This window comes from Bradyrhizobium ontarionense (assembly GCF_021088345.1).
GTDB lineage: Bacteria > Pseudomonadota > Alphaproteobacteria > Rhizobiales > Xanthobacteraceae > Bradyrhizobium > Bradyrhizobium ontarionense.
Genome location: NZ_CP088156.1, coordinates 57,672 through 115,342, shown reverse-complemented (window position 1 = coordinate 115,342; position 57,671 = coordinate 57,672). Strand labels below are relative to the sequence as shown.

Annotated in this window: 44 protein-coding genes (1 of these 44 only partly in view); 4 read left to right on the top strand and 40 right to left on the bottom strand. The window is 66.1% G+C overall.

Going from position 1 to position 57,671, the window contains the following annotated elements; genetic code table 11:
- The 17 genes from LQG66_RS00435 to LQG66_RS00355 all read right to left on the bottom strand — a co-directional run.
- Window positions 1–7,046: the 5' portion of a non-ribosomal peptide synthetase gene (locus tag LQG66_RS00435; RefSeq protein WP_231322173.1), read on the bottom strand. The gene continues 2,689 nt to the left of window position 1, outside the view; only the first 7,046 of its 9,735 coding nucleotides appear in the window; it begins with the start codon at window positions 7,044–7,046; the stop codon falls past the left edge of the window.
- A 53-nt stretch (window positions 7,047–7,099) separates the two neighbouring features.
- Entirely contained in the window at window positions 7,100–8,062 is a 963-nt protein-coding gene (locus LQG66_RS00430) for a TauD/TfdA family dioxygenase (RefSeq protein WP_231322170.1), read from the bottom strand.
- 87 nt (window positions 8,063–8,149) lie between these two features.
- On the bottom strand, window positions 8,150–8,878 hold the full coding sequence (locus LQG66_RS00425; RefSeq protein ID WP_231322168.1) for a thioesterase II family protein: 729 nt from the start codon (window positions 8,876–8,878) through the stop codon (window positions 8,150–8,152).
- A 20-nt stretch (window positions 8,879–8,898) separates the two neighbouring features.
- A complete protein-coding gene (locus tag LQG66_RS00420) occupies window positions 8,899–9,129 on the bottom strand; it encodes an MbtH family protein (RefSeq protein ID WP_231322166.1) in 231 nt (76 codons plus the stop codon).
- Between the two features lie 355 nt (window positions 9,130–9,484).
- On the bottom strand, window positions 9,485–11,812 hold the full coding sequence (locus tag LQG66_RS00415; protein ID WP_231322163.1) for a TonB-dependent receptor: 2,328 nt from the start codon (window positions 11,810–11,812) through the stop codon (window positions 9,485–9,487).
- A gap of 653 nt (window positions 11,813–12,465) precedes the next feature.
- Entirely contained in the window at window positions 12,466–12,762 is a 297-nt protein-coding gene (locus tag LQG66_RS00410) for a hypothetical protein (RefSeq protein ID WP_231322160.1), read from the bottom strand.
- On the bottom strand, window positions 12,759–13,907 hold the full coding sequence (locus tag LQG66_RS00405; protein WP_231322157.1) for a PepSY-associated TM helix domain-containing protein: 1,149 nt from the start codon (window positions 13,905–13,907) through the stop codon (window positions 12,759–12,761). Before LQG66_RS00405 ends, LQG66_RS00410 begins: the two co-directional genes overlap by 4 nt.
- Before the next feature lie 646 nt (window positions 13,908–14,553).
- Window positions 14,554–16,062 carry a glycerol-3-phosphate dehydrogenase gene (locus tag LQG66_RS00400; RefSeq protein ID WP_231322154.1) on the bottom strand — a complete coding sequence of 503 codons (1,509 nt, stop codon included), beginning with the start codon at window positions 16,060–16,062 and terminating at the stop codon, window positions 14,554–14,556.
- The gene (locus LQG66_RS00395; RefSeq protein ID WP_231322152.1) at window positions 16,059–16,805 is read right to left on the bottom strand and encodes a class II aldolase/adducin family protein; all 747 of its coding nucleotides are present in this window, start codon (window positions 16,803–16,805) and stop codon (window positions 16,059–16,061) included. Before LQG66_RS00395 ends, LQG66_RS00400 begins: the two co-directional genes overlap by 4 nt.
- Before the next feature lie 18 nt (window positions 16,806–16,823).
- On the bottom strand, window positions 16,824–17,876 hold the full coding sequence (locus tag LQG66_RS00390) for a 2-hydroxyacid dehydrogenase (RefSeq protein WP_231322149.1): 1,053 nt from the start codon (window positions 17,874–17,876) through the stop codon (window positions 16,824–16,826).
- Window positions 17,869–19,452 (bottom strand): FGGY-family carbohydrate kinase, encoded by a 1,584-nt coding sequence (locus tag LQG66_RS00385; protein WP_231322147.1) that lies wholly within the window; start codon window positions 19,450–19,452, stop codon window positions 17,869–17,871. The genes LQG66_RS00390 and LQG66_RS00385 overlap by 8 nt, the downstream gene beginning before the upstream one ends.
- On the bottom strand, window positions 19,449–20,561 hold the full coding sequence (locus LQG66_RS00380; protein WP_231327645.1) for an ABC transporter ATP-binding protein: 1,113 nt from the start codon (window positions 20,559–20,561) through the stop codon (window positions 19,449–19,451). The genes LQG66_RS00385 and LQG66_RS00380 overlap by 4 nt, the downstream gene beginning before the upstream one ends.
- Before the next feature lie 15 nt (window positions 20,562–20,576).
- Window positions 20,577–21,680, bottom strand: a complete 1,104-nt coding sequence (locus tag LQG66_RS00375) for an ABC transporter ATP-binding protein (RefSeq protein WP_231322144.1) — start codon at window positions 21,678–21,680, stop codon at window positions 20,577–20,579.
- 6 nt (window positions 21,681–21,686) lie between these two features.
- Complete coding sequence (locus tag LQG66_RS00370; RefSeq protein WP_231322142.1) at window positions 21,687–22,544, bottom strand: carbohydrate ABC transporter permease; 858 nt, start codon at window positions 22,542–22,544, stop codon at window positions 21,687–21,689.
- 12 nt (window positions 22,545–22,556) lie between these two features.
- Window positions 22,557–23,483 carry a carbohydrate ABC transporter permease gene (locus LQG66_RS00365; protein ID WP_231327644.1) on the bottom strand — a complete coding sequence of 309 codons (927 nt, stop codon included), beginning with the start codon at window positions 23,481–23,483 and terminating at the stop codon, window positions 22,557–22,559.
- Window positions 23,484–23,590: 107 nt separating this feature from the next.
- Complete coding sequence (locus LQG66_RS00360) at window positions 23,591–25,030, bottom strand: extracellular solute-binding protein (protein ID WP_231322139.1); 1,440 nt, start codon at window positions 25,028–25,030, stop codon at window positions 23,591–23,593.
- 40 nt (window positions 25,031–25,070) lie between these two features.
- On the bottom strand, window positions 25,071–26,060 hold the full coding sequence (locus tag LQG66_RS00355) for a sugar-binding transcriptional regulator (protein ID WP_231327643.1): 990 nt from the start codon (window positions 26,058–26,060) through the stop codon (window positions 25,071–25,073).
- A 181-nt stretch (window positions 26,061–26,241) separates the two neighbouring features.
- Here LQG66_RS00355 and LQG66_RS00350 point away from each other — a divergent pair, with 181 nt between their 5' ends.
- The 4 genes from LQG66_RS00350 to LQG66_RS00335 are packed head-to-tail and all read left to right on the top strand — an operon-like array spanning window position 26,242 to window position 30,498.
- Window positions 26,242–27,516, top strand: coding sequence for an FGGY-family carbohydrate kinase (locus LQG66_RS00350; RefSeq protein ID WP_231322137.1), 1,275 nt, complete (start codon window positions 26,242–26,244; stop codon window positions 27,514–27,516).
- Window positions 27,513–28,382, top strand: a complete 870-nt coding sequence (locus tag LQG66_RS00345; protein ID WP_231322135.1) for a TIGR01459 family HAD-type hydrolase — start codon at window positions 27,513–27,515, stop codon at window positions 28,380–28,382. The genes LQG66_RS00350 and LQG66_RS00345 overlap by 4 nt, the downstream gene beginning before the upstream one ends.
- Before the next feature lie 14 nt (window positions 28,383–28,396).
- Complete coding sequence (locus LQG66_RS00340; protein ID WP_231322132.1) at window positions 28,397–29,422, top strand: class II aldolase/adducin family protein; 1,026 nt, start codon at window positions 28,397–28,399, stop codon at window positions 29,420–29,422.
- A 56-nt stretch (window positions 29,423–29,478) separates the two neighbouring features.
- Window positions 29,479–30,498, top strand: a complete 1,020-nt coding sequence (locus LQG66_RS00335; protein ID WP_231322130.1) for an IS30 family transposase — start codon at window positions 29,479–29,481, stop codon at window positions 30,496–30,498.
- Between the two features lie 1,077 nt (window positions 30,499–31,575).
- Here LQG66_RS00335 and LQG66_RS00330 read toward each other — a convergent pair.
- From LQG66_RS00330 to LQG66_RS00220, 23 genes are all read right to left on the bottom strand, one after another.
- On the bottom strand, window positions 31,576–32,823 hold the full coding sequence (locus LQG66_RS00330) for a metal-dependent hydrolase family protein (protein WP_231322127.1): 1,248 nt from the start codon (window positions 32,821–32,823) through the stop codon (window positions 31,576–31,578).
- Between the two features lie 224 nt (window positions 32,824–33,047).
- On the bottom strand, window positions 33,048–33,674 hold the full coding sequence (locus LQG66_RS00325) for an FMN-dependent NADH-azoreductase (protein ID WP_231322125.1): 627 nt from the start codon (window positions 33,672–33,674) through the stop codon (window positions 33,048–33,050).
- 3 nt (window positions 33,675–33,677) lie between these two features.
- The gene (locus LQG66_RS00320) at window positions 33,678–35,279 is read right to left on the bottom strand and encodes an isochorismatase family protein (protein WP_231322123.1); all 1,602 of its coding nucleotides are present in this window, start codon (window positions 35,277–35,279) and stop codon (window positions 33,678–33,680) included.
- A gap of 18 nt (window positions 35,280–35,297) precedes the next feature.
- Window positions 35,298–36,146 carry an MBL fold metallo-hydrolase gene (locus LQG66_RS00315; RefSeq protein ID WP_231322120.1) on the bottom strand — a complete coding sequence of 283 codons (849 nt, stop codon included), beginning with the start codon at window positions 36,144–36,146 and terminating at the stop codon, window positions 35,298–35,300.
- Between the two features lie 39 nt (window positions 36,147–36,185).
- On the bottom strand, window positions 36,186–37,073 hold the full coding sequence (locus LQG66_RS00310; RefSeq protein WP_231322117.1) for an amidohydrolase family protein: 888 nt from the start codon (window positions 37,071–37,073) through the stop codon (window positions 36,186–36,188).
- Window positions 37,070–38,188 (bottom strand): VWA domain-containing protein, encoded by a 1,119-nt coding sequence (locus LQG66_RS00305; RefSeq protein ID WP_231322114.1) that lies wholly within the window; start codon window positions 38,186–38,188, stop codon window positions 37,070–37,072. The genes LQG66_RS00310 and LQG66_RS00305 overlap by 4 nt, the downstream gene beginning before the upstream one ends.
- Entirely contained in the window at window positions 38,185–39,066 is an 882-nt protein-coding gene (locus LQG66_RS00300; RefSeq protein WP_231322112.1) for an AAA family ATPase, read from the bottom strand. Before LQG66_RS00300 ends, LQG66_RS00305 begins: the two co-directional genes overlap by 4 nt.
- A 6-nt stretch (window positions 39,067–39,072) precedes the next feature.
- Window positions 39,073–40,095: a xanthine dehydrogenase family protein molybdopterin-binding subunit gene (locus tag LQG66_RS00295; RefSeq protein ID WP_231322109.1), complete on the bottom strand. Its 1,023-nt coding sequence runs from the start codon at window positions 40,093–40,095 to the stop codon at window positions 39,073–39,075.
- Window position 40,096: 1 nt separating this feature from the next.
- Window positions 40,097–41,671: a xanthine dehydrogenase family protein molybdopterin-binding subunit gene (locus LQG66_RS00290; RefSeq protein ID WP_231322107.1), complete on the bottom strand. Its 1,575-nt coding sequence runs from the start codon at window positions 41,669–41,671 to the stop codon at window positions 40,097–40,099.
- 12 nt (window positions 41,672–41,683) lie between these two features.
- Window positions 41,684–42,163 carry a (2Fe-2S)-binding protein gene (locus LQG66_RS00285; RefSeq protein ID WP_231322105.1) on the bottom strand — a complete coding sequence of 160 codons (480 nt, stop codon included), beginning with the start codon at window positions 42,161–42,163 and terminating at the stop codon, window positions 41,684–41,686.
- 3 nt (window positions 42,164–42,166) lie between these two features.
- Entirely contained in the window at window positions 42,167–42,988 is an 822-nt protein-coding gene (locus LQG66_RS00280; RefSeq protein ID WP_231322103.1) for an FAD binding domain-containing protein, read from the bottom strand.
- A 15-nt stretch (window positions 42,989–43,003) separates the two neighbouring features.
- On the bottom strand, window positions 43,004–43,447 hold the full coding sequence (locus tag LQG66_RS00275; RefSeq protein WP_231322100.1) for an SRPBCC family protein: 444 nt from the start codon (window positions 43,445–43,447) through the stop codon (window positions 43,004–43,006).
- Window positions 43,448–43,450: 3 nt separating this feature from the next.
- On the bottom strand, window positions 43,451–43,888 hold the full coding sequence (locus tag LQG66_RS00270) for an SRPBCC family protein (RefSeq protein ID WP_231322098.1): 438 nt from the start codon (window positions 43,886–43,888) through the stop codon (window positions 43,451–43,453).
- 6 nt (window positions 43,889–43,894) lie between these two features.
- Complete coding sequence (locus LQG66_RS00265; RefSeq protein ID WP_231322096.1) at window positions 43,895–46,792, bottom strand: flotillin family protein; 2,898 nt, start codon at window positions 46,790–46,792, stop codon at window positions 43,895–43,897.
- A gap of 75 nt (window positions 46,793–46,867) precedes the next feature.
- On the bottom strand, window positions 46,868–47,713 hold the full coding sequence (locus tag LQG66_RS00260) for a phosphoenolpyruvate hydrolase family protein (RefSeq protein WP_231322093.1): 846 nt from the start codon (window positions 47,711–47,713) through the stop codon (window positions 46,868–46,870).
- Between the two features lie 3 nt (window positions 47,714–47,716).
- Complete coding sequence (locus LQG66_RS00255) at window positions 47,717–49,936, bottom strand: ABC transporter permease (protein ID WP_231322091.1); 2,220 nt, start codon at window positions 49,934–49,936, stop codon at window positions 47,717–47,719.
- The gene (locus LQG66_RS00250) at window positions 49,929–50,711 is read right to left on the bottom strand and encodes an ABC transporter ATP-binding protein (RefSeq protein WP_231322089.1); all 783 of its coding nucleotides are present in this window, start codon (window positions 50,709–50,711) and stop codon (window positions 49,929–49,931) included. Before LQG66_RS00250 ends, LQG66_RS00255 begins: the two co-directional genes overlap by 8 nt.
- Window positions 50,704–51,792 carry a branched-chain amino acid ABC transporter permease gene (locus tag LQG66_RS00245; RefSeq protein WP_425601274.1) on the bottom strand — a complete coding sequence of 363 codons (1,089 nt, stop codon included), beginning with the start codon at window positions 51,790–51,792 and terminating at the stop codon, window positions 50,704–50,706. Before LQG66_RS00245 ends, LQG66_RS00250 begins: the two co-directional genes overlap by 8 nt.
- Window position 51,793: 1 nt before the next feature.
- Window positions 51,794–52,804 carry a branched-chain amino acid ABC transporter permease gene (locus tag LQG66_RS00240; RefSeq protein ID WP_231322087.1) on the bottom strand — a complete coding sequence of 337 codons (1,011 nt, stop codon included), beginning with the start codon at window positions 52,802–52,804 and terminating at the stop codon, window positions 51,794–51,796.
- A gap of 204 nt (window positions 52,805–53,008) precedes the next feature.
- Window positions 53,009–53,833, bottom strand: coding sequence for a helix-turn-helix transcriptional regulator (locus LQG66_RS00235; RefSeq protein WP_231322085.1), 825 nt, complete (start codon window positions 53,831–53,833; stop codon window positions 53,009–53,011).
- Window positions 53,834–53,956: 123 nt separating this feature from the next.
- Window positions 53,957–55,207 carry an ABC transporter substrate-binding protein gene (locus LQG66_RS00230; RefSeq protein ID WP_231322083.1) on the bottom strand — a complete coding sequence of 417 codons (1,251 nt, stop codon included), beginning with the start codon at window positions 55,205–55,207 and terminating at the stop codon, window positions 53,957–53,959.
- A gap of 306 nt (window positions 55,208–55,513) precedes the next feature.
- Window positions 55,514–56,896: a sensor histidine kinase gene (locus tag LQG66_RS00225; RefSeq protein WP_231327641.1), complete on the bottom strand. Its 1,383-nt coding sequence runs from the start codon at window positions 56,894–56,896 to the stop codon at window positions 55,514–55,516.
- On the bottom strand, window positions 56,896–57,621 hold the full coding sequence (locus LQG66_RS00220) for a response regulator (protein WP_231322081.1): 726 nt from the start codon (window positions 57,619–57,621) through the stop codon (window positions 56,896–56,898). The genes LQG66_RS00225 and LQG66_RS00220 overlap by 1 nt, the downstream gene beginning before the upstream one ends.
- Between the last annotated feature and the right edge of the window lie 50 nt (window positions 57,622–57,671).

Below are 57,671 nucleotides of genomic sequence, written 5' to 3'. Positions count from 1 at the left end.
CCTTGCGCGACCGCCGGCACACCTCCGACGATCTGCTGCAGGACATCGGCCAGCAGACGGGCCGAGCTCCAGCCGTCGAGCACGATGTGATGGTGCGTCCAGATCAGCCAGAGCCTGTCATCATCGAGCCGGATCAGCCGCAGCCGCTGCAGCGGCGGCCGAGTCACGTCGAAGCCGAGCGCGCGCTCGTGCTGCGCAGCCTCGGCGAGCGCCGCATCGATATCGATGTCAGCCCGCCGCGCGGCGCGGCTGCGCCAGTCTTCCTCGACAACGGGAACATCGAGCCGGCGGTAGACGACCTGCTGCGCCGCTCCGGACAGAGGCTGCCAGACGAAGCCCGTCCGCAGCACCGCCTGCCGCGCGCTCGCCGCCTGCCACGCGTCGCGCACCTGCGCCGGCGTCACGCCTCGCAGCTCGACCGCGAGCTGGTTGACGTAAGCGTCGTTAGCGCCGTCACGGATGGCATGAAACAACATGCCTTGCTGCATCGGCGACAGCGGATAGATGTCCTCGACGGTACGGCAATCGAGCGTCGCACAGAGCCGGTCGAGCGAAGCCTGATCGAGCTCGGACAGCGGAACATCCGATGGGGTGAGGCAGCCCGCGCTGCCGAGGCAGTGATCGACCAGGCTGCGCAGCGCGGCCCCGTACAGCTCGGCGAACCGCTCGACCGTCGTGCGTCGATAGCGCCGTCGGCCGTAGCGGAAGGCAAGGTGGAGCTGCCCGTCGCGCACCTCGCCGTTGATCGTGAGCCACGCCCGCAACGGCGTGCTGGCTGCCCGCATCGGACCAGGAGTCTCCGGCGCGATCCGGTACGCGGCCTTGGCGCCGAGATGCCCATCGAAACGGCCGAGGTAGTTGAAGATGATCCGCGGGCTGGGCGCCTGCGACAGGGCTTCACGATGCTCTGACGCACCGAGATGACGCAGGATGCCATAGCCAAGACCGTGGTCCGGCACGGCCCGCAGCGCCTCCTTGACGCGCTTGATGAGCGCAGCGTCGGCGTCGGCGCCGCCGTCGAGACGAACCGGGAAGGCACTCGTGAACCAGCCCACCGTCCGCGTGATGTCAGCTTCGGGAAAGATATCTTCGCGGCCGTGGCCCTCGAGCTCGATCGCGACGTTCTCGCGTCCGCTCCAGCTCCAGACCGCGCGCGAAAGCGCAGCGAGCAGCAGATCGTTGACTTGCGTGCGGTAGGCGACGGGCGCGGTCTCGAGCAGCCGTTCGGTCAGCTCGGCATCGACGCTGAGCACCACCTCCTCGGCCTCCGCCTCGACATCGACGCCGCCATGGTCGTCATCGCATGGCAGATCACTGCCGCCGGACGACGCCAGCCAGAACGGCATCTCGGCAGCCAGCCGATCGGACGTCGCATGCGCGCTCAGCCGCTGCGCCCAGGAGGACGGCGTCTCGCTCTTCGGCGGCATGGTAACAGCCGCAGCTCCGCCGGCGAGCTGCTCGTAGGCCAAGACCATCTCTTCGAGCAGAATGCGCCAGGACACGCCGTCGACAGCGAGATGATGGATGGCGATCAGCAGGCGTTGGCTGCCGTCGACGAGATCGAAGCCGACCGCGCGCAGCAAAGCCCCCGACGCCAGCGACAGGCTCGCCTGGGCCGCTGAAGCGCTTGCGCCGATGTCGTCGTGCCGGACGTCCCTGCGAACCCAAAGCAAGTCCGACGATACCGGCAGATCGGACGGCAGCGCCTGCCATGCGTCCCCGACCTGACGATATGCCACGCGAAGCGCATCGTGATGCGTCACGACGGCGGCAAGCGCACGCTGCAGCACGCTCCACTCGAGACGGTCCCGCGGGACCAGCAGCACCGACTGGTTGAAGTGATCACGGTTGGTGATCGTCTCGGCGAAGAAACGCAATTGAATCGGCAGCAGCGCTCCAATCCCGGACGTCGCTTCGGTATTTTCCGGCACTGCGGCCGGCGTTGCGGCAGCAGCGGGCTTGATCGCGACCACGCCGGCCAGCGCCGCGATGGTCTGCTGCGCGAACATCTGCTTCGGCGTCAGGACCAGGCCGCGCTTGCGCAGCCGCGCGATGATCTGGAGGCTGAGAATGGAGTCGCCGCCGAGCTCGAAGAAATTGTCGTCACGGCCGATCTGCTCGCGGCCGAGCACATCCCGCCATACCGCGGCGATCGCCTGCTCCACCTCTCCGGCGGGAGCGGCATAGGCGACGACGATCTCGTCATCCGGCTGGGGAAGTGCGGTCCGGTCGAGCTTGCCGTTGGCCGTCAGCGGCAGCCGGTCGAGCATGACGATGCGCGACGGCACCATGTAGTCCGGCAGCAGTGCGGAGAGTTGCTGACGCAACCCATCCGGCTGCGACACCGCACCCGCCGCGACGACGACATAGGCCACCAGCTCCTGGCGCTCCTGCTCCGCGTCGATCGCCCGCGCGACGACGGCTGCGTCGGCGATGCCGTCCAGCGAGGTGATCACGCGCGCAACCTCGGCCGGCTCGACGCGATAGCCGCGCAGCTTGACCTGATCGTCGCGCCGGCCCAGGAAAATGATCCGCCCCGCCTGATCGCAGCGCACGCGGTCGCCGGTGCGGTAGAGGCGCTCCCCCGCCGGCCCAAACGGATCGGGGACGAAGCGCTCGCCGGTCTGGCCGGGAGCGCCGCGATAGCCACGCGCCAGCCCGGCGCCGCCGAGATAGAGCTCGCCGGCGACCCCGCGCGGCACCACGTTCAACGCGTCATCGAGCACATGGGCGCGCAGGTTCGCCAAGGGCAGCCCGACGGGGACAACGCCGCTGCCGGCGGCCTCCGTCCACTCATGCGTCGAGACACCAACCGTCGTCTCGGTCGGCCCGTAGTGATTGATGATCCGGCATTGCGGCCGCAGCTGCCGGACCTCTTCGATCAATCCGGGATCGCAAGGCTCGCCACCGAGGATCAGCACCTCGCGCGGCAGCATGTCGGCCGAGCGCCGTGCCCGCAGGAGACCGCGCAGATGACTCGGCACGATCTTGAGGATGCCGACCTCGCCTTCACGCATTGCTTGTGCGAAGGCATCCGCATCGAACGCGGCGTCAGCGGCCAGAAGGTTCAAGGTCGCGCCGCTCGCAAGCGCGCCGAACAGCACGGTATGGCCGAGGTCGGCCGCGACGGTCGAGACCATCGCCATGCCAGCGCTCGCCCTCGGCTGCAGCCGCGACAGCAGCGCCTGCACGTAGTTTGCCAGCGCGCCGTGCGAGACCGCGACGCCCTTGGGGGCGCCGGTCGAGCCCGACGTATAGATGATGTAGGCGGTTTGCGCCGGATGGACCGCACCGGGAACGAACACGCCGTCGCCGTAACCCTCGGCGTCGAGCACCAGACAATCCAGCGCTTCAGCTGCAGCCAGACGGTCGCCGCTCGCGATCAGCGTGCCGATGCCGCCGTCGCGGAGGATACGATTCACGCGCGCGACCGGCCATGCCGGATCAAGCGGCACATAGGCGCCCCCCGCCTTCAACACGCCGAGCAGCGCCGCGACGAAGTCCGGCGACCGCTCGATCCACAGCGCTACCGGCGTTTCACGCCCGACGCCGGCAGCAGCCAGCATCCTCGCGACGCCATCCGACCACCGCTCGAGCTCGCCGACACTGACTTCGGCCCGCCCCTGACGCAGAGCGATCTGATCATCACGGCCGGCGAACGCAGCACCGATCAGACCGAGGATATCAGTAGAGGCAAAGCGCGCCGCCTCCTCCGCCACGACCTGGCGGACGTCCCGCGCGAGGACGAAATCGGCGAGTGGCCGGTCGACGCCGTCAGCGATCTGCTGCAGGAACTCGATGAGCTGGATGCCGATACGCTCGACAGTGGCCGCGTCGAACAGGTCGGTCGCGTAGTTGAGGCTCGCGGTCATGCCCGCGGCGCCGTCGACGATGTCGAGCGCGAGATCGAAATGCGACCCTGCGAGGTCGATGATGCGGGCGCTGCCGCGCAGACCGTCCGCCGCCGTGAAGCCGCGTGGCGCGGCCATGTAGTTGAACTTGACCTGGAACAGCGGATTATGACCGCCGGAGCGTACCGGATTCAGCGCATCGACCAGACGATCGAACGGGAGATCCTGGTGCGCAAGTCCGGAGATGACCTCTTCCTTCGCCTGTTCGAGCAGGTCAGCGAAGCTCATGTCATCCGTGACGTCGGCACGCAGCACCAGGGTGTTGACGAAGCAGCCGATCAGCGATGCGAGCTCGGCCTGTCGGCGGCCGGCGACGGGCACGCCGATGCGCAGGTCCGATTGCCCGGAATAGCGAAACAGCAGCAATTGATAGGCGGCGAGCAGCAGCATGAACGGGCTGACGCGCTGCTGCCTGGCGATCTCCCGCAGCTTGCGCGCCAGATCCGGCGCGATATCGACATGGATCGTGTCGCCGCGATAGCTTGGCACCGGCGGCCGCGGCCGGTCGAACGGCAGTGCCATCGGCGCGTGCGTATCGCCGAGCCGTCGGCGCCAATAGGCTAGCTGCCGCCCGGCCTCGTGGCTCGCGAGCCAGGTCCGCTGCCATGCCGCGTAGTCGGCATATTGGATGGTCGGCGGCGGCGGAGGCGTCGCTGCGTCGCGCCGGAGCCTGTCATAGAGCGTCGAAATCTCGGCGAGCAGCACGTCGAGCGAGAGGCCATCGGCCACGATGTGATGCGCCGACAGCAGCAGCTCGTGCCGGTCGTCGGCGAGCTGCATCAGCACGGCGCGCAGCAACGGGCCATGGACGAGGTCGAACGGCCTCACCAGTTCGCCTCGCGCACGCTCCGCGACCCGCAGCACTCCATCGTCGCGGGAATGCCGGCGGAAATCCTCCACTGCGACAGGGATGTCCAAACCCGCATGGATCACCTGCATGGCGAGGCCGTCCTGCGCAGCGAACGTGGTGCGCAGCGGCTCGTGGCGAGCGACGACATCGGTCAGCGCCCGCACCAGCAGCGTCGGGTCGAGGGGCCCCTCCAACGCGACGGCGCAGGCAACCGTGTAGGCCGTGCTGGCGGGGTCCATGCTCCAGAGGAACCAGAGCCGCTCCTGCGCCGGCGATAGCAGCTGGCGATCGCCGGATGTTGCCGGCCGCAGCGGCGGCAATGCTTTGGCCCCGTTGCTCGCCGCGTCGACATGGGCAGCCAACACAGCGAGCGTAGGCGCGTCGAAAAAGTTGCGAAGATCGAGCTCGACACCAAAAAGGTCACGCACCGTTCCGGCAATCTGGGCGGCTGCGATCGAATTGCCGCCGAGCATGAAGAAATCGTCGTCACGGCCCACCGTGGCGACGCGCAGCACGTCCTGCCAGAGTCGCGCGAGACGGCGCTCGGTCTCCGTCGTAACCTCAGAGGCCGGCGACGGATCGGTCGCCAACGCCTGGCGGGCCCGTTCAAACACCACGAAGCTGTCGAGCGTGCCCTGCGCCCAACCGGCGCGGCAGGCCGAGCGCTGCAGCTTGCCGCTGGTGGTCAGCGGCATGCCCCGAGGGTTGAGCAGCACGACGACGGCCGGATATTCTTGTGTCTGCCCCATCACCGCATCGCTGATGGCCTTGATCAGCACATCAGGCGGGGTTCGTCGCAGCATTGTCCTGCTGAACTCCGCGGCGACGCCGATGCCCTCGGTGCCGTCGATCTCGACCGGAAAGGCCGCGACCCGCCCTTTCCGAACCGAGGCCACCTCCGTCTCCACGGCCTGCTCCAGGTCGAACGGATAGATGTTCTGGCCGCGAACGATCAGCAGATCCTTGAGCCGGCCGGTCACGATCAGAACGCCATCGCGGACGAAGCCGAGATCACCGGTCCGCAACCAGCGCGAGCCGTCTCGCTCGACGAACGTCTGCTCGGTCGCCTGTGGATTATTCCAATAGCCTGGCGCCACACTCGGACCTGCGACCCAGATCTCGCCGACCTCGTCCGCAGCGGCCTCGGAGGATGCATCCGGTCGCATGATCCGCACCGCGTGGCCGTCAGCCACGGTCCCGCACGCCATCAGGTCGGCGCCTTCGCCGGCGTCAGCGACGCGCCCGCCGGCGAGCGCGGCTGGATCGAGCGTGTGACAGACGGCTTGCTTGTCGCGATCGCCCGCCGTCACCAGCAAGGTTGCCTCGGCAAGGCCGTAGCACGGCGTGAGCGCACGAGAGTCGAAGCCGGCCGGCCGGAAGCGCTCCGCAAAACGGTCGAGCGTCGCGCGGCGGACGAACTCCGAGCCGGAGAACGCGAACCGCCATCGGCTCAGGTCGAGGCGTGCGATGGCTTCGTCGGAGATGCGATCCGCGCACAGCGCGAACGCAAAATCCGGCCCGCCGCTGCTGGTGCCGCCATGACGATGGATCGCATCGAGCCAGCGCCGCGGCTGCTCGAGGAAATTGCGCGGCGACATCAACACCGCCGTAAAGCCCGTGAACAGCGGATTCAGCAATCCGCCCATCAGCCCCATGTCGTGGTAGAGCGGCAGCCAGCTGACGAAGACATCATCCCTGGTGCCGCCGATCGCCGCCTCGATCGCGATCTCGTTGGCGACCAGATTTCGGTGGCTGACGCAGACCCCCTTCGGCTGCGACGTCGAACCCGACGTATATTGAAGAAACGCGATCGCATCGCCCTTCAGGTCCGTCTCACGCCAGACGGCCGCGGCATCGACCGGCAAGGCGTCGACGGCGAGAACATGCGCGGCGGTCTCGCCGAGAGAGGCCGCGATGCTGTCACGAAGACGCGCCTGCGTGAGGATGATTCGTGGCGCCGCATCGCGCAGGATACCTGTGAGGCGGTGGGTGTAGCGCTGCTCGCCGCTCTCATGAGGATAGGCAGGCACCGCGATGACGCCGGCATAGAGGCACGCGTAGAACGCCACGGCATAGTCGGGACCGCTCGGCAGCAGGATGACGGCACGTTCGCCCGCCCCCGCCAGTTCCTGCAGATGAGCGGCCAGTCCGCGAATGCGCCGATCCAGCTCGGCGAAGGTCAGTTGTTCGACCACATCATCGCCTTCGATGAAGCGCAGCGCCGGATGATCGGCCCGCAGGGCTGCATGCTCGCGGAGTCGTTCGACGAGAGTTTCTGTCCGCATCTTGTGTCCGATTACAGCGTGGCGTTCGATCAAGCGGATTGGATGGCGCTGGTTCAGTTCAGCCGATGGGCTTGCGCCATCGCGACGATCACCCTGCGCGGTCCCTTGAACGGCTCGCGCGCATGCGCCGTCAGCATGTTGTCCAGCATCACGACATCACCCGCCTGCCAGGGAAAGACGATCTTGTGCCGGTCGAGCACACCGCGCACCGTGGTCAGCGTCTCGTCGTCGATCGGCGTACCGTCGCCATAGAAGGCGTTGCGCGGCAATTCGAGCGGGTCGCCCACGATATCGAGAAGGCTCTCCCGCACATCCGGCGCAAGACTGGAGACATGAAAGAGGTGCGCCTGGTTGAACCATACGACCTCACCGGTGACGGGATGCACCGCGGTGCCCTGACAGACCTGCCGCGTCCGCAGCTCGTCGCCATCCTTCCATTCGCAGGTGATCGAATGCGCAGCGCAATAGGCTTCGACCTCAGCCTTCGACTCCGTACCGAACACCTGCCGCCAGTCGACATCGAGACCGCTGCCATAGTTGCGAACATACATGACGCCCTTCTCGGCGAACCGATTGCGAATCGCGGCGGGCATGTCGCGGTGAATGAGCCTGCTGTCGGCGATGGGCGTCTCGCCGCCCTCCTGGGCAGGCCGTTCGCAGTAGAACCAGATCTTCATCGGCCAGTCGCGCGTATAGGCCTGCTCGTTGTGCAGCGGGATGCTCTGGTGCGGCGGATATTCGGTCGACGTGTAGACGCCGGAGCTGACCTGCGATCGTGGCGTCGAACCGAATTCGTAGGCGAGCAGCCGATGGCCGAAGCTCGCCGCGAAGCTCCTGAATGCCTCTGCACCTTCAAGATGGAAGTCACGAAACAGAATTCCGCCGCACGCATAGAGCCGACGCTCGATCATGTCGCGGACCTCGCTGACGGCTTCCGTCAGCGGCTCCAGCTTGCGGCCGGCCCGCAGAAGGAAAGGCAGAGACTCTTCTTCTATTTTGAGTTGCGTTGCAAACATGATGTTTCCTCGCTTCCCGTCAGTTCAGCATCAAAGTGTCGTCGCCAGCCGGTTTTCCTGGCCGGGCTCGCATTCAGTGCACGATGCTCAAGGCCCCGCGCAGGCGGCAGCGAGTTGCGGCCGCGCATGGCCCGCCAGCAACGTAGTGATCAGGTTCAACAGATCGGCCTGTCGCGTGTGAATGAAGAAGTGGTCCCCCGGCAGCATGTCGAGCCCGAATGCGGCCGATGTCTCGGCACGCCATGCCTGCAACGCCTCCGGACGCGTGTCGTCCAGATCTCCGCCGAACACGTGAACCGGACAAGGTAAGGGCTGCCGTCTCTGAGCGACGTAATTCCCGCACATCAGGAAATCGGCCCGCAGAATCGGCAACGCGCTGCGCATGATCTCCACACTTTCCAGCGCCTCCTGCGGCGTCCCCTTCAACATCAGAAGCTCATCGCGCAGCGCATCGTCACTGAGTGGCTCTCGCCAACGGCTGCCATCCCGCTTCGCCGGCGCCTCCGTTCCGGACACGAGCAGCATCTGCGGCCGCGGCGCGCCGAGCGCGAGCAGCCTGTGCGCGACCTCGAAGGCGATCAGGCCACCGAGACTGTGTCCGAACAGAACGTAGGGCGCTGCCAGCGGCGCATCGACCAGTTCGGCCGCAAGCAGGTCGGCCAATGCAACTGGATCGGTGTGCAACGGCTCGTCCATCCGCGCACCGCGCCCAGGCCACTCCAGAGGAAGGACATCGATCCAGGACGGAACGCTTCTCTTCCAGCGCGCATAGATCATGGCGCTGCCGCCAGCATAGGGCAAACAGATGAGCCGCATTGCAGCCAGTCCCCTTCGCGTCAGGATTCGGTCGATGCGAGCGAGCTGTCCTGCATGAATTTGCGCAGCGAGAGCGGCCGCATGTCGGTCCACACCCGTTCGATATGGTCCAGGCACTCCTTCTTGGTTCCGGTCACACCGACGGCACTCCAGCCGTTGGGAATGTCCTTGAACGTCGGCCAAATGGAATATTGTTCTTCGTGATTCATGACGACGGTGAAGGTGATGTCGTCTCTGTCGAAGACCATCATGCCCGGCTACTCCTACTAACAAGCAACGGCGATGAGCGATGAGCTACGAGTAGTGCAGTTGATAATGACAGTCAAAGTGATACCGCCGATCAAACTTTTTAATCTCTCCAAGGTGACGCACGATCGATGACGCAACATAAGGATGCATTCGCTGTAAGCGGATGATTTATCGATCAGACCGCTCCACCACCTCGCCAAATCAGCACCGAGATCCGCGTTCTCTGGCCTGAGCGCGCACGCGAACTAATCATTTTTCATCTGATTGAAGCAAACGCCGTCAATATCGTTGAAGACGAGAAGGCCGCCGCACATCTGCCGTGCGGCGGCCTCATCGCCGACAATTCGTCCCGGCTCGTCAGAAGTTGAACGTTGTCGAAACCAGATAGGTGCGGGGCGCGCCCAAGGTGATTACGCCGCTATAGGCGGACGCCCAATACGCCTTGTTGAAGACGTTCTCGACGCTGGCCCGCACGACGATGGGCTTTCCATTCCACGGCGAGGTGAATGTGTAGCGCGCACCAAGATCGACGCGCGTCCAATCCGGCAGCGAGAGCTTGTTGGCAGTGTCGACATATTGCGCACCGGTGTAGACGACACGCCCGGTCAGGGTCAGATCCCTCACGAACGGCGTATCCCACTCGGCGCCGAGATTCACGGTAAGCTCAGGCACGCCGACAGCGCGCTTGCCGTCCGTGGCGCCGCCCGAGGTCTGCTCCTGCACGCCGTGAATATAGGCGACGCCACCGAGGAGCCGAAGCGTCGGCGCGACCTCGCCGAACACGTTGACCTCGGCCCCCGTATTCCGCTGCAGGCCGTTCAGCACCTGCGTGAGCTGCGCCCCCGAGCCCGTCGTGATGACGCTGGGCTTGGAAATATCGAACGCGCTGACCGTCGTCGCGATGCGGCCGAAATCGACCTTGATGCCGGTTTCGACCTGCTTGGTCTGCCCCGGCGGGAACACTGCGCCGGTGTTGGTATAGCCGGAGGGGACGACGACCGGGGTCTGCAGACCCTCGATATAGTTGGCATACAGCGAGACATGCTCGACCGGCTTGACGACCAGCGCATACGCGGGTGTCCAAACCGAGGTATCCGCAAACGGCCGGCTGGCCGAGGGCGTCAGAAGATTCGTGACCTCCGTGCCTGCCGTCTGCCTGCGCGCACCGACCGTCAGCTGAATGCGCTTGTTCAGGATGGACATCGTGTCGGAAACACCGACGCTCCAGAGATTGGCGCCGACGATCTGATTGGCGGCGAGCGTGGTAAAATGGGGTAGCGCTACGCCGGTCGGCTCAGTGTAGAGGTTCCAGTTGAGTACTGGATCACTGGCAGCCTTGGTCACAAGGTGTTGTCCATAGGTCCGGTCCGTGATCGAGTAGCCGATGTTGACCGCGTGGTTGATCGGTCCGGTGTCGGCGTTCAGACGTAGACCTGCCTCGCCGGCAAGAGTCTCGAACCTCTCGCTGCCCGTTCCGGGAAGCGGCACCGAAATCCCACCTGCATTGTCGACCAGGTTCGGCGACGGATATCGGTAGTTGATGTTGCTGTCGTGATAGCCGAACCCCGCATAAGCCGTGATCTTGTCGTTCAGATCGACCTCACCCTTCACGGTCGAATAGAAGTCCGTCGGCACGTAATAGGCCCATGGCACCTGGAAGTTGGTTCCAGCAGCCGGCGGATCCGGAATTTTTGTCAAGGCACCGACGCCGAAAAACCGCAGCGGCGGCGTCAGATTATCGGCCTGATACCCGACATCGGCGTCGATACGGACGTTCTCGCCGTGATAGTCGACTGCGAGATGGGCATTGCCGAGCTCGTCGTGCTGGCGGTTCCACGGCGTATCGCCGTTCGAATAGCCCCCGTTGAAGCGAACGCCCCACTCCTTATGTTCGCCGAAACGGCGGCTGACGTCCATCTGCTCGCCGAATTGCGACTTGGAGACATAGGTCGTCGTCAGTTGCGTGATGTCCGTCTCCGGCGCATGCTTCGTAATGAGATTGACGCTGCCACCGACGGCGCCGCCGCTCGATGCGCCGGTGCCGCCCACCGTCATGCCGTTGAGAAGAGCTGCCGGCCCCTTCAGCAGCTCGACCCGCTCGATGAAGTTGGCAGCCGTCGAATAGTATGGGGCAATGCCCGCCAGCCCGTTCAAGGCGTAGTCGCCGCTGTCGTACTGGAAACCGCGGATGAAGAGGCTGTCGGCGCCGCCGCCGGCCGCCTGGACCGTGCGCACCGAGGGATCGTTGATCAGCACGTCGCGGATCGTGCGCGCCTGCTGGTTCTGAATCAGCTGCGACGTGAAGCTCGTCTGGTTGAACGGCGTGTTCATCACACCGCGATTGCCGAGCAGCCCGAGCCCGCCGCCGCTCGCGACCTGGCCGCCGGCATAGGGCGACGGCGGCGCGCCGATCGTCCCCGTCGACGGCGTCACGTAAGGAACCGGGGCCCTGGGAGGCAGATTGCGCGTGGCGACCCGTCGCTGCACGTTCCGGGTCGACGTCGCCTGGGTCCTTTGGCCGGTCTGTCGCACTTTCGGCTTCGGCGCTTCGACCGTCACATCGGGAAGCTTGATCTGAGCGAAGGCCTGCTGAACACCCGCGACATTCAGCGTGAGCGCCAACGAGCTCACAAGTCCCAATGAAATCGTCAACCCGACGTCTTTATCCGTAACGCGACAAACCATCCTGACACCCCGATCATTCCAAGTTCCAACTTGGTCCGGCGGTGCTCCTAACACACAGGTATTTGGGGATGGCGTCGCACTGCGTAGAACTCGTCTAACGAGCGACGCTCTCGTCGATGCCGTTCGTCCAACAGATTGTCGCTATTGCGATATTTCTTCCTTGCAGCTTCTTCGAAGCCTTCCAAGGAAGCGCGCGCTGCGTAGTATCATGAAGATATTTCGCACTCGATCCAAGGCGATCGTGTCAGCTGATGCAGCTCATGACATGCGACAGTCTCGAACTATCAAGATCACATCAATCAATCTTACGATGAGAACTAATCACATCGCCACTTTTGAATCAATCTTTGCTTTAAATGCGCCACACATCTGCCGGGCGACGCGCAGATCGGAGACGGCACGAAGACTTATGTATCTGATTGTTTCACGCGCAGCGACCAGTTCCAGCGTGGCTCGACGCCATTTTGTTCAACCCCTCGCCCGGCGAATCGAATTCGCGCGGCCGACGCACCACGACGACGCCCGTTCGCAAGGGGAAGATTGACTGATCGAGAGAGAGAGAGTGGTCCGTCAGAGCCGTTACTGGCCGATCGGCGGCATCGCGCGAAAGCACAGCCGACCGGATTGCAGCCCAGTGGTTCGACTCTCAATGGCTAAGGTGACGCCTGCTTGCGCGAACCGGAGACGCCGAGCCTCAGGGAGTCGCGTGTTTCCGCGAGCGCGCCGCGCGGCGGGGCCTTCAGGCCCGGATTCCATCTCACGCTATAGATCAGCGACAGCAGGATCGGAACAGAAAGCCCAAGCCAGCACAGGCCATCCCAGACGCCGTCACCGAACAGCCCGAACGCCAGCCCGGCGGCGGCGACGAGGCCGATAAGCAGCGGCGCACGAAAAACCTGCCAGGCCGAGAGTTGCGCGATGCGCGGCGACGACGTTGCCGACGAGCTCATGGGGACACCGCCAACGGCGAAGCCGATGCGGCGACGCCTGACAGCTTTCTCCTCCCACCCCACCGTTTCACGACCCACAGATACAAGCCACTGCCGAGCACGACGATCGTGATCACATCCAGAAGAGCCCAGATGATCTTCAGCGGCAGCCCGCCATAATCACCGAAGTGCAGCGGCCGCGACACCTGCAGCGCGGTCAGATACCAGGCGAGCTCGGGCACGACCATCTTGGTGCTGTCCTGGGCGTCGACCAGGACCGGCTTGAACATGCGCGCGGTGAGCGGCGTCCGGCCCTTGGTCCAGACCATCACATGTTGCGGGCTGCCGAACCGCGTCGTCGTCGGCATGGTCACGGACGTCACCAGCCGATCCGGAAACGCCGTGCGGACCGCATCGACCGCAGCCTCGACGGACTTCGCTTCCGCCAGCGGCTTGCCCTGATAGGGCGCGAGCAGCGCCGGCATGGTCTGGGCGCGCCAGAGATCGAACAGCGGAACCGCGAGTGTATTGATGGTGCCGGTCAAGCCGACCGCGAGCGCCCAGCTCACCGTGACGATGCCGAGCAGATTGTGCAGGTCGAGCCATTTGAGTCGCGCCGAGCGATCCCGCACCGTGCCGAACTGCAGGCGCCGCATGAACGGCCAGTAGACGACGATGCCCGAGACGATGGAGGCGGCGAACACCAGTCCCATCAGGCCGAGAAAGAGCTCGCCGGGCAGACCGGTGAACATGTCTCTATGGATGCGCAGGATGACGTCCATGACGTCCTGATGCGGCGCCTCCTCGCCGAGAACGATGCCCGTGCGTGCATCCACGGTCAGACGATGGAACTGGCCGGGCACTGGAATGGCTGTCGGCGACATCGCGACCACGACGAGCGGCTCGGCCTGCTTCAGGGTCACGAACAGCGCGTGCTGCTCAGGCAGCTGCTTCCTGGCCGCTGCGATCAGACGGTCGATCGGCAGCACGGGCGTGTCCGGCGGCATCACCGGCGCGGAGATCTCGTCCTCGAGAAGATGATTGATCTCGTCATGGAAGATCAGCGGAAGTCCCGTCAGACACAGCATCAGCAGGAAGATCATGCTGATCAACGACGTCCAGGCGTGAATCTGGACCCACAGCCGCGTTGCACTCGAACTCACCATGCTCACCCCAACTTCGACGCGCGCGCAACGGCACCGGACACCTTATGTCTGATGCCGATTTCACTGCCGTTCCGAGGAGCTTCGGCAGCGCCGATCAGACCCGGCCAATCCGGAACGACCCAAACAGAACGAAAGAGCGCGGACGATGAGTGCATGACTTTCAGATTATGCTTTTCGTACGACTGATTTTCGTACGACTGACAAGACGATCAAATGTCGCACGACGAGGGCTTCGTCTCTCGGCACGAGCGAGATCTGCATCATGCTGACCACGTCCGGCTGCATCAAACCAATTCGACAAGGCCGCCGTTGGAATCGCTTTAAGGTGCGACACGCAGGTGACTTTCTTCACCGGTCGCGCAGTCGCAGTTCGAACTCCCGGTGTCGCGACTGAGGCCGAATTTTGGAGCGCTCCGGCACACAGCTTTGCCTTGTGCTTCGATCCCGATGGCGAACTGCTGCGATCGTCTGCTTTGGCCGGCGCTCAGGCGTGATAGCCGTCAGGAGTGCGGCCGTCGGTGTGACGCGATCATGTCGAGCTGAGCGGAGCGAGCGGAACCGAATCTTCTTGCCGCCCCCCGCATGACGACAGATTGCCAGCATTCGCCGCAGCAGGTCGGCCGACGGTCCGCAGCAGACGGGTCAATCAGAGCTCGTGCTCGAACGCCTCGCGCTCGGCGCGGGTCAGATGCAGGCCGTGCTTGGTGCGCCGGTCCAGGACATCGGCCGCGGTCGCAGCCCACTCACGCGCGCGCAGATAGGCGAGCTCGCGCTCGTAGAAAGTGCCGCCGAAATGACGGCCGAGATCGTCGCGCTTGCGAGCCGGACCGAGCAGGTCGCGCGCGCAGGTGCCGTAGAGCCGCGCATAGTGTGCCACCGCCTCGCGCGGCAATTCCGGGTACTCGCTGGCGAGATCGGCGAGGAACTGATCGAACGACGCGCCGAGATCGCCACCGGGAAGACAAGCGCTCGCCGTCGACGCCGGTCCCAGTTGCGGAAACCACGGCGCGAGACGCTCCAGCGCGTGCTCGGCCAGCCGGCGAAACGTCGTGATCTTACCGCCGAAGATCGACAGCAGCGGCGGCTGATCCGGCGTGCCATGAACCTCGAACACGTAGTCGCGCGTCACGGCGGACGGATTGTCGGCATTGTCGTCATAGAGCGGCCGCACGCCGGAGAAGGCATGGATGATGTCGCCTCGCCCCGGCGCGGCTCGGAAATAGCGGTCGAGCACGGCGAGCAGATAGTCGATCTCGCCGCCGTCGATCGCAACGTCCTCCGCGCGGCCATCATGCACGATGTCGGTGGTGCCGATCAAAGCGAGATCGGTCTCGTACGGATTGACGAAGATGACGCGGCGGTCGGTGTTCTGCAGCAGATAGGCCTGCGATCCGCTCCAGAACTTCGGCACCACCAGATGGCTGCCCTTGACCAGCCGCACGCTATGCGCGGAGTTGAGGCCGGCGACGCCCTGCACGACGTCCTGCACCCAGGGCCCGGCGGCGTTCACCAGCGCACGCGCGCGGACGGTCTCCAGCTCGCCTCTCTCGTTGCGCATCTCCAGCTGCCAGGTGCCATTCTCGCGGCGTGCGCTCACGGCACGGGTGCGCGGCAGGATCGTCGCGCCCTTGCGCGCGGCATCGACGAGGTTGAGGATCACCAGCCTGGAATCATCGACCCAGCAGTCCGAATATTCGAAGCCGCGCCGGAATTCGGGACGCAGCGGCGCGCCTTCCGGCTCATGCGCGAGATCGACGTTGCGGCTCGCCGGCAGCTGCTTGCGGCCGCCGAGATGGTCGTAGAGAAACAACCCGGTGCGCACCAGCCAAGCGGGACGCTGCTCCGGCGAGTGCGGCAGCACGAAGCGCATCGGCCAGATGATGTGCGGCGCCGAGGCGAGCAGAACCTCGCGCTCGATCAGCGCTTCGCGGACGAGGCGAAACTCGTAGTACTCGAGATAACGCAGGCCGCCATGGATCAGCTTGCCCGAGCGCGACGAGGTGCCCTCGGCGAAATCGTCCTTCTCGCACAACAGCACCTTCAGGCCGCGGCCGGCGGCATCACGGGCGATACCAGCGCCATTGATGCCGCCGCCGATCACGGCGAGGTCCAACAAGCCGTGATCGGGTCCGCAGCGTGAAACCGTCGCATTCATCGCTTGCCGCTGCGCTTCTTCTCAGGCTTGCTGCGTGCAGCGGCGCGCGCCTTCGTTGCCGCCTTGGCGGGCTTCGCCGGTTTTGCCTTGGGCTCCTGCAGGCCGTAGGTCGAAAATCCCTGCGCCGTCTCGGCGATCTCGGCGTCGCCCAGGATATGCGGCTGGCCGAGCGCCAGCGACAGATAATATTGCCGGGCGATGGTCTCGAGCTCGACCGCGAGCCACATCGCCTTGTCGAGATTGGCGCCGACCGCGATCATGCCGTGATTGGCGAGCAGGCAGCCATTGCGCCCCTCCAGCGCGGCGAGTGCGAGCTCGGACAACTCGGCCGTGCCGTAGCGCGCGTAGCCGGCACAGCGGATGTCGGTGCCGCCGAACGCCGCCATCATGTAATGGCAGGCCGGAATCGACTTGCGCGCGATGGCAAGCACGGTGGCGTAGGTCGAATGGGTGTGCACGACACCACCGACGTCCGGTCGCCCGCGCATGATGTCGAGATGAAAGCGCCATTCCGTCGAGGGCTTCAGCGGTCCCTCCCAGGATCCGTACGCGCCCTCGAGCGGCATCGCGGCGATCATCTCCGGCTTCATCGCATCATAGGGCGTCGCCGACGGCGTGATCAGCATCACGTCCTTGTAGCGGGCGGAGATGTTGCCCGACGTGCCCTGGTTCAGACCCGACGCGTTCATCCATCGACACTTGGCGATGATGTTCTCGCGGATCAGTCGTTCCTCGCGGGTCATGTCGAAAACCTTTCGTCGTCAGCAGGGATTGAGCGGCGGCTCGCCGGCGAGATAGCGGCGAACCTCTTCGGCCGCCTGGTCGGCGGCAAAGGTGACGGTGCGCACGGAAGCACCGGCGATGTGCGGCGTCAGCGTGACGTTGGGAAGCTGCAACAGCGGCCAGTCCGGCGGCACCGGCTCGACGGCATAGGTGTCGAGCATCGCGCCGGCGAGCCGCTGCGAGCTGAGCGCTTCATAGAGCGCGTGATAGTCGACCAGCGGGCCGCGCGCCGTGTTGATCAGGATCGCGCCGGGCTTGATCTTCGCCAGCGCCTCGCGATCGATGAAGCCGGTGGTCTCTGCGGTCACCCGGGCATGCAGGCTGATGACATCGGCCCGCGCCAGCAGCTCGGCCAGCGCGACATGCTCGACACCGTCATTGCGGTCCTGTGCGCTGAGCTGCACGTAAGGGTCTGTCACCAGGATCCTGCAGCCGAACGCCTTCAACAGCTTCACCACGCGGGTGCCGATCGCACCGTAGCCGACGATGCCGACGGTCATCTCGCCGAGCTCGCGGCCGGTACGGTCGGCGCGGTAGAGATCGCCGCGCCACTCCCCGCCCCGCATGGATTCGTGACCACTGCGGATCAGCCTGGTCTCCGCGAGCATCGCGCCGATGGTGAACTCGGCCACCGCGCTGGCATTGCGTCCGGGCGTGTTGACGACGAGCACGCCGTGATCGCGCGCCGCCTGCATATCGACATTGACCGGACCGCCGCGCGACACCGCAATGAATTTGAGGCCCGGCAGCCGCTGCAGCATCGCGCGCGAGATCGGGGCGAGATGCGTCACCAGCAAAGGCGCTTCGCCGATGAACTCGGCGAGTTCGTCCGGGTCGCCCATGAACTCCTTCAGGCCGTCGAGCTTGGAGCCGGCATAGCCGTGCTCCATCGGCTCATCCGGCCAGGGCTGCTCGAGCATGCGGATGTCGACGCCGTCGCCGCAGATGGCGGTGATGCGCTCGGCAAACACCGAGGGCAACATGAAACGGTCGCCGATGATGGCGATGGAATGAGACGACGAGCTAGACATGGCCTGCACCTGCGCGCTGAGCCGCCAGCTGCTTCCAGATGGGACGTGCCGCCAGGCGGGCTTCGACATAGGCCGGAAACATTCGCTCGTAGCGTTCAGCCAGCGCCGCATCAGGCGCTTGCGGCACATCCAGATACGGTCTCACCCAGTCCTCCGCGCAGCTCATCATATCCGGGTACAGCCCGGTCGCGACCGCCGCGATCATTGCGGCGCCCGACGCCCCGGCCTCCTCGCGACGGCAGACCCGAATGGTGCTGCCCAGCGCAGCGCCGAGAATGGTGCCCAGCGCACGGCTCCGTGCCGCGCCACCGGTCAGGCGGATCTCCGCGGGCTGCGATCCCATCGCCGCGTAGCAGTCACGCGCTGCAAACGCCAGTCCCTCCATCACGGCCCGCATCAGATCCCAATAGCCGTGACGGGTGCGCAGGCCGATCAGCTGCGCCGCGGCCTCATGGGACACGAACGGGCCGCGCTCGCCGGCATCGGAGATGAAGGGATGATAGAGCAGCTCGCCCGCTCTTGCCTCGAGCACACGCTCGTCCAGGCGCCTGATCAAGTCGGTGCGCGACCGCACGATGCCTTCCATCGCGAGCACGCCGCGGGCGACATCGAGCAGCCAGTCGATGTTCAGGGTCGCGGCCATGGTGGATTGCATCTGCGCATAGTGGCCCGGCACCGGGAACGGCATCGTATAACCGGTCGCCTCTGCGTTCAGCTTGACTGCATCTGCTCCCGTCACCAGCCGCATGTGCATCCCGGTCGAGCCGATGATGGTGCAGCCGACATCGGGCGATGGGTCGTAGAGTCCGCCGCCGAGCGCGTTGCAGATCACGTCGACACAACCCAGCGAGACCGGCACGCCTGCCGGCAGTCCCGTCTCCGCCGCAGCTGTTGCCGTCAAGCCGTGCGTCGTCGCGACGCCATCGACGACATCTGGAAACAGCCGCGCGGAATCGGCGATGCCGATCAGGCGCGCAGCCTCGCCATCGAAGCCGCGCTTGCGGAAATCGCCGCACGAGAACGTCGCCTCCGACGGATCGGTGGCGCGCTGCGCCGTCAGCTTGAAATAGAGCCAGTCCTTGCAATGAAACACCGTGCTGGCGCGCGCCAGCATGTCAGCATCATGCGCCTGCAGCCAGGCCAGCTGCGGACCCTGCTGGCACGCATTGAGCCCGGACCCGGTGCGCCGATAGTGCGCGGCGTTGCGCTCGCCGGCACGGAAGGATTCGACGAAGCCTGCCGCACGCGAGTCGAGCCACAGCAAGGCCGGCGCGACGGGACGGCCATCGGCATCGATCAGCCAGGTGCCGTCGCCCTGGCCCGTCACGGCGATCGTGGCGACACGGCGGGCGAGATCCGGAAGCGCCGCACCGAGCCCGCGCAGCGCCGCCACCGTGTCGCTCCAGGTCCGCTCCATGTCCTGCTCGACGCGGCCGCCCGGCGCCGTGGTGTAGCTATTTGCAACGGCGAAATCGCCGATCTGCCGGCCATCCCGCGCAAACGCAACCGCCTTGATCACCGAGGTGCCGGCGTCGATGCCGATCATGATATCGCGGGTCGCGGTGGACGCCGTCATGAGCGCGCCTCCGCGTGGCGGACGCAGACGCCGTCGGCGCCGAAGATATGGAGATGGCGGGAGTCCAGCGTGCACGGCACGACGTCACCCGGCCGCGCGGCGACCTTGCTCGGGCTCACGGCGACCAGCAGGTGACCCGCGCATTCACCGGCGACGTGCGCCTGATCGCCGAGCCATTGGTTGGAGACGACGCGCAGCCGCGCCTCGCCGCTGCCGATCGCGATCCGCTGCGGACGGATACCGACCTTGATCCGATCGGCCTGCACCAGCGCCTGTTGCGCCGTGACGTCGAGCGTCTGCCTGGGGATATGGAAGGACACGTCGGAGCCCACCGACAAGCGGAAGCCGCCCTCCTCCTGCGCCACCGCCGTCTCCAGCAGGTTCATCGGCGGCTCGCCGATGAAGCTCGCGACGAACAGATTGGCCGGGCGGTTCTTCAGCTCCTTCTCACTGGCGAACTGCTGCAGCACGCCGTCCTCCATGACGGCGATGCGATCGGCGAGCGCGCTCGCCTCGGTCTGATCATGGGTGACGAAGATCGCCGTCATGCCGCGCTCGGCGAGCAGGCCCTTGATGCGGCCGCGCAGCACGGCGCGGAGCTGCGGCTCGAGCTGTCCCATCGGCTCATCGAGCAGATAGAGATCGGCATCGCGCACCAGCGCGCGCGCTAGCGACACGCGCTGCTGCTGGCCGCCCGAAAGCGCGCGCGGATGATGATCGAGGATATCCTCGATCTCGACCAGGCGGGCGATGCTGTCGACGCGCTGCGCGATCTCGGCGCGCGATAATTGCTGCGCCTTCAGAGCGAAGCCGATGTTCTCGCGCACCGTCAGCGGCGGATAGAGCGAATAGCCTTCGAACGCCATCGCCACCTTGCGCTTCGCCGGTGGCAGATCATGGATCGGCCGCTGCGCCAGCGCGATCGATCCCGACGACACGCTCTCGAAGCCTGCGATCATGCGCAGCGTCGAGGTCTTGCCGCATCCCGACGAGCCCAGCAGCGCAACGATCTCGCCCCGCCTCACCTCCATGTCGAGCGCGCGCACGGCATGGACCGGCGGCTTGCCCCTGGAGTGATAGACCTTGTCGACGTTGCGGATCTCGAGCATGCCCATGACCGATCCTTACGCCGCCTGCCGCCGCGGCGGCACGCCGATGCGTTCTCCGGTGGCGTGGTCGAACAGCAGCGCCGCATCGGGCGCGAACCGCACGAACACATCCTCGTCGGCGCCCGCCTCCAGCGCCTCGGGCGCCAGCGCCGCCAGCCATTCGGACTCGTCGGCGAAGCGCAGCAGCACCACGGCGCGTTCGTGGATCGGCGTGACCGCGACGATGCGCGCCGGGATCGCGCCTTCGCCGCCTTGACGCGTCACCACGACATCGTCGGGCCGGACGCCGAGCCAGCATCGCTCCCGGGTAACGGACGGCAACTCATCCGCATCGAGCCGGATCTGCGTCCCGGCAACGGCTGCGGTCAGCCGGCCCTGTTCCGGCACTGGCGTGACCTCCGAGAGATTGATGCTTGGATCACCGAACAGCCGCGCCACCGCGACCGACGCCGGCCGCGCATAGATATCCTCCGGACGCGCCACCTGCACCAGGCGGCCGTTGATCAGCACCGCGATGCGATCGGCGATCGCCATCGCCTCGCGATAATCCTGCGTCACATAGAGCACTGCCGCCGAGCTGCGGCGCAACAGGCTCGGTAGCTCCAGCCGCATCTCATAGCGCAGCTTGGCATCGACGTTGCGCAGGGGATCGTCGAGCAGCAGCACGCCGGGGTTGCCGATCAGCGCGCGTGCCAGCGCCGTACGCTGCTTCTGGCCGTTGGACAATTCGCGCGGCTTGTGGCCGAGCACGTGCTCGATCTTCAGCAGCCGACTCATCGCGGCCACCTTCGTCGTGATGTCAGCCGCGCCGGTCCCGCGCAGGCCGCTGGCGATGTTGTCGCGCGCGCTCATGTGCGGAAACAGCGCGAAATTCTGGAACGCCATGCCGATGCCGCGCTGCTCCGGCGGCGCATCGACGATCGAGCGGCCGCCGATGAGAATGTCGCCCTCATCAGGCTCGAACATGCCGGCGATCATGCGCAAGAGCACGGTCTTGCCGCTACCCGACGGACCGAACACGGCGACGATCTCGCCGGGCTCGACGGTCAGCGACACGCCCCTCGCGCAGCTGACGGCGCCGAATGTCTTATCAACGGCTTTGAGTTCGAGACGCGCCATCTATCCTCAACCCTTCACTGCACCGAGCGACAGACCTTCGACGAGATAGCGCTGCGCATAGAGCGCGAGCAGCAGGGTCGGCGTGACCGAGAGCACGATCGCCGCGGCGATCTGGCCGTACTGAATGCCGGACGCCGTCACGAAGGCAAGCGCGCCGACCGTCACCGGCTGCTTGTCGGCGGAGGCCAGGATCAGCGCAAAGACGAAATTGTTCCAGCAGAAGATGAACGACAACAGGCCGGCCGCCGCAATGCCCGGCCCGGCCAGCGGCACGGCGATGCGCGTGAACGCCTCGCGCCAGGAGTGACCAGCGAGCCGGTAGGCGTGCTCGATATCAGGGCTGATGTCCTCGAAATAGCCACGCACGATCCACAGGATCAGCGGCAGCGCGATCAGCTGGTAAACCCAGACGATGCCGAAATACGTGTCGTTCAGGCCGAGCTGCTGGTAGTAGAGCGAGAGCGGCAGCAGCACCAAAAGCGGCGGCGCGAAGCGGAACGAGAGAAGCGTGAAGGCGATGGTCTCGCCGAGCCGGAACTTGAACCGCGCGAACGCATAGGCCGCGGGCACGCCGAGCAGCAACGCCAGGATCACCGAGGCGCTCGACAGGATGAAACTGTTCATCAGGTTGCGCATGAAGGTGAGCTGCAGATTGCCGGCAGCAGTCTTGAGCTGGCCCGAGATCAGCGCCTCGTAATTGGCGAGCGTCGGCTCGAACAGGATGCGCGGTGGGATCCTCAGGATCTGCTCATTGCTCTGGAACGACATCATGAGGATCCAGACGATCGGAAACATGAAGAACACGAGCACCAGCGCCAGCGCGATGCCGCGAAAGATGCGTCCAGCCAGGCTGGAGTGATCCATGACGTCCCTCCCTCAGGCGTGGCCGTGGGCGCGTGCGCGCAGCCGCAGCCAGTTCTTGATGAAGATGTTCGACAGGATGTTGGTGATCAGCCAGAGGATCATCAAAAGCGCCGCCGAGCGTCCGACATTGGTGTACTGGAAGAACTCGAGGTAGGCCTGGACCTGAAACACCATCAGCCGGTCGCCGGGGCCGCCTTGCGTCATCGCATAGACGATGTCGAACTGCTGGATCGAATCCAGCAGACGAAACAGCGATGCGGTGATGATGTAGGGCGCGAGCATCGGCAAGGTGATGCGGAAGAACACGAAGCTCGCGGGGACACCATCCAGCGCCGCCGCCTCGAACGGCTGCCGCGGCAGCGAGCGCAGGCCCGCCAGCAGCAGGATCATGATGAACGGCGTGTAGACCCAGACATCGACCAGGACGACGGTGAACAGCGCGGTCGATGGGTCGGAGGCCCATTTGAAATCATGCGCGCCGAGCAGGCCGACCAGGTAGGACAGGATACCGAAGCTCGGATTGGTCATCAGCTTCCACATCAGGGCGGCGATCGCGGGCGCCGTCATCAGCGGCAGCAGCAGCATGATCGAGACGGCGTTGTGGAAGCGTGACGGCCGCCGTAGCAGAAGCGCGATGCCGAGGCCGAGCAGCAGCTCGGCGATCACGGTCACCGCGGTGTAGACGAGCGAGATCCGCAACGTGTTCCAGAACGCCGGATCGGACAGGAAGTCGATGTAGTTGTCGAGGCCGATGAAGCCACGCAGATACGGCAGGTTGAGCCGGTAGCGCTGCAGCGAATAGATCGCGGCGGTCACGAACGGCACCAGGATCGCGATGCAGACCAGCAGCGCCGGCAGGCTCAGCAGGTACGGCAGCAGGCGACCGCGCCATCGTTTCGTACGGCGCGGCGTCGCCTCGGTCTCGACAAGTTGGGCCATGCTCATGACAGGCGTGATCACATCGTCGCTGGAAGGTGGGCCGGTCCGGACGCCCGTGGGGGAGCGGCCGGACCGGCGGGTGGTCATGGAACGAGCGTCGCCCGGCCTCAGCCGAGGCCGGCCTGCTTCAACTGACGGTTGATGCTGTCGGCCAGCTTGTCGAGGCCCTCGTCGACGCTGATCTCCTTGGCCACCATCTTCTGCAGCGACGCGGCCCACTCCGTGGTGAGGTCGAAGAACAACGGCTGCGCCGTGAAGTAGATCTTCGCCCCCGGTGCGGAGAGGTCGTGCTGCTCGAGATAGCCCGGATAGGATTTGGCGATGCGGTCGCGGAATTCGCTGTCCTTCCACACGGAGGTGCGGACCGGATTGACGAAGTCCATCTTGCGGGCGCCGAACAGATCGTGCTCGACCGAGGCCGCCCATTGCATGAACAGCCACGCCGCGTCCTTCTGCTTGGAGAAGCTCGACATCGCCAGCGACCAGATCCAGACGTTCGGCGTCGGCGCCTTGGCGGCCGGATTGGCCGCGAACGGCGCATAGCCGAGATTGCCGCGTTCCTTGTTCTCGCCGCCGTTCATGAAGTAGCCGAGGATGTCGGCGTCGAAGATCATGCCGGAGGCGCCGGCGCCGAGATCGGTGCCGACCTGGTACCAGGTGTAGGTCGACCAGTTCTTCGGGCCCGAGCCCTGGATCATCTTGACCCACTTGTCGTGGAAGTCCTTCGAGGCCTTGGTGTTCATCGCGGCCTTGAGCTTGCCGCCCTCCATCACGAAGTCCTTCTGCCCGAAATTGGAATAGGCGGACAGGAAGCCCGGATGGATGGTGGCCCAGGAGCGCGAGCCGCGCACGCCGACGCCATAGGGACCACCGGCGTCCTTGGTGATCTTGGCGGCGACGTCGAGCATCTCGTCGAGGTTCTTCGGCGGCTTGACGCCGACCTTGTCGAAGATGTTGCGGTTATAGGTGATGTTGTTGAGCTCGTAGCCCCACGGGATGCACCATTGCTTGGCCTTGCCCGAGCCGAGCTCGGAACCGGCGACGCCGTCCCACGCCGTCGACGAGCGCAGGCCCGGCAGCACGTCGTCCCAGGCGAAGGCCGGATTGGTCTTGGCGGGATCCTTGATGTAGGTGTTGAGGTCCTCGATCCATCCGGCCGGACCATAGGTCCACGTCATGTAGGCGCCGGTCATGAACGCGTCGTACTGATCGGACTTCGACGACAGCGCCGCCGTCACCTTGTCGAAATAGACGTCCTCCGGAAAGATGTCATAGGTGACATTCATGCCCGTGAGGCTCTTGAACGCCTCGATGTCGCCGATCATCGCATCGACGTAGGGATGCTTGTTCAGGAGCAGCCTGACGGTCTTGCCGCTCTGGGCCTTCCAGTTGAAATCGGCGGCCATCGCGCGGGACATCGCGGAGGCGAAGGCGGCATTGGCGGCAACACCGGCGATGCCGAGCTTGGCGGCACCGTCGAGCAGATCACGCCGGCTGATGCGCTTGCCGGCGTAGGACGCAAATAGGTTCTTCTCGCGATCGTACATGATACCCTCCCATTTTGTTTTTGTCTTGACTTGTTCGCGTCTACCTTCCCTTCCGACCCTTGTTCTTGGAGTTGCCGGATGTTTTCTCCGGCTTGTCGGTTGCGAGTGCCTGAGCCGTCGTCTCGTCGATGATGAGACCGTTCAGGAAGCCGCTGCGCAGTACTGCGCGCAGGGCTGTTATCTTTGCCTCGCCGCCGCCGATGGCGACGATGCGGTGTTTCTTGAGATCGCGGGCTGCCATCGAGGTGGCGCGTGCCGACAGATCGAGATCGAGCAGTTCGCCGTCGGCATTGAAGAAATGCCCGAGCAGATCGGCACAGGCGCCGGCGCGCTTGAGCTCGACGACCTCGTCCGGCTTGATCATGCCGCTCGACACCAGGAAGCCGTCGGCGTGGATCTGGCCGATGCCGACGAACAGCAGCGACGCCGCGCGGGCGAGCGCGAACACGTCGGCAATGCCGAACTGCTGCATCAATACGGCGCGGTCGGCCACGGAATTGGCGAACACCGGCACCGGCAAGAGATACGCCTCGGCACCGGTGCGCTCGGCCAGGCGGTGGATCACGTCGAACGGATTGGCGGCGAATTTGCGCGTCAGGCCGCCGAGCAGCGACACGAACTGGACGTCCCGCGCCGGCGTCTGCGGCAGCTGCGCCACGACGGCCGCGAGCGTGCGGCCATGGCCGACACCGATGATCTTGTCGTCGCCGCGCTCCAGGATCTGCCGGAGGAAGCTGGCGCCTTCCAGCGCCAGCGCCTTCAGCGGCAGGTCGCCCTCGCCGAGATCCGGCGCGACACGGCAGAAGGCGAGCCCGTATCGTTCGGCCAGCGCGTTCTCCAGCGCGACGCATTCGGCCACCGGCCCTTCGACGAACACGCGGATCATGCCTTCGCGGCTGGCCCGCGCGATCAGCCGGTGCGCCTTGGTGCTCTGGATATTGAGCCGGTCGGCCACCTCCGACTGCGTCAGCCCGGCGGCAAAATAGAGCCAGGCTGCGCGCGTCGCGAGCGAGGCCTCGCCGTCCACCATGGGCGCCCTGTCGGAAGCTGTCGTCACGCCGGAATGCCTGCTTGCAAATTTCTTCACGTCTTGCAAAAAATTGCAGACGTTGCGTCGGCCGTCAATCCCCCAAACGTGCTGCAGCGCGTCAGGGCGTGACGGGTCGCGGGGACATAGGCATGCTCGCCGGCGCACAACGAGATGAGGTCGCATGACGGAGTTGTTTGTCGGCATCGACGTGGGAACCAGCGGCGTGCGCGCCTGCGCCGTCGGTGCGCGTGGCGGCATCGAGGGCGCCGCATCCGTTCCGCTCGCGGCGCCGCACCAGGACGGCAACGCCATCGACCAGGATCCCGAGCTGTGGTGGCAGACGACGACCGCTTGCCTCGGCAGACTTGGCGAGCGCGTCGATCTCGGCCGTGTCGCGCGCCTCGCCGTCGACGGCACGTCGGGGACGCTGCTGCTGATCGATGCCGATGGGCGGCCCTGCTCACCGGGCCTGATGTACAACGATGCGCGGGCGACCCGCGAGGCCGAGCGCATCGCGGCGGTCGCGCCGCCCGAGAGCGGCGCGCACGGTGCGAGCAGCGCGCTCGCCAAGCTGCTGCACCTCCTCGCCTCGACCGGCGGCGCGTGCCACGCCGTGCACCAGGCCGACTGGATCGCGGGACGCCTCGCCGGCCGTCACGGCACCAGCGACGAGAACAACGCGCTCAAGCTCGGCTACGATCCGGTCCAGCGCGCGTGGCCGTCCTGGCTCGATCAGCTCGGTGTGTCACGACAGATGCTGCCGACCATTCTGGTGCCGGGCACGCCGTTCGCCGACATCGATCCGGCCATCGCGCGTACGCTCGGACTATCCCCATCAGCGCGCATCGTCGCCGGCACCACCGACGGCGTCGCCGCCTTCATCGCCACCGGCGCGGACGCACCGGGCGACGCCGTGACCTCGCTCGGCACCACCCTCGTGGTCAAGCAGATTGCCACACAGCCGATCTTCGCCGCCGGCCAGGGCGTGTACTCGCACCGCCTCGGTGACAAATGGCTCGCCGGCGGCGCATCGAATTCCGGCGGCGCGGCGCTGCTCGCGCATTTCACGACCGACGACATGGACCGCATGACGCCGCTGCTGTGCCCCGACGAGCCGACCGGGCTCGACTACTATCCGCTGCCCAAGCCGGGCGAGCGTTTTCCGATCGCAGATCCCGTGCTTGCGCCGCGGATCACTCCACGGCCGCCCGACGATCACCGCTTCTTCCAGGCGCTGCTCGAAGGCATCGCGGGCGTCGAAGCACTCGCCTATCAGCGGCTGCAGCAGCTCGGCGCGCCGACGCTGCGGCGGGTGATCAGCATCGGCGGCGGCGCCAGGAACGACGCCTGGACGCACATCCGTCGGCGCATCGTCGGCGTGCCCGTGAGCGTCGCGGCGCAGACCGAGGCGAGCTATGGCACCGCGCTCCTCGCGTTGCAGGGGCCGCCGCGATGACAGCGGCGGCGTGTGAGATCAGCGGCCTGTCCGCCATCGCCGACCGGTTCGATCACGTGCTGCTCGACCAGTGGGGCACGCTGCATGACGGCCGGACGATGTTTCCCGCCGCGCATGACTGCGTCGTCAGGCTGCGGGAGGCCGGCAAGCACACCCTCGTGCTGTCGAACTCCGGCAAGCGTGCGAGTCCCAATGCCGAGCGCCTGGCGCGGCTCGGCCTGCCGCGCCCGGCCTATGACGGCATTCTCACCTCGGGCGAGGTGACCTGGACGGGCCTGCGCGAGCGGACGCGCGCGCCCTTCACCGATTGCGGCAATACCTGCTTCCTGATCACCCGGGGCGGCGACTGCTCGCTGATCGACGGGCTTGACCTCGCGATCGTGAGCGACACGCGCGATGCGGACTTCATCCTGCTCGGCGGCCTGGATGACGACCTCACGGAGCCCGACATCTGGCACGACCAGTTCACGCGCGCGGCAGCGCGGCGCGTGCCGATGATCTGCGCCAATCCCGACCTGATGATGTTCGGCGCGACCGGTCTCGTCCCTGCGCCCGGCACGCTGGCGCGCGCCTATGAATGGCTCGGCGGCACGGTCTCATTCGTCGGCAAGCCGCATGCGCCGATCTTTACGGCGGCACTGGAGCAGCTCGGCAATCCGGATCCGCACCGCGTGCTGATGATCGGCGACTCGCTCGATCACGACGTCGCCGGCGCCCGCGCCGTGGGCCTGCAGACCCTGCTCCTCGCTGACGGCGTGCATCGCACGACCCTGGCCGGCGCGCCCGACCTGGCCGCCGCGACGCGCAGGCTCGCGGCTGCGCCAGGCCGCATGCCCAACTGGACGATGCAGCACCTGAGCTGGTGATGAGGAGACGCGAGATGCGCGAGCCTGCAGAGCTTCATGATCTACGCCGGATGTCGGCGCGCGTCGGCCGCAACATGCGGCTGGTGCAGGGCGCCGGCGGCAACTCCTCGCTCAAGGACGATGATGTTCTCTGGGTGAAGGCATCCGGCACCTGGCTTTCTGACGCCAACGCGAAAGACATCTTCGTGCCGGTGCTGCTGCCGGCGGCGCGCGAGGCGCTCGCTTGTGACGACGAGCGCATTCCGCTCGCCGCGCCCGGCCCCCTGCGCGCCTCGATCGAGACGTCGCTGCACGCGCTGCTGCCGCACCGGATCGTGCTGCACGTCCATGCCGTCAACACCATCGCCTGGGCGGCGCGGCGCGATGTCCGCGATGAGTTTGCCACGCGACTCGCTGGCCTCGCCTGGCGCCATCTCGACTATTTCCATCCCGGACTGCCGCTGGCGCGCGCGGTGAGCGAGATCGTGGCGCGCGAACGTATCGATGTCCTCATCCTCGGCAACCACGGCCTCGTCGTCGGCGCCGACAGCTGCGACGAGGCCGAGGCGCTGGTTCACGAGGTCGAAACCCGGCTGGCGCTGCCGGTGCGCCTGGCGCCTGCCGCTGACGAAACGGCGCTGCGACGTCTCTGTGCCGGCACCGACTATCGCCTGCCGTACGATGCAGACTGCCACGGCATCGCCACCGATCCGTTCAACCTGATGACCGCGACCGGCGGCTCGCTCTATCCGGACCACGTCGTATTTCTCGGCCCGGGTCTGCCGACGATCGACGGCGCTGACGGCCTCGCCGCGCTGCTTGCGCGCGCGGAGGCGAGCCACCTGCCCGCCCCCGTCGCCGCGCTCGCACCCGGCCTCGGTGCGATCATCCGCAGCGACGCCAGCCCAGGTGCCGAGGCGATGCTGAGCTGCCTCGCGCTCGTGACCAGCCGCCTGCCGCTGTCGGCCAATATCAGCTACCTCTCGGCCGCGCACGAGCAGGCGCTGCTGAACTGGGATGCCGAACGCTACCGGCAGCAACTGACCGCCAGCCGCCGCTGACATCGGTGGAGTTCCAGTTTGAAGTGCAACACCCCGTACATATATCGAGGGTGAGCATGGGACGCCACTACAGCCAATTGAGCGCGACGGAGCGCAACGATCTTCATAGCCGGATGCTGAACGGCGAGAGCTTGCGTTCGATCGCCCGGAGTCTTGGTCGAGCGGCTTCGACGCTATCGCGGGAGATCTCACGCAATAGCGAGGATGGCGAAGAGTACGACGCATGTATTGCAGGATATGCGCGTCGGTGGCGTCGTCGCCATGGCATGGTGAAGCTGCGGGACGGCTCGGCGTTGCGAGCCTGGGTGTTCGCGCATATCCGGCGCGGCTGGTCACCTCAGCAGATTTCCGGCAAGCTCCGCCGGCAGCGTGACGACGAACAGCAGCAGGGTCCTCGTTTGCCGACAGTTTCTCACGAGACGATCTATCGGGCGATCTACGTGTTGCCTCGCGGTCAAATTCGCAAAGAGCTTGTGAGTTTTCTGCGTCAACATCACAGTCAGCGATTGCCCTTGCGCCGCCGGACGGACAAGCGCGGCGGCATGATCGGGATGATCTCTATCCATGAGAGGCCAGCCGACGTGTTGGGTCGAGAATTCCCAGGAGATTGGGAAGGCGATCTGATCAAAGGGGCCGGCAATGCTTCTGCGATCGGGACGTTGATCGAGCGCAAAAGCCGCTTCACGATCCTGGTCAAGATGAAGGACTGCTCGTCAAGTGCGGCGCTGATCGGCTTCAGGCGCGAGCTTGGCAAAGTGCCGGCGGCGATGCGCAAAAGCCTGGCTTACGACCAGGGCAAGGAGATGGTGCGCCACGGGGAACTTTCCAAAGCCTTGAAGCTGAAGGTGTACTTCTGCGATCCGCATTCGCCATGGCAACGTCCGTCCAACGAGAACATGAACGGCCTGGTTCGCCAATATCTGCCCAAGGGATGCGACTTGTCGATCTACGAGCAGAAGGATCTCAACGCGATCGCAGAAAGCCTCAACACGCGACCGAGGGCCTGTCTCAGCTTTCAAACGCCGATGGAGGTCTTCACGTCCGAATGCGCCAAGTTGGAGCTTGCGGCCGCCTGAGAGACCGAAGCGCTCCACTACCTGTTTCCGTATGGGAGGCGATCTTCATGATCGGTGCTGCGGTCAAGGGTGCGCTCTTGCGCCCCGCTCTTGCGGGTCGCCCTTGACGGCTGCGCCGATCATGAAACAATGCACCACAGGCGAGACAAGCCTAGCCACGGCTAGGCTCAAAACTTCAACGTGTTGCACTTCATTTGTGAAACCGCCATCGGTGAAAGGCATATTCGGTGACAGTGCACTTAACTTAACTTCAAGCGCGCCGCCCTCGACGTCGCCCGATCGCGCCCCATCGATCCCACGCTCAGCCGGCTTCGGCCTGCGCCCGAAAAGGCGCACTGCGTTCAAATTGCGTGCACCGTCACCGACTTATGTCCTCGAATGGACGACCGTCGCCGGCGGCCGGTGCCCGCCGGGCGGCGCATGCGATCACGTCTCGAACGCGCCGGCGCCGAAAATCTCATTTTGCCCGCCGTCTCAACCACATCACCCCTGTCCAGTCCTTCCGCGAAAAATATTCTGCTTTCGCTTTTTCGGAAAACATGATTGTCTATGTCCGTCCCACCTCGGCACGAGGGGCGTATCGCGATCGTCACGACACGCGAGGTGGGATGCGGTGGGCGTAGCGGTTCGCAGCGTGACCTGGTCATGCGGACGAACGGACCGATGCGCCGGCGAAATCGTAGGGTCCTGGCCTCCCGATGCTGAGGCCAAGCGGATGGTGATGATGATCCGTCCGTGACGGGGGCAAACAAGCCCGGTCCCCGGGGAGAGGACGTATAAGCCGCCCAACCATCGCGCGGGGAATGCCGGGATGTCTCGGCTGAACCTGTGGTTCCTGCCGCCAGCATTTTTTTCAGCTGGCGGGCCATGGGTGCGGCCAGCGCCCGGCATTCCCTGCGCCCTCGTGATCGGGAGGGCGAGACGACCGGACAAACTCGGACGCGATAGGCGCCGCGAGGCCGCGGCGCCATGTCGGGCATAAAGTTGCGCCTGCGGCATGATCTACGACCCTCATGGTGAGGAGCGCCGCTCGCGGCGCGTCTCAAACCATGAGGCCCCGACGCGCGGGAGCCCGTCTCAGGCGTTCAGCCTGTCGCTGTGAACCTGGCCTGCCTTCATCACCAGGGGAATGTGATCACCTTGGCCAAGCAGACAGGAGACGTCGCGCAGCGGATTGCCGTTGACGACGATGATATCGGCGAAGGCGCCCGGCACGATCCGGCCGAGCTTGCCCGCCATCCCCAGCACTTCGGCGCCGATCACGGTCGCGCTGGCAATCGCCTCGCGAGGGCCGAGAATGTCGGCGCGAATGCGGAACTCGTCGCTCTGCAGACGCTGCGACGGCCCGAGCAGGTCGCTGCCGAAGCCCATCTTCACCCCGGCCTCGCGATAGATCGCGAGCGAGCGCAAGCCCGCATCGCGCACATCGGCGATCTTGGCGACGCTCTCCGCCGGCAGGCCATACTGCGCGCCCTCATTGGCGAGCGCCTCATAGGTGACGAGCGTCGGCACGACATAGACCCCGTGCTCGGCCATCAGACGCGCGGTCGGCAGGTCGACGAGGTTGCCATGCTCGATGGTGCGCACGCCGCAGCGCACCGCGCGCGCAATCGCCTCCGCCGTGTAGGCATGCGCCAGCACGTAGGTCCCGCGCCCCCTCGCCTCGGCGACGATGGCCCGGATCTCGTCCTCCGAATAGCCGAACGCGCCGACCGGATCGGTCGGCGAGGCCACGCCGCCGGAGGCCATGATCTTGATCTGATCGGCGCCCATCTGCAGCTCCTCGCGCACCGCCTTGCGGACGCCATCGACGCCGTCGGCTACGCGCGCCAGCGCGCCCACCCGCACGCAGCATGGACAGGGCGCGTTGTCGGAGAGGAAATCCGTGCGCGCCCGCATATCGCCATGGCCGCCGGTCTGGCTCAGCGCGCGGCCGGAGACGAACAGCCGCGGGCCTTCGGTGAGGCCGGTGTCGACCGCCTGCTTCAGCGCATAGCCGGCGCCGCCGGCGTCGCGCACCGTCGTGAAGCCTCGCCGCAGCATGCCGCGCAGCAGCAGCGCCGAGCGCAGGGTCACCAGCACGTTCGGCATTTGCACCTGCTGCGCGAGGTTGAGCTCGACGGCGATGGCATGAACGTGCAGGTCGATCAGGCCAGGCATCAGCGTCCGGCCCTTCAAGTCGATTCTCTGGTCGACGCTCGTCTGCAGCGGCTTGTCCGAGACCTCCTTGATCAGGCTGTCCTCAACCAGCACATGCGTGCCCTCGCGCAAATCGGGCTGCAGCGGATCGAGCAGGGAGGCGTTCTCGAACAGAATCGTCGGCATGTCGGCTTCCTTGAGAGGATCAGAGGTCCATCAGACGGGGCAGTCCGGGCGGAGCCCGGCAATCGCAGCCCGCGCCGTCGCGCAGCTCCCGCCGCGACACGTCCTGGCGCAGGCCGAGCACAGCGGACTCACGTCACTCGGGGCCAGGATGCCCCGCGCGGACGGCGCGGCGCAAGGCTGTCTCCTGCATGGGTGTCATCATGTGCGTTGATGTGAGCGGCCCGTTAGAATCGGGCGGCCATCTCCAGGAGTTGCCGGTGCGCACGGTCACGCGCCGCGCTGGTATGCTCGGCAGGCCCGCTGGTCGGCCCGATGGCGACGAACCTGACGTCGCGGAGGCCCATGAAACGCAGCGCCTCGCGCAGATAGGGCGTCGCCACATCCATTCGGCCGCGGCTCATGCCGGTCGAGAAATCGCCGCCGCTCGCGAGGATCACCAGGGTTGGCCGATCCTTCAGCAGCGGCAAGTAGCCGCGCGCCGGCTCAAAGCGGAACGTGAGGCCCGGCTGATTGATGATGTCGAGCCAGTGCTTGAGCTTGTAGGGGATGCCGAAATTCCACATCGGCGTCGAGATCACGACGCGCTCGGCCAGATCGAGCCGCACCGCCATGCGCTCGGCGACCGCGAAGGCCTCGCGTTGGCTGTCGGTGAAGGCGCGTCCGCCCATGCGGGCATATTTCGCCTGCAGGATCTCGCCGTCGAACTCGGGCAGATGCTCACGCCACAGGTTCAGCTCATCGATATCCCAGCTGGGCCGCGCCTGCCTGAAGCGATCCAAGAAGGCGCGCGCACCGGCGCCGGATTCGGAGTCCGCGCGTGGCGAGGCGACGAGGTGAAAGAGCTTAGGCATGCCTCACCCCAGCGCCTTGATCACCGCATCGGCCCTGGTCACAACGGAGACGTTCTGCATGGCGAAGTTGATCGACGCGGTGTGCCAGTCGGCATTCATGGTCGAGCAGCAATCCTCCGGCACCACCATGAAATAGCCCTTGTCGGCGCCGGTGCGCGCCGTGTGCTCGACCGACATGTTGGTCCAGGCCCCCGTGTTGATGATGACGTCGCGCCCGGTCGCCTTGAGAATGGTCTCGAGCCGCGTGCCTTCCCAGGCGCTCATCCGCATCTTCTCGACGACGAAATCGCCGCTCCTCGGCTCGAGCCCCGCCACCGGCGCCGCGCCCCAGCTGCCGCGCACCATCGCCTTGCTGTCGACCAGCCCCTCGAACAGCGGCGCGTTCAAGGTCACGCCGGGCGCACCGGGCTCGACCACGAACCAGACGTGGATGATGACGACGCCGCGGGCGCGGGCCACGTCCGCGAGCCGCTTGACGTTGTCGACCACCCGCTGCTGCCTGGCATGATCAGGCGCGCCGGACTCTGCAAACGCGCCGCCGTCCATGATGACGTCGTTCTGCAAATCCTGGATGATCATGGCGCAGCGGCGCGGGTCGAGCTGCATGTCGCCCGACGTCAGAAGCGGCGCCGATGGCGAGCTAGCGGATGTCGAGCTGGATGGGGACGATCCCGCGGTCGCGGCCGCTCGTGCCCGCGCCGTCATATAGGGTTCGTGGCGCGGGCCGACCTTGGTCGCGATCGCGTAGACCGAATGCGTGGCAGTGAGATAGAGCGTGCGGAAATCAGGACCTCCCCATGCGAGGTTCGCGACCAGCTCCGGAACGCGCACCTTGCCGAGCAGCTCGCCCGATGGCGCATAGACCCAGACGCCGCCCGGCGCGGTGACCCAGACGTTGCCGCGCTGATCGCATTTCATGCCGTCGGGCACGCCGGGCTCGAGCTCGGAGCGGATGCCGCTCGCAAACACGCGGCCGTTCGACAGCCCACCGTCGCCGCCGACGTCGAACACGCGGATCAGGGCCTGCACGGTATCGTTGACATAGAGCAGCGTCTCGTCCGGCGAGAAGCACAGCCCGTTCGGCTGGTCGAACAGATGGCGATCGACCAGCAGCCGCGGCGGACCGCCGCCCGGCGGCACCCGATAGACGCCCTGGAAGCCGAGCTGACGCGGCCGCTCCACGCCATAGACGGGCATGCGGCCATACCAGGGATCGGAGAAGTAGATCGCGCCGCTGGAATGGACGCAGACGTCGTTCGGGCTGTTGAGCTCCTGATTGTCGAAATGCGAGGCCAGGATCTCGCGTCGCCCGTCGGGACGCTCGCGCACCAGCGACGACGTCGCGTGCTCGCAGACGATCAGGTTCAGCTCGGCATCATAGGTCATGCCGTTGCACTTGTTCGACGGCCGCCGCATCTCGACCACGCCGCGCTTCGCATCCCAGCGGCGGCGGACGTCGGCCGGCATGTCGGAGAACAGCAGGAAATGCTCGACCGGGTGCCAGATCGGCCCCTCCGTGAACTCGAATCCGGTCGCGACCTGCGCCACCGGCGCATAGGGGTCGATCAGGCTCTCGAACTCAGGGCGCAACGTCACGTGGGTCATCGCGATGTCCTCATTGACTCATGCCGGAAACCAGTGCCGCTGCGGCAGCGACTGCACGATCGGGCCCGGCACCTGGTCGTGCAGCCGCCCCACCACCACGCCGCCCTCGATCTTGGCGGGACGATCATGGACCGGGAGCAGATAGCGCGAGCTCGACAGCAGCTTCTTGATCGCCGCCTTCTCCGCACGCTTCGAGGTACCGTGATTGCCGGTGGTGCGCGGCTCGCCGTCCTGGATCTCGTTGAAGGGCGTCACGATCTGGTCGTTGAAGTCGTAGATGACGTCGCCGCAGATGGTGGCGATGCCGTCCGCGGTGTGGACGTGGATGTTCATCGAGCCTTCGGTATGGGCATTGGCAGCGTCGCAATAGACGCCCGGCATCAGCTCGATCGGGCCGGTGAGTTCGAGATCGAGGAAGCGCAGCGCGCTCTTGGTGTGCAGCCGGTCGATCAGATGCTTGACGTCGGGCGCCGGGTACTGCGGATGCATCAGGCCCGACACGGAATATTCCAGCTCACGCCGGTTGAGAACGACGGTCGTGTTCATCGGAAACAGGTCGTCCTTGCCCGCATGATCGATGTGCAGATGGGTGTGGCAGACGTAACGGACATCGCCCATGCGGACGCCGTGACGTGCGAGCTGATTTTCGATCATGTTCTCGTGGTATTGCAGCCCGCGCATGCCCAGCGTTTCCATGATCTGGTTGGAGCGATAGCCGGTATCGACCACGACCGGATAGGGTCCGCCCAGGATCAGGAAGCCCAGCGTCAGCACCCGGCGGGTGCGGCCGCAGTCGCGGCCGAGCACGAGGAAGCTCGATTCCAATTCGATATCACCATAATCGAGAATCTTGATTTCCAGCGCCATGTGCGTTCCCTGTTGCTTTTGTTGTCGTTGCGCGCAGCATCATCCGAGCCGATAGACCCGCCGCGCGGTCTCTCCCATCACCTGCGCTTGCGCGCGCGAATCGAGCCCCTCGATCGCGACCTCATAGGCAGCGACGAGCGCGCAGTAGTCAGTCCAGAGCTTCTCGATCGGAAAGTTCGAGCCGAACAGGCAACGGTCGGGACCATACATGGCGATCGTCTCGCGCACGATGTCGGCGACATGCGCGGGATCGTTGCGGCGGATGAAGGTGCCGAGACCCGAGAGCTTGCTGACAACGTTACTGCAGGCCGCGAGCCGCTGCATGCCGTTGCGCCATGGCTCGCGCCCTGCGGGCGACAGATCCTCCAGCATGCCGGCGTGCTGCAGGATGAAGGTGACGGACGGACAGCTCTGGGCCAGTTCCGCGGCGCCCGCCATCTGACGGGCAAACACCTGCAGGTCGAACGACCAGCCGTAGTCGGCGAGCCGGGCGACATTGGCACGGATGTTGGGATCGCTGCAGAGATCGGGAGATGCGGCGAAGCGATACAGCGGGTTGTCATGCCAGTGCAGCTGCATCCGGACGCCACACACCAGCGGATAGCGCGCAAGACGGTCGAACTGCGGCCGCGCGTCACTGACGGCAAGGTCGGCATAGGCGACGATCGCATGCGGAAAACCGTGCTGATCGGCGGTTCTCTGCACCCAGGCAGCCTCGTCCTCGAAGCCGTCCTTCGCCCAGTTGGTCTGGACATAGACCGACTGCGTCACGCCGTTGCCGGCGATGTCGTCGAGATATTCCTCGATTGGATAATCGCGCCGGATCGGCTCATAGGGGCCGAAGATGCGCGGCTGCATCGGTCCGACCAGCCAGGGCAGATCGGCCTGCCGCCAGATATGATGATGCGCATCGACATAACCGGTCATGCCGCCCTCCTCTGCGCCAGCGACAGAACGTGCGCGACGATCGCCTCGTCCGAGCCGCCGGGGACGATGTCGTCAACGAACGGTGCGATCGCCTGCAGCGCCTCGGTCTGCGGCTTGAAGCCGGGCCCGGTCGCCAGCGGCGTCAGCCAGCTCAGGCGCCAGGCCCGCAGCGACAGCTTCCACACGGCCTCGCGGAGCGCCTGATGATCGCCACGCTCCAGCCCGTCCGAGATCACCAGCACCGCCGCGCCGCGCGCATAGGTCGAGAAGCGCGGCATCGCGAGGAAAGCCTGCAGCGCCTCGCCGATGCGCGTGCCACCGTCCCAGTCGCTGACGAGATGCGAGGCCGCGAGCAATGCCTGTTCGCGCCGCTTCAGGCGCAGGGGACGCGTGACCCGCGTCAGCCGCGTGCCGAGCGTGAAGACTTCGACCTGGGGCACCGCCTGCACCAGCACATGCGCAAGCCGCATGTTGTCCTCGGTGCGCGCCTTCATCGAGCCGGAGACATCGATCAGCAGCAGCAGGCGGCGCAGCCGTGGCCGCCGCTTCAGGCGCAGCAAGCGCAGCACCTCGCCGTCGGATCGCACGCTCTCGCGCAAGGTCCTGCGCAGGTCGACGAAGCTGCCGCGCCGTGCGCGCATGCGCCGGTGGCCGCGTCGTTTCGGCAATCGCGCGCGCGCCTGCCGGGCGAGACGCCGCAGCGCATCGCCACCCGTCGCAACCGCGAGGCGGCGCGCGACCAGGGCCTCGGCACGCGTCGCCGCAAGTCCGGACTCGTTCTGCTCCTCGGCGAGATCGGGATCGACAGCGCCGTCGCCCTCCTCCTGCAGCCGCACGACGTCGTCCTGCTGCTCGGTCTCACTGAGACCAGCCGCTTCAGTCAGGCCGAAATGGATGTCGAACAGCAGATTGTAGGTCGCGAGCCGCTCGGGCGGCGGCGCCAGAGTCGCAGCTCCCGCGCGGCGGATGTCATTCAGACTGGCCGGTCCCAGCAGCGCGATGGCTTCGAGAAACGTCGTGGTCTGCTCCGGTGCAATCGCAAAGCCATTCCGCCGCAGCAGCGCGGCGAAGGAGATGAAGATTTTGGCAGCCTGCGGCAGGCGGACTTCGCTCATGTCATTGCCTCCGCCAGCAGCGCATCCAGCCGGGGCGCGATGAAGGACAGATCCTCCTCGTCCTTCAGCGCGACGCCGAGCGAGCGCCTGAAGGCGTCCGGCCAGCGCGCGCCGGTCTGGTTCAGCAGCGTCGCGGCCTCGGCCCAGTCGACCGCTTCGGCAATCCCGGGCGCCTTGCTCAAAGGCTCGCGCCTGAGCTTCGCCACCGCCGCCACGACGGCGCGTGCGGTCGCCTCCGCCACGCTCGAGGCCCGCATCATAACGATCCGCGCCTCGCGCTCCGCATCGGGATAGTCGATCCAATGATAGACGCAGCGGCGGCGCAACGCTTCATGCAGGTCACGGGTCCGGTTCGAGGTCAGCACGACGACCGGACGCTCGGCCGCGCGGACCGTGCCCCGCTCCGGAATCGAGATCTGGAAGTCGGACAGGAACTCGAGCAGGAAGGCCTCGAACTCCTGATCCGCACGATCGATCTCGTCGATCAGGAGCACGGTCGAGTCCGGCGCGCGCAGGCAGGCCAGCATCGGCCGCTCGATCAGGAAGGTCTCGCCATAGATGTCGATGCTCTCCTCGCCGGCCTGGCGGATCGCCAGCATCTGGCGCGGATAGTTCCACTCGTAGAGCGCCGCCGCAGCGTCGATGCCCTCATAGCATTGCAGGCGGATCAGCTTGCGGCCGAGCACTGCGGCGATCGCCTTTGCCGCTTCGGTCTTGCCGACACCGGGCGCGCCCTCGAGCAGCAACGGTTTACCCAACGCGAGCGCCAGATAGGCCGCGGTGGACAGCCCCTCGTCGGCCAGATAGTAGGCCGCGCGCAGCGCCTTCTCCAGCGCCTGTGGCGAGTCGATGCCGACGATGTTGCTGCGGACGACCATGTTGCGTCACCGCCGCGTCTGCGGCCGGGCGCCGCCCTGGGCCTTGATCGCGCGCAGCACCTTCTCCGGCGTGATCGGCAGATCGTCGATGCGCACGCCGACCGCATTGAAGATCGCGTTCGCGATCGCCGGCAGCACCGGATTGGCGCACATCTCGCCCGGACCCTTGCCGCCGAACGGGCCGTCGGGCGCCGGCCGCTCCAGCACCGCGATGTCGTGCGGACAGATGTCGCCCGGTCCCGGCATCAGATACTCGACGAAATCGCGCGGGCCTTGCTCCGGATCAGGATAATACGGCTCCGTCGTCTCATACAGCGCGTGGCTCATGCCCATCCATGCCCCGCCGACCAGCTGCTGCTCGACCAGCCGCGGATTGAGCGCACGCCCCAGTTCGTAGGCGCTGTCCATCCTGACGACCCCGACCTCACCGGTCTCGTCATCGACCTCGACTTCGGCGACGAGACACGCATGCGCGTAGCAGGTCGCCGGCGACATCTCGCCGGTCTCGGGATCGACGTCCGACAGCGGCACCAGGAAGATGCCGCGCCCCGAGATGGTCTTGCCCTGCCGGAACTGCGCGGCGATGGCGACGTCCTTGACCGAGATCGAGCGGTGCGGCGCGCCCTTGACGTGGATGTTGCCGCGGCCGTCGGTCTCGAGATCGCTGGCGTTGACCTCGAGCTCTTCCGCAGCCGCCTCCATCATGACACCGCGCGCCTCCTTGGCCGCCGCCATCACCGCATTGCCGACGCGATGGGTGCCGCGCGAGGCGAACGAGCCCATGCAGTGCGGACCCGTGTCGGAGTCAGCGGTGTCGACATAGACGTCCTCGACGGGCACGCCGAGCGTCTCGGCGCAGATCTGCCGCGTCACCGACTTCATGCCCTGCCCGAGGTCGATCGAGGACAGCGCCACGGTGAACTTGCCACTTGGGTTGGAGTGCACCAACGCCTGGCTTGGATCGCCGCCAAGGTTCATGCCGATCGGATAGTTGATGGCCGCCATGCCGCGGCCGCGGTGCCTTGTCATGTCAGCGCCTCCTGGTCCCGAACACCGACGAGAACCGCGTCGCGCCGTGCGCCGGAGACGGCGCCGGATTCTGCGGTGGCGGTGGTGGCGGTTCGGGCTGAGCTGGCACCGAAATGCCGCGGTCATAGCTGGTGCGCTGCTGCGCGGGAGCCGAACGCGGCTGAGCGGGCTCACGCGGCGTCGACGGCACCGCGGCCCGCGCACCGCCGCCATCCTTGCGCGACGACATCCGGCGGAATTCATCGCGGATCGGCCATTTGGCCTTCTCGGCCGCGACCTGGACGCATTCGATCAGCGCGGTGTTCTTGGCCTCGCGTCGATGCGCCTTCATGTCACCGTCGCGATAGGCATTGAGGATGCGGAACTCCATGGGGTCCATGCCGATGAGATGCGCGAGCTTGTCCATCTGGCATTCGAGCGCGAAGTCCATGCCGGTGATGCCGAAGCCGCGCATCGCCGTCGCCGGCGTGCGGTTGGTGTAGACGCAGTAGATGTCGCCATGAACATTCGGGATCGTGTAGGGACCAGGCAGATGCGCGGCGCATTTGACCACCGCGTAGCTCGACAGCCGGGTGTAGGCGCCGGAGTCGAAATAGCCTCGAATCTGGCGCGCGACGATGCGGCCGTCGCGCATGACGCCGTCCTTGACGTAGATGCGCTCGGCGCCGCGCGGCGGCCCGAACTGCATCTCCTCCTCGCGCCCGAGCACGTAGCGCACCGGCCGCCCGGTCAGCATCGCGGCCAGAATGGCGAGCGGTTCTGTCAGCGTATCGACCTTGCCACCGAAGCCGCCGCCCACGGTGCCGCCGATGAAATGGAAGGTGTTCGACGGCAGATCGAGAATCTTGGCGCAGGTGTCGAGCGAGAAGAACAGCGCCTGGGTCGAGGTGTAGACCACGTAGCGTCCGTTGGTGTCGGGCGCGGCGATGGAGCCGTTGGTCTCGACCGGCGCATGCTCGATCGGCGACATCTGGTAGCGCTGCTCCAGCACATGATCGGCGCCGGCAAAACCCCGCTCCACATCGCCGAAGCGCAGCTTCTGGTGATCGTAGCGGTCGTGATAGGTGAAGGTATTCTTCGGATAGGTCTCGTTGACAACAGGCGCACCGGGCTTGAGCGCCTCCTCGACGTCGAACACCGCCGGCAACGTCTCATAGTCGACACGCACCTTGGCCGCCGCCTCGGAAGCAGCCCGCGGCGTATCGGCGACTACGGCGACGATCGGCTCGCCCTTGTAGCGGACCTTGTCGACCGCCAGCGTCGGTTCATCGTCCTTACCGAAATTGATCAGGCTGAGCAGCGTGTTGAGATTGCGCGGCACGTCGCTGCCGCGGATGATCCGCCTGACGCCCTCGGAACGCTCCGCCTCGCTGGTGTCGATGCGACGCAGCCGCGCGTGGGCCTGCGTCGACCTGACGACCTTCAGATGCAGCATGCCCTGCAGTCTGTGATCGTTGAAATAGGTCGAGGTCCCCGTGACGTGGCCCAGCATGTCCTGGCGCTGGGTGCCCTTGCCGATCTCGTTCAGATTGTCGTCGCGCTCGTCGGCGAAGATGTCCTTGCGCAGTTCCAGCATGGCGATCTCTCCTCAGGCGCTCGCGCGCAGCGACGCGGCCGCCGCCAGCACCGCATTGATGATCGGCTCGTAGCCGGTGCAGCGGCAGATGTTGCCGGAGATGGCTTCGACGACCTGCTCGCGGCTCGGCTGCGGAGTCCGGTCGAGCAGCGCCTTCGCCGCCATCAGCATGCCCGGCGTGCAATAGCCGCATTGGGCGGCGAAGCCCTCGGCAAAGGCCCGCTGCAGCGGATGCAGATTCGGCCCGCTCTTGATGCCATCGAGCGTCTCGACCGCGCGGCCCTCGACGGCCTCGGCGAGCGTCAGGCACGAGAGATGTGCATCGCCATCGATCAGCACGGTGCAGGCGCCGCAGCCGCCCTGCCCGCAACCAAACTTCGGCGTGGTGTCGCCGACCATCTCGCGCAACACCACCAGCAGGTTGCTGCCGCCGTCGACGAACAGCGCGACGTCGCGACCGTTGTGACGGAACTGAAGCGGAGTCCTTGCCATGGTCTAGCTCTCCTGTCCCGACAGCAGTCGCCGCAGATGCACGCCGACCACTTCGCGGCGGTACCACGCGCTGGCCAGAGAATTATCAGTTGGAGTGGTCCCCTCGCCCGCCGCGGCGGCCGCGGCACTGATCGCCGTCGCATCGAGCGGCCGGCCTTCGAGCGCGCGCTCGGCCGCCTTGGCGCGCATCGCAGTCGGCGCCATCGAGCCCAGCGCGATCCGGGCGCCGCTCACGCGGCCGCCGCTCTGCGGAAGATGCGCGGCGAGCGTGATCACCGATCCGCCCTTCGGCTTGATGCGCGCGATCTTGCGGTAGCGAAACGCATCCGCCGACGCCGGCCGGATGCAGGACACGGCGACGACCAGCGCGCCGGCCTGACGGTCGCGCGATTGCAGGAATTCTTCGAGCGGCATGTCCCTGACCCCGAAGCCGCCCTGCACCGAGACCATGCCGTCGAGCGCCAGCAGCGCCACCGTGAAATCGCCGAACGGCGCCGGCGCGAACAGATTGCCGCCGACGGTCCCCATGTTGCGAACGGCCGGCCCGCCGATCGAGCGTGCCGCCGGATGCAGGAAGGGGAGCTCACGCTCGGCCAGCACGCGGGCGAAGGTCACGCCGGCCCCGATCCGGATGCGCGCGCCCGCGGCATCGATGCCCTGCAGGGCGCGGTCGGTGGCGCGGATCACGGTGGCAATCGAGACATCGCCCTCGTTGAGATCGCGCATGACAAGCGTGCCGCCGCCGAGATAGCGCGCAGCGCGGTCCGAGGACAGCGCGGACGCTGCTTCGCTTACCGCCTGAAACGTCTTCACCGTGACCGGCATCGGCTCACCTCTTGTTCATGTCGCCTGCTTCAGATGCGATCGGATCGCCTCGAAGCCGGCCTGGTAGATGTCTTCTGCGACCATGCGCGCGAGCGCCTCGGACTGCTCGGGCCGCGTCGTGAAACGGCTCTCCCAGTGCCAGAAGGTGCGATCACCGTCGGTGACCGGCAGCAGCCGGACATGGGCGACGTAGTTGAACAGCTGGATCGGCGTATCGAGCAGGCAATAGCTGAAGCTCTGTTCGAGATCGGACAGCGCCAGCAGCTGCTCGCGCAGCTCAGAGCCGTCCTTGAGGCGAAAGCGCCTGACGCAGCCGATCTTGTCGGACGCCTGCGCGCGCTCGATCGCCGAGGTCGCGACCGCGGGATGCCAGCGATCATGGCCGTTGAAGTCGCGCAGCACATCCCACACCATCTCGGTCGGCGCGTCGATGATGGTGCTCTTGACGACGTGCGGCACGGCTCAGCCTCCGAACGCGCGCTTGAGCGCATCGAAGCCGCCCTGGAACACGCCGCCGCCGATCGAGGCGACCAGATCGGCCTCGCGCTCGGGCGAGCAATCAAACTCCGCGGTCCATTCGAGAAACGTCTTGTCTCCGTCGGTCACCGGCGTCAGCCTGAGGGTCGCGACGTAGTTCGACACCCCCATCGGCGATTCCAGGATCGAATAGGTGCAGAACATGTCGTAGTCGGACAGGCCGAGCAGCTTCTCGCGGATGCGGTCGCCATTGCGCAGCCGGAAGTCCCTGACACAGCCGATCTTGTCGGCGGGCTCGCCGCCCTCGATCCGGCTCTCGGCGATCGCCGGATGCCAGTTCGGCAGGCCGTTGAAGTCGCGGACGCGCGCCCATACCCGGTCGTTGCGAGCACTCACGACGGTGGAGATGTAGACCCTCGCCATGGCGCCTCACCCCTTCTTGCGCGGGCCGCGGTCGGCCGGCGGCTCAGAGGGCGCGCCGTCAGCGGGGCCGCCTCCACCGCCTGCGTCCTTGCGGGCCGCAGTGTCCTTGCGGATTCCCTGCATGTCGCGCGCTTCACGGATCAGGCCGGGCATCTTAGCGAGGCTGCCGCCCTCGACGCCGATGTCGGCCAGCAGGGAATCGATCAGCGGTGCCTGGACGCGATAGCGCAGCGCGGAGTCGATCACCTCGTCGGTCGCACTGCGCCCGCCATTGCCGTTGCCGCCATGGCCGTTGAGACCATCGACCTGAAGAATGCGGATGCCCTCGATCTTCTCCATCGGCTTGACGCTCTCGCGCACGATGCCCTCGATGCGGTCGAGCAGCTTGCGCCGGAACAGCGAGTAGCGCGCCTGGTCGGTCAGCACGTTCTCGGCCTCGTTGAGCAGCTTCTGAGCCTCGGCTTCGACCGCCGCACGGACCCGTTCGGCCCCCGCGGCGATCTTGGTTTCCTCGGCCTGTTTCTCGGCAAGCAGCACCTCGATGGTCTTGCGGCGCCGCGCGATCTCGCTCTCACGCGCCGTGACCACCTTCTCCGTCGCCTCGGTGGCGCGCGTCCGCGCCTCTTCGGCGGCGACCTTGGCGGCCGATTCCTCCAGCGACTTCTGATACAGCGCGATCGCCTTCTCCATCAGCGCGGTCTCGACATCCTTCTCACGGTTGACCTCGAGCTTGCGCAACTCGCGTTCGCGCCCGATGCGGGCCTCGTCCAAGCCGCGATCGGAGGCGATGCGCGCACGCTCGACTTCCTCGCGCGCGGCGATCTCGGCTTCCTGAAGCGCCTGGACACGGCCGACCTCGAGTTGCTCGATGGAGCGGCGGCGTTCGAGCCGCGCTGCCTCCAGCGCCTGCTCGCGCGACACATCCGCCGTCTCGACCTGCTTGCGGGCCAGGATCTCGGCTTCCTTGACCTGACGGTCGGCATCGATGCGCTCGGAGCGCTTGGCCGCGAGCTCAATCACCCTGATCTCGTCGGCCAGCTCGATCGCCTTCTTCTGGTCGATGTTGAGGACCTCGCGGGTGCGCGAGGACGCGATGCGGTCGGCTTCCAGCGCCAGATCGACCTCGATGCGGCGCCGCTCCACAGCCTCACGCCGCTTCAGATCAGCGGCTTCGACGGCTTCCGTGCGCGCGATCTCGAGGCTCCGCGTTTCCGTCTCCGAGTGGATGCGTTTCGCTGCCACCGCCAGCTCCTGCGCGATCCGTGCCGCCTCGATCGCCTCGCGCGAGGCGATGTCGGCTTCCTCGATGGTCCTGATGCGTGCGATCTCGAGCGCACGGACCCGCTCCTCCTGCCCGATGCGGCTCGCTTCCGTCGCCTCGCGCGCAGCGATGCCGGCGATTTCGATGCCCTGGTTATGCTCGATCTCGAGCTTGCGGGTCGCATGCTCGGCCGCGATGCGCTCCGCCGACAGCGCCTGCTCGCGCGCGATCCGTGCGGCCTCGACCGCCTTCTGCGCCGCGATCTCGGCCTCCTGGATGTTGCGCACCTGTGCGATCTCGGAGGCGCGCGTCCGCTCGTCGGAGCTGATCCGCTCCAGATTGACGATCATGGTCTGCGCGATCCGCGCCTTTTCGGTCGCCTCGCGCGCCGCGATCTCGGCCTGCTCGACGGCCCGGGTGCGTTCGATCTCGCGGCGCCGCGTCTCCTCGTCGTTGGCGATGCGCGCATCGGAGACGGCGCGATCCTGCTGGATTTTCGCTTTCTCGACCGCCTCGCGCGCCGCAATTTCCGCTTCCTCGATCGTGCGCGTCCGCTCGATGTCGCGCTGGCGCACCTCGCGTTCGGACTCGATCCGCGCGGCATCGATGGCGCGCTGGTTGGCGATCCGCGCCTTCTCAATGTCCTCGCGCGCGAGCAGTTCACGTTCCTCGACCGCCCGCGTGCGCTCGATCTCCCGCGACCGCGTGTCGCGCTCGGCCGCGATTCGTGCCTCCGCAATCGCCAGCTCGTTGGCGATGCGCGCCTTCTCGATCGTCTCGCGCGCCGAGATCTGCGCCTGCTCGGCCTCGGTCTCGCGCAGCGCCCGCTCGCGCGCCACTTCCGTCCGCTGCAGCGCGCGGCGCATCTCGATGTCGCGCTCCTGCTCCAGCCGGGCCGTCTCGCTCTCGCGCTCGATGTCGAGGGCCTCGCGCTCGGCTTCCAGATTGCGGGTGCGGATCTTGATCATCGAGTCCTGCTCGATGTCGTTGCGCAGCTTGCGCTTGCTCTCGATGTCCTCCATCAGCCGGGTCAGGCCTTCGGCGTCGAACCGGTTCGACGGGTTGAAGAACTCGAGATCGGTCTGGTCCAGATCGGTGATCGCGACCGACTCCAGTTCGAGGCCGTTCTGCGCCAGGGCCTCGGCGGCGGCCGCCTTGACGCGTCCGACATAGTCGCCGCGCTGCTCGTGCATCTGCTCCATCGTCATCTCGGCTGCGACCGAGCGCAAAGCGGAGACGAACTTGCCGGACAGCAGCGCGTGCAGCTTTTCCGGTTCGAGGGTGCGCCGGCCGAGTGTCGCGGCCGCGATCGACACGGCCTCCCGCGTCTGCTGCACGCGGACGTAGAAGTCCGCCTCGATATCGATGCGCATGCGGTCCCGCGTGATCACGGCGTCCTGTTTGGAGCGCGTGATGCCCATCGGCAGCACGTTCATGTTGACCGGGGTGTAGTCGTGGATGAACGGCATCACGAACGCGCCGCCATTGATCACGACGCGCTCACCGAGGAAGCCGGTTCTGACGAAAGACACCTCTTTCGAAGACCGATGATACAGCCAGTTCACGATGTAGACAGCGACCACGATGACGATGATCGCGACGATCAGCCAAAGGATCAGCTCACCGATCAAAACCCCGGACATATCATTCCTCCCTCGGTCTCGTGTCCGACCAACGTGGCGCTGGGCGCCATCGCAGTCGGATCTGTTGTTGTCGCCTCAGACGCGGCGTGGCCGCGAGCTGATGGCCTTGAAATGTCGTACCTGTTCCGTCAGCGCCCGCTCGACCGGCAGCCGTTCCATCGACGATGCGCCGTAGAAGCCATGACAGTTTCGAGTGTTCTTCATGATGAACTCGGCATCGCCGGGCTCCGCGATCGGGCCGCCATGCGCCAGCACCAGGATTTCCGGATTGACGCTGAGCGCTGCCGACGCCCAGCTATCGATCATGTCCGGGCAGTCCTCCAGCTTGGGCGCGGTCTGGGCGCCGATCGAGCCGCCGGTCGTAAGCCCGAGATGGCAGACGATGATGTCGGCGCCCGCGATCGCCATCCCCGTGGCCTGGGCCTCGTTGAAGACATAAGGCGTCGTCAGCAGGTCCTTGTCGTGGGCGCGCCCGATCATGTCGATCTCGAGCGCAAAGGATATGCCGGTCTCCTCCAGATTGGCGCGAAACACACCGTCGATCAGGCCGACGGTCGGAAAGTTCTGCACGCCGGAGAAGCCGAGCGCCTTCAGCTGATCGAGAAAGACGTCCATGTCGCGGAACGGATCGGTGCCGTTGACGCCCGCGAGCACCGGCGTGCTCTTCACCACCGGCAACACCTCGCTCGCCATCTCGACCACGATCGCGTTCGCATCGCCATAGGCCATCAGCCCGGCCAGCGATCCGCGGCCGGCCATGCGATAGCGACCTGAGTTGTAGATCACGATGAGATCGATGCCGCCGGACTCCTCGCATTTGGCCGACAGCCCTGTTCCCGCGCCGCCGCCGATGATCGGCACGCCCCGGCGCACCATGTCGCGAAACTTCTTCAGCAGCGGCGCGCGTTCATATCTCGCCATCCCTCACCTCGCCTGTCTGCGCCGGGCCGGCAGCCGCCCCAGCATGGGCCTGACGGCGCCGATGATCGTCGCGACGAACTCTACGTCGTTGATATGATGCGGCACGCGGATCAGGCGCCGATTCGAGGTCTGCCGCACCGTCTGTTCGAGGCTGCGAAACAGCGCCTCATCCGCCTCGCGATCGAAGAACGGCTGTCCTTGCGCATCGAGCGCCGAGACGCCCTTCTCCGGCAGGAAGAACCTGACAGGCCCGTCCATGCGATTGAGGCGCTCGCCGATCCATCGCCCGATCTGCGCATTCTCCTCGGCCGTCGTGCGCATCAGCGTGACCTGCGGATTGTGGACGTGGAACTTGCGGCCGCGGTAGCGCTCCGGAATCGTCTCGGGCGCAGCGAAATTCACCATGTCGAGCGCGCCGACGGAGCCGACATAGGGCACGCGACTACGGATGATGGCGCCGAAGCGATCCTCGGTGGCGGGAAACACGCCGCCCATCAGGAGGTCGCAAACCTCAGTGGTCGTGAGGTCAATAATGCCGGCGAGCATGCCGGAGTCGACCAGCTTCTCCATCGACCGGCCGCCGACGCCCGTGGCGTGAAAGACGAGGCACTCGTACTCACGGCCCAGCTCCGCCGTGATCTTCTGCACCGCCGGCGTGGTCACGCCGAACATCGTGATGCCGATCGCCGGCCGCTGCTGCCGCGCGCGATCATCAACGGAAGTCTGCTGCTGGCGCGCCTTCACCATGCCGGCGAGGGCATTGGCGCCGTTGCCCAGCACCGCGCGCGAGATCGAGTTGAGCCCCTGGACGTCGGTGACGGAATACATCATCGCGATGTCGGCGGACCCGACATAGGCGCCGACGTCACCCGATGCGACCGAGGAGATGATGAGCTTGGGTACACCGATCGGCAGCTCGCGCATGCCGGGCGCAACCAGCGACGTCCCTCCCGAGCCTCCCGCCGAAATGATGCCGGCGACATTGTCCTGCCGCCGCAGCCAGCGCGCGAAGGCCTCCGCCATGGCCGTGACCGATGCGCCGCGATCGGAGCCGAATACGGCAGAACCGCCTCGGGCGTGATTGAGCGCGACCTCCTGGGCCGAGACATCGCAGCTCGTATGGCGTCCGCTGGTGGAGACATCGACCAGCCGCGTGCGCAGGCCGTGGCCCGCAACGATGTCGCGGATGAAGCGCAGCTCGTCGCCCTTGGTGTCGAGCGTGCCGACCACGATCACGGCCGGCGGCCCCGACGCGACCATCGGTGCGCGCTCGCGACTCTGGCGGGTCGCCTCGCCGAGGCGGTTGACGCCCGTGGAGACCGTGCGCGCCTTGGCCTCGATCAGCTCGACCGGAACCGGTTGCGACCAGCGCGTCGGCAGCGCCGGGTTGGAGACGTAGACCCTGACGGGCGCAGCGGATGGCATTGCCCGCGCCACCGCTCTGGCGGCAGGTGCTTCCTGATCCTCGCCGGATGGAACGTCGGTGTCGTCGCCGGCATGCTGGCCGACGCCGAGCAGGCGCTGCTGCAGCTCGCGATCGGCGGCGAGCCGCGCGGAGTCGATGATGCGGTTGATACGACCATTGACCATGATCGCGACCTGACGGGAGATCGCGGTGGCCACCCCGATGTTCTGTTCGATGACGAGCACCGCCATGTCGCCGTCCTGGCCGAGACGGATCAGCATCTCCTCGACCTGGGCGACGATCACCGGCGCCAGCCCCTCGGTCGGCTCGTCCATGATCAGGAGCTGCGGGTTGGTCAACAGAGCGCGCGAGATCGCCAGCATCTGCTGCTCACCGCCGGACAATTGGGCGCCGCCATTGCTTCGGCGCTCGGCCAATCGCGGAAACGTCTCGTAGACGCGCTCGACGGTCCAGGCGCCGCGGCGCATGCCCCCCGCCAGCCGCAGATGCTCGTCGACGCTGAGCGAGCGCCAGAGACGCCGTCCCTGCGGCACATAGCCGACGCCGAGCCGGGCGATGCGCGCCGGATTGAGTCTCGTAATGTCCTCGCCGCGCAGGCGCACCGTGCCGCCCGAGGCGCGCAGCAAGCCCATGATGGCCTTGCAGAGCGTCGTCTTGCCCATGCCGTTGCGGCCGACCAGCGAGAACACGCCGCTGTCGAGCCGGAGATCGACGCCCTGCAGCGCATGCGAATGGCCGTAGTACACGTCGAGGCCGCGAACCTCGAGCGCAGGAGCGGTGCGGCGGATATCATTCATGGCCGCCTCCGAGATAGAGCTCCTGCACCTCCGGATCGGATTCGATCTCGTGCGGCGCGCCTTCCTTGAAGATCCGACCATTGTGCATCATCGTCACGCTCTCGACCACGCGCAGCGCCACGTCCATGTCGTGCTCGATGATGATGTAGCCGATGTGCGGCGGCAGCGACGTCAGGATTTCCACCAGTTCACGGCGCTCGGTCGGTGACAGGCCCGCCGCCGGCTCGTCGAACAGGATGAAGCGTGGCGCGCCGGCCAGCGCGAGCGCGATCTCGAGCTGACGCTGCTGGCCATGAGCGAGCTCCGAGACCAGCTGATCGCGTACCGCGGTCAGATGCACGGCTTCGATCAGGCGCTCGGTCGCCTGCATCAGCGCGTCGTTGGCGCGGGGCCGCAGCATCGAGAAGCGCGAACGCGACACGCCACGGCAGGCCAGATAGACATTGTCGCGCACCGACAGGCCGAGGAACAACGCCGAGATCTGGTAGGTCCGGCGCAGCCCGCGCCGGATCCGCTCATAGGCCGGGAAGGCGGTGATGTCCTCGCCGAAGAAGCGGATCGTGCCGGAGGTCGGAAGGAAGTCGCCGGTGACGCAATTGAACAAGGTGGTCTTGCCGGCGCCATTCGAGCCCAGCACGGCGCGCCGCTCGCCGGGCCTGACCGTGATGGTCACGTCGGTGAGGGCCGCCAGCGCGCCGAACATCCGCGTCACACCGCGCAGTTCGAGGGCTGCGGTCGAGCCAAGCGCCGAGAGCCGGTCCGCCACCCTATCCATGGCCATGACCTCCCGAGGGCTTCCGCGGCTCGGCAAGCTGGCCACGCTTGCGCCACCGCTCATAGAGTCCGATGACGCCGTCGGACGACCAGAATACGATGGCCAGGAAGCCGAGCCCGATCAGCAGCCGGAACCTGTTGCCGTCGAGCCCGACCTTGACCAGGAAGTCGAGCGCGAAGGTTCGCAGCATCACGAAGATGAAGGCGCCGATGTAGGGTCCGACCGGACGCGTGATTCCGCCGACAACCGCCACAATGAGAATGTCGATGCAGCGCTCGACCGCGACCGAGCCCGGCGAAATCTGCCGGTAGTTCCAGACCTGCAGCACGCCGCCCAGCCCGGCGATCAGCGCGGCGAATGCATAGGCGGCGATCCGATGCGCATTGACGTTGAAGCCGAGCGCCGCCATGCGTCGCGGATTGTCGCGCACGCCCTGCAGCGCCAAGCCGAACGGGGCGCGCGACAGATAGAGCACGGCGCAATAGCACAGCGCGGCCACCGCCAGGATCAGGTAATAGAACGCAATGTCCATGCGCCAGTCGATCCCCAGGATATGCGGGGTCGCGACCGTGTTGATGCCGGTATGGCCGTTGAAGATCGCCCAGTTCTGGTTGGTGAAGTAATAGAACGCCGCGCCGATCGCGAGCGTAATCATGATCGTGTAGATGCCCTCAGTCCGCACCGCCAGGGCGCCACCCAGCGCACCGAACAGCACGGCGAGCACGAGCGCCATCGGCGTCGCCAGCCACCACGGCCAGCCCAGGCTGATATTGGCGTTGCCGCTGACGCCGAACACCGCCACCATGTATCCGGCGAAGCCTGCGACCGTCAGCTGCATCAGGCTGACCATGCCGCCATAGCCGGCGAGAAACATCAGGCTCAGCGCGATGGTGCCGAGGATCAGCGTCGTGCCGAAGATCTCGATCAGGAAGAAGCCGTTGGCGATCAGCGGCATGATCAGAAGCAAGGCCGCCACCGCCCAGGCCCAGGGCTGCTCTGTCACCGACCACACAGCGGGTTGCCGTACAGCGTCCCCTGCCAGCATGCCGTCCCGCGCCCGTGCCTCCTGGATCAGCGACATCTCATCGCCTCGCCAGCAGGCCCTGGGGCCGCAGCGCCAGCACCAGAACCATGATCAGGAAGGTCACGACGATCGCGTAGGTCGGGATGTAGACGGAGCCGAGCTGCTCGGCGAGCCCGATGATCAGCGCCCCCAACGCAGCACCCGGAATCGATCCCATGCCGCCGACGATCACGACCACGAGCGAGGCCAGCAGGAAGCGCGTGTCCTCGCCAGGCGAGATCGACTGGAAGGTTCCGCCAACGACGCCGGCAATGCCGGCGAGGCCTGCGCCCAGCGCGAACACCAGCACGAACACGAGCTGGATCTGTACGCCCGTGGCGGCGAGAATGTCGCGGTCGTCAACACCGGCGCGTACGATCATGCCGACGCGGGTGCGGTTGAGCGCGAGCCACATCGCAACGCCGATCACCACCGAGCCGCAGAAGATCACCAGCCGCCCCAGCGGATATTGCAGGAACACCGCTTCACCCGACGACTTCATCGCCGTCATCAGCGGCAGCTGGATCGGCCCGATCAGCCAGGCCGGCGTCTGGACCTGGTAGAAGTCACCGCCGAACGCCCACAACATCAGGTCCGCGAACACGATCGAAAGCCCGATCGTCACCATGGTCTGGCGCAGGTCCTGCCCCTCCATGCGGCGGAACACCAGGACCTGCAGCAACACGCCAACGATTGCGACGAGGACGAAAGCGGCGAGGAAGGCTAGGATCCAGGAGCCGGTCGCGGTGGAGATGCCGTAACCGATATAGCCGCCAAACAGATAAAGCGAGCCGTGAGCGAGGTTGACGTTCCGCATCAGGCCGAAGATCAATGTGAAGCCGCTGGCGACGAGAAAGTACAGGCCACCGAGCGTGATGCCGTTGAAGACCGCGTTGAGGAACACCTTCTTGCGGCCGATGGCCTCTTCGAGTCCAGGCGGCCACACCGCAAGAATGAGCCAGGCAAGGATCGCGATGGCCAGCAGGATGACCAGCGACCAGATCGGGTGGCGCTCGATCAACCGACTCACGCGTCGCCCCTCCGTGTGAGGAGCACTGCGCTGTCACGATCGCGGTGTCCCGCATGCAGCCGAAGACCGCCGCGTCTGCCGGCCATCGCTCGTCCTCCCTTGCTGGACCCCTTGCCGGATCACGTTCTGCCCAGTGTAGCGGCAGACAAGAGCGTACGTTTGATCGACAGTATCTTTTCCCACCAGGGCAAGCAGCCCGACGCGTCAGGCCCGCAGCACTTTTGCAGCGCGGCGATAGTCGGTCGGCGCCATCCCGACATTGGCCGCGAAGAAGCGTGTGAAGCCGCTCTGTGAGGAAAAGCCGAGATCGAAGCCGATGTCGGCGATCGGCGACTCCGTCGCGACCAGCGCGTCCAGCGCCCGCTCCATCAGCAGCGTGTTCAAATAGAGGTTCGGCGTGACCCCGGTCTGATGCCGGAACAGGCGATAGAAATGCGGTCGCGACAAACCGGACTCCTTGGCGATGGAATCGAGCTCGATCTCCGCGCAAGGGCTTTCCGACATCAACCGGATGCACTTGCGAACGCGGAAATCGGTGACGGCAGCACAGGCGCGCTGCTGGAGCGGCTCGGATAACCGCCAGCTCTCCTCATAACAGGTATCGATCAGCTGCCGCAGTTCGCCGTCGAGGCAGCCCAGCGATGGCGCACCGCAGACCAGTGCTGCGGTGCGGCGAATGCAGCGGTCGAGCGCAACGGTCCTGCGGAAATAAGTACGGCCAAACCAGGGGCCCTGCTCGCGCGCCGCCGACGGCGAAAACCATTCGGCATTGACGTAGAGCACGAAGAAAATGGCTCCGTTGTCAGAATCGTTCGGCATGAAATTGTGCGGTTCCCACGGATTGACCGCAACGATCCACTCGTCGCCGATCAGATAGCGCTGGTCGCAGACGTCGATATGGGCCGGTGTCCCGCCGACGTGAAAGATCAGATGTCCCTCACGATGCGCGTGGATGTTGAACGGACGGTTCAACTGATAGACTGTCGCTCGGCCGAAACGCCCGTGGAAGACGGCGAGAGCCTTACTCATCACTTCCGCCCCCGATTGTTTCTGTTCTTGCCTCAGCGTCGATCATCGTCCCGGATATTGCAAGAGACGAGACGACGCGGCCGGAGCGAACTCCAGCCGCGCCGACCGCGAGCGACGAATTGGTCAGTACTTCTTACATTCGGGAACGGTCCGGCTCGGCAGACCGATCTTGGCGAATGCAGCCGGTTCGTATCCCAGCGTCTGGCTGACGTCAGGAATCACCTTCACGACCTTGCTGAACAGCGCACCCTTGCCGTCGTCGACGACCTCGGTGACGAAGTTGGTTCCGATCGCCTGGCGATTGGAATCGAGCTTGATCTTGCCGTTGGGCGCATCGATCTCGATCTTGGCCAGCGCCTCCTTGAGCTTGGCCTGGTTGTTCGACAGATCGCCGTTGACCTCCCGCAGCGCCAGGATGAGCGCCATGGTCGAACCGTAGTAGTTGGTGGCGAGCAGCGACGGGCTCGGGAACCGCTTCTCCGGCGGGAACGAGTCCTGATAGGCCTTGACGAATTTCTGCCAGCGCGGGTCCTCCCAGGTATCGGCCTGGCCCGACGCTGCAATCGTTCCGATCAGGGCATTCTTGGCGCTGCCCTTCGACGACAGAATGGTCTGGTCGATCATGATCGAGCCACCCATCAGGTGCGCCTTGCCGCCGGCCTGCTGATACTGATTGAGGAAGTTGACGGCGTCGGCACCGCCGAGACCGAGATAGATCGCATCGACATCGTCAGGAAGCGCTGCGATCACGGAGGCGAAATCCTTGGTTCCGAGGGGCACCCATTGCCGGTTCGTGACCTTGCCGCCGGCGCCGCAGAACTCCAGCACCAGCCCGAACACCTGGGTATAGATGAAGGAGTAATCCTCGCCGACCGTTGCGATCTTACGATAGCCCTTGGTCTCGTAGGCATATTTGCCGAGGCCGACCTGCCATTGCGCGCCATCCATGTTGAAGCGGAAGAAGTTCGGCGCCGGATCCACATAGGTGGTCTCCTGCGCGCCGGAGGCAGCATTGACAAAGGTCAGCTCAGGATGAGTCTTGGCGAAATTCTTGACCGCGATGCCCTCGTCGCCGGATAGAGGCGACAGCAGGATCTGCACCTTGTCCTGCTCGATCAGCTTGCGCACGGCGCGCACCGCGGAGTCGGGCGTGGCGTCGGTCGAGGCCACGACGAATTCCAGCTCCTTGTCGCCGATCTTCTTGCCGAGCACGTTGACCGCGGTCACGTGACCGCGCATGCCGTCCTCGCCGAGCACCGTGTAGGTGCCCTCGAGCGTCGCGGTGACGCCGACCCTGATCTTCTCCTGGGCAGAGGCCGTGCCTGCCAGCAGCAATGCCGTGAGCGCAGCAAACCCCACTCGTCGCATGACCATCGAACTCCTCCCTTTGTCGCCAATGACCGAAGCACCCGAATTGTGCCGGCCAGTCGTTGCTGGCCTCGTCGTGGACTTTCCTGAGCGCACCTGCAGTTTGCAGATTGCTGGTGAGCCACGATCTACATGGAAGGCTATCCGATGGCGTGGGCGACGCGTGCGTGGTCTACGCTCCGACCTTGACGGGCAGTCTCATTTTGCATGATGCAACGCAATAGCTGGGCGACGGGTCGTTGCTCGCGTTGTACGCGGACAGTGCGACGGCCCTGATGCGGATGGCGACGCCGTCGGCGCGACGATATCGTTTCAGCCGCGAGCGTCCGCGACGGTCAACCCATCGAGGAACAGCGGCAGCCGCACCACGATGCGCGCGCCGCGCGGTGCGTCGCAGATCTCGATACTGCCGCGATGCGCCTCCACGAGGGTGCGTACCACCGCCAGCCCAAGCCCTGCCCCACCAGTCCGGCGGTTGCGCGACGTGTCCAGCCTGGTGAACGGCTCCAGCATCGCCTTGCGCTTGTCGGCGGGAATGCCGGGTCCGTCGTCGTCGACCATGAACACCAGTTGCTCAGCCTCGCTTCGCAGCGAAACATGCGCCAGCTGTCCGTATTTGAGCGCATTGTCGACCACGTTGGCGATGATCCGACGCAGTGCGACGCGGTCACCGAGCACCAGGAGCTCACGCGCGCCACTCTGGTCCTCGAGCCGTACGGGTGCCTGGTGTGCCAGGCGATCGTCGATCTCGGCACGGACCAGTTCGCCGAAGGCGATGAGCTCCTGCGGCAGTTCGCCGGCGCCCGCACGGCTCGCCAGCAGCGCATCGTCGAGCAGCCGGATCATGTCGGAAATGTCGACCACCGCGCGCTGCCGCTCGGCGTCATCCGGAATCTGGTCGACCCGCAACCGGAGCCGCGTCGCGAAGGTGCGCACGTCATGTGCGATGCCGCCGACGAGCGCCATGCGGGCCTGCATCAGCTCGGCCAGCCGGTCCTGCAGCCGCCCGAATGCGGTGACGACCGCCCGAACCTCGGGGGCGTTGCGCCGCACATCGGGTAACGGCACCGGCGCTCCCGCGAGATCGACCCGGTCGACCGCAGCCGCGAGGCGCGCCAGCGGCCGCGTCTCGCGCTGCATGATCAGGAGCGCCAGCAGCGCGACCACCGTTCCGAACAGGCCTGCGCCCAACCCGATCGGCAGGCCCTGCTGTGTCAGGACCAGCGAGGATCGGGAATCGATGACGAGGACGTCGCCGCCGTTCAGTCCGACGCGAAACTCCAGGGCATTCTGCGACGCGCGTGCGAGCCGCGGCATCCACCGGCCTTCCGGCTCCGGGACCGTCGCAATCGCCAGAGGGCGCCCGCCGAGCGCTCCGGCATAGGCCTCCCGCAATTCCGGCTTGATGGCGATCGGTCCAGGATCGCTCCGCGGCAGCCGCAGCGCCGCGTCAGGATCGATCAGCCGAACCACGAAGCGGTCCGAGGACACCGCGTCGAGGATCCGGCCATGCTCGCGACCCGGCGTCCGCTCGATGAGTTCGGCCAGCGCGGCGAGCCGCGCCGGCTGCAGATAGGCATCCTCCATATCGGCGCTGCGCGTCCGATAAAAGCGCGCCAATGTTCCGATCCAGATCACCAGCAACCCGATGACGACGATCAGACCGATGCGCATCGCGAGCGTCAGCCGCATCATCACGACACCGGCCTCACCGTCGCCGTGAACAGATACCCGCCGTTGCGCACGGTGGTAATCAGGCTCGACCCTGGGCTGGCCGCCTCGAGCTTGCGCCGCAGCCGCGAGATCAGCATGTCGACAGTACGATCGAACGGGTCGGCGGAACGGCCGCGCGTCCAATCGAGGATCTGGTCGCGGCTCAACACGCGTCGCGGCCGCTGCACGAAGCAGGCAAGCAGGTCGAACTCCGCCGAGGTCAGCTGTATCGATGCGTCGAGCGCGGTGCCGGTGACGTCGATGCTGCGCGCATCGACATCGAGCACGAAGCGGTCGAAGGCAAAGCGGCGGCTGACGGCGCGCTGCGGGCCCGTCTGCGCGCGCCGCAGCAGGGCCCGGACCCGCGCCAGCAGTTCGCGCGGGCCGAACGGCTTGGTCAGATAGTCATCGGCCCCGAGCTCCAGGCCGACCACGCGGTCGATCTCGTCGCTCTTCGCCGACAAGATCAGGATGGGAACATTGTCCGTCTGCCGCAGGCGGCGGCAGATCGAGAGCCCATCTTCGCCGGGGAGCATCAGGTCGAGAATGATGAGATCTGGTCGCAGCCGCCGCAGCACGGCGTCCATGACCGCCGCCGTGTCCGCGACCTCGATCTCGAACCCTTCCCGGCGCATGAAATCGCTGACGAGCCGGCTGATCTCCGGGTCGTCCTCCACCATCAGAAGCGTGGCCGCAGGCATGCTCATCGCCACGACTGATGCCCAAAACATTCCGCTTGGCAATGGGCCGCGCCCGG

What these genes read in the sequence shown, in the direction of transcription:
- LQG66_RS00430 (WP_231322170.1), bottom strand. Translation starts at nt 8,062, where the DNA reads ATGTTTGCAACGCAACTCAAAATAGAAGAAGAGTCTCTGCCTTTCCTT.
- LQG66_RS00425 (WP_231322168.1), bottom strand. Translation starts at nt 8,878, where the DNA reads ATGCGGCTCATCTGTTTGCCCTATGCTGGCGGCAGCGCCATGATCTAT.
- LQG66_RS00420 (WP_231322166.1), bottom strand. Translation starts at nt 9,129, where the DNA reads ATGATGGTCTTCGACAGAGACGACATCACCTTCACCGTCGTCATGAAT.
- LQG66_RS00415 (WP_231322163.1), bottom strand. Translation starts at nt 11,812, where the DNA reads ATGGTTTGTCGCGTTACGGATAAAGACGTCGGGTTGACGATTTCATTG.
- LQG66_RS00410 (WP_231322160.1), bottom strand. Translation starts at nt 12,762, where the DNA reads ATGAGCTCGTCGGCAACGTCGTCGCCGCGCATCGCGCAACTCTCGGCC.
- LQG66_RS00405 (WP_231322157.1), bottom strand. Translation starts at nt 13,907, where the DNA reads ATGGTGAGTTCGAGTGCAACGCGGCTGTGGGTCCAGATTCACGCCTGG.
- LQG66_RS00400 (WP_231322154.1), bottom strand. Translation starts at nt 16,062, where the DNA reads ATGAATGCGACGGTTTCACGCTGCGGACCCGATCACGGCTTGTTGGAC.
- LQG66_RS00395 (WP_231322152.1), bottom strand. Translation starts at nt 16,805, where the DNA reads ATGACCCGCGAGGAACGACTGATCCGCGAGAACATCATCGCCAAGTGT.
- LQG66_RS00390 (WP_231322149.1), bottom strand. Translation starts at nt 17,876, where the DNA reads ATGTCTAGCTCGTCGTCTCATTCCATCGCCATCATCGGCGACCGTTTC.
- LQG66_RS00385 (WP_231322147.1), bottom strand. Translation starts at nt 19,452, where the DNA reads ATGACGGCGTCCACCGCGACCCGCGATATCATGATCGGCATCGACGCC.
- LQG66_RS00380 (WP_231327645.1), bottom strand. Translation starts at nt 20,561, where the DNA reads ATGCTCGAGATCCGCAACGTCGACAAGGTCTATCACTCCAGGGGCAAG.
- LQG66_RS00375 (WP_231322144.1), bottom strand. Translation starts at nt 21,680, where the DNA reads ATGGCGCGTCTCGAACTCAAAGCCGTTGATAAGACATTCGGCGCCGTC.
- LQG66_RS00370 (WP_231322142.1), bottom strand. Translation starts at nt 22,544, where the DNA reads ATGGATCACTCCAGCCTGGCTGGACGCATCTTTCGCGGCATCGCGCTG.
- LQG66_RS00365 (WP_231327644.1), bottom strand. Translation starts at nt 23,483, where the DNA reads ATGGCCCAACTTGTCGAGACCGAGGCGACGCCGCGCCGTACGAAACGA.
- LQG66_RS00360 (WP_231322139.1), bottom strand. Translation starts at nt 25,030, where the DNA reads ATGTACGATCGCGAGAAGAACCTATTTGCGTCCTACGCCGGCAAGCGC.
- LQG66_RS00355 (WP_231327643.1), bottom strand. Translation starts at nt 26,060, where the DNA reads ATGGTGGACGGCGAGGCCTCGCTCGCGACGCGCGCAGCCTGGCTCTAT.
- LQG66_RS00350 (WP_231322137.1), top strand. Translation starts at nt 26,242, where the DNA reads ATGACGGAGTTGTTTGTCGGCATCGACGTGGGAACCAGCGGCGTGCGC.
- LQG66_RS00345 (WP_231322135.1), top strand. Translation starts at nt 27,513, where the DNA reads ATGACAGCGGCGGCGTGTGAGATCAGCGGCCTGTCCGCCATCGCCGAC.
- LQG66_RS00340 (WP_231322132.1), top strand. Translation starts at nt 28,397, where the DNA reads ATGCGCGAGCCTGCAGAGCTTCATGATCTACGCCGGATGTCGGCGCGC.
- LQG66_RS00335 (WP_231322130.1), top strand. Translation starts at nt 29,479, where the DNA reads ATGGGACGCCACTACAGCCAATTGAGCGCGACGGAGCGCAACGATCTT.
- LQG66_RS00330 (WP_231322127.1), bottom strand. Translation starts at nt 32,823, where the DNA reads ATGCCGACGATTCTGTTCGAGAACGCCTCCCTGCTCGATCCGCTGCAG.
- LQG66_RS00325 (WP_231322125.1), bottom strand. Translation starts at nt 33,674, where the DNA reads ATGCCTAAGCTCTTTCACCTCGTCGCCTCGCCACGCGCGGACTCCGAA.
- LQG66_RS00320 (WP_231322123.1), bottom strand. Translation starts at nt 35,279, where the DNA reads ATGACCCACGTGACGTTGCGCCCTGAGTTCGAGAGCCTGATCGACCCC.
- LQG66_RS00315 (WP_231322120.1), bottom strand. Translation starts at nt 36,146, where the DNA reads ATGGCGCTGGAAATCAAGATTCTCGATTATGGTGATATCGAATTGGAA.
- LQG66_RS00310 (WP_231322117.1), bottom strand. Translation starts at nt 37,073, where the DNA reads ATGACCGGTTATGTCGATGCGCATCATCATATCTGGCGGCAGGCCGAT.
- LQG66_RS00305 (WP_231322114.1), bottom strand. Translation starts at nt 38,188, where the DNA reads ATGAGCGAAGTCCGCCTGCCGCAGGCTGCCAAAATCTTCATCTCCTTC.
- LQG66_RS00300 (WP_231322112.1), bottom strand. Translation starts at nt 39,066, where the DNA reads ATGGTCGTCCGCAGCAACATCGTCGGCATCGACTCGCCACAGGCGCTG.
- LQG66_RS00295 (WP_231322109.1), bottom strand. Translation starts at nt 40,095, where the DNA reads ATGACAAGGCACCGCGGCCGCGGCATGGCGGCCATCAACTATCCGATC.
- LQG66_RS00290 (WP_231322107.1), bottom strand. Translation starts at nt 41,671, where the DNA reads ATGCTGGAACTGCGCAAGGACATCTTCGCCGACGAGCGCGACGACAAT.
- LQG66_RS00285 (WP_231322105.1), bottom strand. Translation starts at nt 42,163, where the DNA reads ATGGCAAGGACTCCGCTTCAGTTCCGTCACAACGGTCGCGACGTCGCG.
- LQG66_RS00280 (WP_231322103.1), bottom strand. Translation starts at nt 42,988, where the DNA reads ATGCCGGTCACGGTGAAGACGTTTCAGGCGGTAAGCGAAGCAGCGTCC.
- LQG66_RS00270 (WP_231322098.1), bottom strand. Translation starts at nt 43,888, where the DNA reads ATGGCGAGGGTCTACATCTCCACCGTCGTGAGTGCTCGCAACGACCGG.
- LQG66_RS00265 (WP_231322096.1), bottom strand. Translation starts at nt 46,792, where the DNA reads ATGTCCGGGGTTTTGATCGGTGAGCTGATCCTTTGGCTGATCGTCGCG.
- LQG66_RS00260 (WP_231322093.1), bottom strand. Translation starts at nt 47,713, where the DNA reads ATGGCGAGATATGAACGCGCGCCGCTGCTGAAGAAGTTTCGCGACATG.
- LQG66_RS00255 (WP_231322091.1), bottom strand. Translation starts at nt 49,936, where the DNA reads ATGAATGATATCCGCCGCACCGCTCCTGCGCTCGAGGTTCGCGGCCTC.
- LQG66_RS00250 (WP_231322089.1), bottom strand. Translation starts at nt 50,711, where the DNA reads ATGGATAGGGTGGCGGACCGGCTCTCGGCGCTTGGCTCGACCGCAGCC.
- LQG66_RS00245 (WP_425601274.1), bottom strand. Translation starts at nt 51,792, where the DNA reads ATGTCGCTGATCCAGGAGGCACGGGCGCGGGACGGCATGCTGGCAGGG.
- LQG66_RS00235 (WP_231322085.1), bottom strand. Translation starts at nt 53,833, where the DNA reads ATGAGTAAGGCTCTCGCCGTCTTCCACGGGCGTTTCGGCCGAGCGACA.
- LQG66_RS00230 (WP_231322083.1), bottom strand. Translation starts at nt 55,207, where the DNA reads ATGGTCATGCGACGAGTGGGGTTTGCTGCGCTCACGGCATTGCTGCTG.
- LQG66_RS00225 (WP_231327641.1), bottom strand. Translation starts at nt 56,896, where the DNA reads ATGATGCGGCTGACGCTCGCGATGCGCATCGGTCTGATCGTCGTCATC.
- LQG66_RS00220 (WP_231322081.1), bottom strand. Translation starts at nt 57,621, where the DNA reads ATGAGCATGCCTGCGGCCACGCTTCTGATGGTGGAGGACGACCCGGAG.